61 protein-coding genes, 1 tRNA gene and 1 riboswitch are annotated in these 56,794 nt (G+C 38.3%); of the genes, 29 read left to right on the top strand and 33 right to left on the bottom strand.

Annotated elements, in window-relative coordinates; genetic code table 11:
* The first annotated feature begins 70 nt into the window (after positions 1–70).
* Positions 71–253 carry a hypothetical protein gene (locus H6F47_RS27325; RefSeq protein WP_199291127.1) on the top strand — a complete coding sequence of 61 codons (183 nt, stop codon included), beginning with the start codon at positions 71–73 and terminating at the stop codon, positions 251–253.
* A 69-nt stretch (positions 254–322) separates the two neighbouring features.
* Here the strand turns inward: H6F47_RS27325 and H6F47_RS10575 are convergent, their stop codons facing one another.
* The gene (locus H6F47_RS10575) at positions 323–853 is read right to left on the bottom strand and encodes a hypothetical protein (RefSeq protein ID WP_137666522.1); all 531 of its coding nucleotides are present in this window, start codon (positions 851–853) and stop codon (positions 323–325) included.
* A gap of 106 nt (positions 854–959) precedes the next feature.
* Between H6F47_RS10575 and H6F47_RS10570 the strand changes: the two genes are divergently transcribed.
* The 4 genes from H6F47_RS10570 (at position 960) to H6F47_RS10555 (ending at position 2,376) form a co-directional block, all read left to right on the top strand.
* The gene (locus H6F47_RS10570) at positions 960–1,196 is read left to right on the top strand and encodes a DNA-directed RNA polymerase subunit omega (protein ID WP_096570468.1); all 237 of its coding nucleotides are present in this window, start codon (positions 960–962) and stop codon (positions 1,194–1,196) included.
* A 66-nt stretch (positions 1,197–1,262) separates the two neighbouring features.
* Positions 1,263–1,754 (top strand): hypothetical protein, encoded by a 492-nt coding sequence (locus H6F47_RS10565; RefSeq protein ID WP_190346862.1) that lies wholly within the window; start codon positions 1,263–1,265, stop codon positions 1,752–1,754.
* Positions 1,755–1,795: 41 nt separating this feature from the next.
* Entirely contained in the window at positions 1,796–2,161 is a 366-nt protein-coding gene (locus tag H6F47_RS10560; RefSeq protein ID WP_190346861.1) for a DUF1818 family protein, read from the top strand.
* Between the two features lie 141 nt (positions 2,162–2,302).
* A tRNA-Pro gene (locus H6F47_RS10555) sits at positions 2,303–2,376 on the top strand.
* Between the two features lie 2 nt (positions 2,377–2,378).
* Here H6F47_RS10555 and H6F47_RS10550 read toward each other — a convergent pair.
* The 5 genes from H6F47_RS10550 to H6F47_RS10530 all read right to left on the bottom strand — a co-directional run bounded on the left by H6F47_RS10550 (position 2,379) and on the right by H6F47_RS10530 (position 7,724).
* Positions 2,379–2,951 carry a 5-formyltetrahydrofolate cyclo-ligase gene (locus H6F47_RS10550; RefSeq protein WP_190649071.1) on the bottom strand — a complete coding sequence of 191 codons (573 nt, stop codon included), beginning with the start codon at positions 2,949–2,951 and terminating at the stop codon, positions 2,379–2,381.
* Between the two features lie 169 nt (positions 2,952–3,120).
* Positions 3,121–4,065 (bottom strand): GDP-L-fucose synthase, encoded by a 945-nt coding sequence (locus H6F47_RS10545; protein ID WP_190649068.1) that lies wholly within the window; start codon positions 4,063–4,065, stop codon positions 3,121–3,123.
* Between the two features lie 125 nt (positions 4,066–4,190).
* On the bottom strand, positions 4,191–5,270 hold the full coding sequence (gene gmd, locus H6F47_RS10540) for a GDP-mannose 4,6-dehydratase (protein ID WP_190649065.1): 1,080 nt from the start codon (positions 5,268–5,270) through the stop codon (positions 4,191–4,193).
* Positions 5,271–5,710: 440 nt separating this feature from the next.
* Positions 5,711–6,469: a sugar transferase gene (locus H6F47_RS10535; RefSeq protein WP_137666546.1), complete on the bottom strand. Its 759-nt coding sequence runs from the start codon at positions 6,467–6,469 to the stop codon at positions 5,711–5,713.
* 112 nt (positions 6,470–6,581) lie between these two features.
* Entirely contained in the window at positions 6,582–7,724 is a 1,143-nt protein-coding gene (locus H6F47_RS10530; RefSeq protein ID WP_137666526.1) for a glycosyltransferase, read from the bottom strand.
* A gap of 265 nt (positions 7,725–7,989) precedes the next feature.
* On the opposite strand from H6F47_RS10530, the gene H6F47_RS10525 reads away from it, so the two are divergent.
* Together H6F47_RS10525 and H6F47_RS10520 are read left to right on the top strand one after the other, a co-directional pair.
* Positions 7,990–8,148 (top strand): hypothetical protein, encoded by a 159-nt coding sequence (locus H6F47_RS10525; RefSeq protein ID WP_190346856.1) that lies wholly within the window; start codon positions 7,990–7,992, stop codon positions 8,146–8,148.
* 55 nt (positions 8,149–8,203) lie between these two features.
* Positions 8,204–9,136, top strand: coding sequence for an NAD-dependent epimerase/dehydratase family protein (locus tag H6F47_RS10520; RefSeq protein WP_190346870.1), 933 nt, complete (start codon positions 8,204–8,206; stop codon positions 9,134–9,136).
* 72 nt (positions 9,137–9,208) lie between these two features.
* Here H6F47_RS10520 and H6F47_RS10515 read toward each other — a convergent pair whose 3' ends face one another.
* The 3 genes from H6F47_RS10515 to H6F47_RS10505 form a co-directional block, all read right to left on the bottom strand.
* Positions 9,209–9,943 (bottom strand): Uma2 family endonuclease, encoded by a 735-nt coding sequence (locus H6F47_RS10515; protein WP_137666527.1) that lies wholly within the window; start codon positions 9,941–9,943, stop codon positions 9,209–9,211.
* Between the two features lie 26 nt (positions 9,944–9,969).
* A complete protein-coding gene (gene pgsA / locus H6F47_RS10510) occupies positions 9,970–10,482 on the bottom strand; it encodes a CDP-diacylglycerol--glycerol-3-phosphate 3-phosphatidyltransferase (protein WP_137666528.1) in 513 nt (170 codons plus the stop codon).
* Between the two features lie 277 nt (positions 10,483–10,759).
* On the bottom strand, positions 10,760–11,326 hold the full coding sequence (locus H6F47_RS10505; protein WP_137666529.1) for a Uma2 family endonuclease: 567 nt from the start codon (positions 11,324–11,326) through the stop codon (positions 10,760–10,762).
* A 119-nt stretch (positions 11,327–11,445) separates the two neighbouring features.
* Between H6F47_RS10505 and H6F47_RS10500 the strand changes: the two genes are divergently transcribed.
* Positions 11,446–12,852 (top strand): aspartate ammonia-lyase, encoded by a 1,407-nt coding sequence (locus H6F47_RS10500; RefSeq protein ID WP_137666530.1) that lies wholly within the window; start codon positions 11,446–11,448, stop codon positions 12,850–12,852.
* Between the two features lie 193 nt (positions 12,853–13,045).
* On the opposite strand, the gene H6F47_RS10495 is transcribed toward H6F47_RS10500, so the two are convergent.
* Together H6F47_RS10495 and H6F47_RS10490 are read right to left on the bottom strand one after the other, a co-directional pair.
* Complete coding sequence (locus H6F47_RS10495) at positions 13,046–14,692, bottom strand: alpha/beta hydrolase (protein WP_190649062.1); 1,647 nt, start codon at positions 14,690–14,692, stop codon at positions 13,046–13,048.
* 326 nt (positions 14,693–15,018) lie between these two features.
* The gene (locus H6F47_RS10490; RefSeq protein WP_190649060.1) at positions 15,019–15,174 is read right to left on the bottom strand and encodes a hypothetical protein; all 156 of its coding nucleotides are present in this window, start codon (positions 15,172–15,174) and stop codon (positions 15,019–15,021) included.
* 81 nt (positions 15,175–15,255) lie between these two features.
* On the opposite strand from H6F47_RS10490, the gene H6F47_RS10485 reads away from it, so the two are divergent.
* The 5 genes from H6F47_RS10485 (at position 15,256) to H6F47_RS10465 (ending at position 19,076) form a co-directional block, all read left to right on the top strand.
* Entirely contained in the window at positions 15,256–16,227 is a 972-nt protein-coding gene (locus tag H6F47_RS10485; RefSeq protein ID WP_190346854.1) for a DUF362 domain-containing protein, read from the top strand.
* 456 nt (positions 16,228–16,683) lie between these two features.
* Positions 16,684–16,875, top strand: coding sequence for a hypothetical protein (locus tag H6F47_RS10480; protein ID WP_096570494.1), 192 nt, complete (start codon positions 16,684–16,686; stop codon positions 16,873–16,875).
* Positions 16,876–17,077: 202 nt separating this feature from the next.
* Positions 17,078–17,590 (top strand): inorganic diphosphatase, encoded by a 513-nt coding sequence (locus tag H6F47_RS10475; RefSeq protein ID WP_096570496.1) that lies wholly within the window; start codon positions 17,078–17,080, stop codon positions 17,588–17,590.
* A gap of 170 nt (positions 17,591–17,760) precedes the next feature.
* A complete protein-coding gene (panD, locus tag H6F47_RS10470) occupies positions 17,761–18,144 on the top strand; it encodes an aspartate 1-decarboxylase (RefSeq protein WP_137666533.1) in 384 nt (127 codons plus the stop codon).
* 11 nt (positions 18,145–18,155) lie between these two features.
* A complete protein-coding gene (locus H6F47_RS10465) occupies positions 18,156–19,076 on the top strand; it encodes an MBL fold metallo-hydrolase (RefSeq protein WP_190649058.1) in 921 nt (306 codons plus the stop codon).
* A gap of 49 nt (positions 19,077–19,125) precedes the next feature.
* On the opposite strand, the gene H6F47_RS10460 is transcribed toward H6F47_RS10465, so the two are convergent.
* From H6F47_RS10460 to H6F47_RS10430, 7 genes are all read right to left on the bottom strand, one after another.
* Positions 19,126–20,160, bottom strand: coding sequence for an anthranilate phosphoribosyltransferase family protein (locus H6F47_RS10460; protein WP_187040169.1), 1,035 nt, complete (start codon positions 20,158–20,160; stop codon positions 19,126–19,128).
* A 100-nt stretch (positions 20,161–20,260) separates the two neighbouring features.
* Positions 20,261–21,202, bottom strand: a complete 942-nt coding sequence (locus tag H6F47_RS10455; protein ID WP_096570503.1) for a LysR family transcriptional regulator — start codon at positions 21,200–21,202, stop codon at positions 20,261–20,263.
* Between the two features lie 194 nt (positions 21,203–21,396).
* Positions 21,397–21,840, bottom strand: coding sequence for a Rieske (2Fe-2S) protein (locus tag H6F47_RS10450; protein ID WP_137666536.1), 444 nt, complete (start codon positions 21,838–21,840; stop codon positions 21,397–21,399).
* A 72-nt stretch (positions 21,841–21,912) separates the two neighbouring features.
* A complete protein-coding gene (locus H6F47_RS10445; RefSeq protein WP_137666537.1) occupies positions 21,913–22,119 on the bottom strand; it encodes a type II toxin-antitoxin system HicA family toxin in 207 nt (68 codons plus the stop codon).
* Positions 22,116–22,319, bottom strand: coding sequence for a type II toxin-antitoxin system HicB family antitoxin (locus H6F47_RS10440; protein ID WP_137666538.1), 204 nt, complete (start codon positions 22,317–22,319; stop codon positions 22,116–22,118). Before H6F47_RS10440 ends, H6F47_RS10445 begins: the two co-directional genes overlap by 4 nt.
* Before the next feature lie 63 nt (positions 22,320–22,382).
* Complete coding sequence (locus H6F47_RS10435) at positions 22,383–22,724, bottom strand: DUF29 family protein (RefSeq protein ID WP_190649055.1); 342 nt, start codon at positions 22,722–22,724, stop codon at positions 22,383–22,385.
* 43 nt (positions 22,725–22,767) lie between these two features.
* Complete coding sequence (locus tag H6F47_RS10430) at positions 22,768–23,037, bottom strand: hypothetical protein (RefSeq protein WP_190346852.1); 270 nt, start codon at positions 23,035–23,037, stop codon at positions 22,768–22,770.
* 321 nt (positions 23,038–23,358) lie between these two features.
* Here H6F47_RS10430 and H6F47_RS10425 point away from each other — a divergent pair, with 321 nt between their 5' ends.
* From H6F47_RS10425 to H6F47_RS10385, 10 genes are all read left to right on the top strand, one after another.
* Positions 23,359–24,909, top strand: coding sequence for a ferredoxin--nitrite reductase (locus tag H6F47_RS10425; RefSeq protein ID WP_137666540.1), 1,551 nt, complete (start codon positions 23,359–23,361; stop codon positions 24,907–24,909).
* 113 nt (positions 24,910–25,022) lie between these two features.
* Positions 25,023–26,348, top strand: coding sequence for a CmpA/NrtA family ABC transporter substrate-binding protein (locus H6F47_RS10420; RefSeq protein ID WP_190649052.1), 1,326 nt, complete (start codon positions 25,023–25,025; stop codon positions 26,346–26,348).
* 108 nt (positions 26,349–26,456) lie between these two features.
* On the top strand, positions 26,457–27,299 hold the full coding sequence (ntrB, locus tag H6F47_RS10415) for a nitrate ABC transporter permease (protein WP_190649049.1): 843 nt from the start codon (positions 26,457–26,459) through the stop codon (positions 27,297–27,299).
* A 100-nt stretch (positions 27,300–27,399) separates the two neighbouring features.
* A complete protein-coding gene (locus H6F47_RS10410) occupies positions 27,400–29,346 on the top strand; it encodes a nitrate ABC transporter ATP-binding protein (RefSeq protein WP_190649046.1) in 1,947 nt (648 codons plus the stop codon).
* 195 nt (positions 29,347–29,541) lie between these two features.
* On the top strand, positions 29,542–30,384 hold the full coding sequence (locus tag H6F47_RS10405; RefSeq protein WP_137667142.1) for a nitrate ABC transporter ATP-binding protein: 843 nt from the start codon (positions 29,542–29,544) through the stop codon (positions 30,382–30,384).
* A 121-nt stretch (positions 30,385–30,505) separates the two neighbouring features.
* Positions 30,506–32,686 (top strand): nitrate reductase, encoded by a 2,181-nt coding sequence (locus tag H6F47_RS10400; protein WP_190649043.1) that lies wholly within the window; start codon positions 30,506–30,508, stop codon positions 32,684–32,686.
* A 130-nt stretch (positions 32,687–32,816) separates the two neighbouring features.
* The gene (locus tag H6F47_RS10395; RefSeq protein WP_096570529.1) at positions 32,817–33,275 is read left to right on the top strand and encodes a phosphate-starvation-inducible PsiE family protein; all 459 of its coding nucleotides are present in this window, start codon (positions 32,817–32,819) and stop codon (positions 33,273–33,275) included.
* 193 nt (positions 33,276–33,468) lie between these two features.
* Positions 33,469–33,924 carry a nitrate reductase associated protein gene (locus tag H6F47_RS10390; RefSeq protein WP_137667144.1) on the top strand — a complete coding sequence of 152 codons (456 nt, stop codon included), beginning with the start codon at positions 33,469–33,471 and terminating at the stop codon, positions 33,922–33,924.
* Between the two features lie 48 nt (positions 33,925–33,972).
* Positions 33,973–34,098, top strand: a complete 126-nt coding sequence (locus H6F47_RS28490) for a hypothetical protein (protein ID WP_265586215.1) — start codon at positions 33,973–33,975, stop codon at positions 34,096–34,098.
* 27 nt (positions 34,099–34,125) lie between these two features.
* Positions 34,126–35,496 carry a PrsW family glutamic-type intramembrane protease gene (locus H6F47_RS10385; protein ID WP_096570533.1) on the top strand — a complete coding sequence of 457 codons (1,371 nt, stop codon included), beginning with the start codon at positions 34,126–34,128 and terminating at the stop codon, positions 35,494–35,496.
* Between the two features lie 435 nt (positions 35,497–35,931).
* Here H6F47_RS10385 and H6F47_RS10380 read toward each other — a convergent pair whose 3' ends face one another.
* The 4 genes from H6F47_RS10380 to H6F47_RS10365 form a co-directional block, all read right to left on the bottom strand.
* Complete coding sequence (locus tag H6F47_RS10380) at positions 35,932–36,573, bottom strand: hypothetical protein (protein WP_096570535.1); 642 nt, start codon at positions 36,571–36,573, stop codon at positions 35,932–35,934.
* A 123-nt stretch (positions 36,574–36,696) separates the two neighbouring features.
* The gene (locus H6F47_RS10375; RefSeq protein ID WP_096570537.1) at positions 36,697–38,286 is read right to left on the bottom strand and encodes a CHAT domain-containing protein; all 1,590 of its coding nucleotides are present in this window, start codon (positions 38,284–38,286) and stop codon (positions 36,697–36,699) included.
* 178 nt (positions 38,287–38,464) lie between these two features.
* Positions 38,465–40,402, bottom strand: coding sequence for a protein phosphatase 2C domain-containing protein (locus H6F47_RS10370; RefSeq protein WP_190346848.1), 1,938 nt, complete (start codon positions 40,400–40,402; stop codon positions 38,465–38,467).
* Between the two features lie 308 nt (positions 40,403–40,710).
* The gene (locus tag H6F47_RS10365; protein ID WP_096570541.1) at positions 40,711–41,067 is read right to left on the bottom strand and encodes an NAD(P)H-quinone oxidoreductase subunit M; all 357 of its coding nucleotides are present in this window, start codon (positions 41,065–41,067) and stop codon (positions 40,711–40,713) included.
* A gap of 704 nt (positions 41,068–41,771) precedes the next feature.
* Between H6F47_RS10365 and H6F47_RS10360 the strand changes: the two genes are divergently transcribed.
* A complete protein-coding gene (locus H6F47_RS10360) occupies positions 41,772–42,053 on the top strand; it encodes an Npun_R1517 family heterocyst differentiation transcriptional regulator (RefSeq protein WP_096570543.1) in 282 nt (93 codons plus the stop codon).
* Positions 42,054–42,415: 362 nt separating this feature from the next.
* Here the strand turns inward: H6F47_RS10360 and H6F47_RS10355 are convergent, their stop codons facing one another.
* Together H6F47_RS10355 and ctpB are read right to left on the bottom strand one after the other, a co-directional pair.
* Positions 42,416–43,111 (bottom strand): response regulator transcription factor, encoded by a 696-nt coding sequence (locus H6F47_RS10355; RefSeq protein WP_137667147.1) that lies wholly within the window; start codon positions 43,109–43,111, stop codon positions 42,416–42,418.
* Positions 43,112–43,918: 807 nt separating this feature from the next.
* Complete coding sequence (ctpB, locus tag H6F47_RS10350) at positions 43,919–45,268, bottom strand: carboxyl-terminal processing protease CtpB (protein WP_096570547.1); 1,350 nt, start codon at positions 45,266–45,268, stop codon at positions 43,919–43,921.
* Positions 45,269–46,005: 737 nt separating this feature from the next.
* A riboswitch (cobalamin riboswitch) is annotated at positions 46,006–46,147 on the top strand.
* 21 nt (positions 46,148–46,168) lie between these two features.
* On the opposite strand from ctpB, the gene H6F47_RS10345 reads away from it, so the two are divergent.
* The 4 genes from H6F47_RS10345 to H6F47_RS10330 are packed head-to-tail and all read left to right on the top strand — an operon-like array spanning position 46,169 to position 48,855.
* A complete protein-coding gene (locus H6F47_RS10345; RefSeq protein WP_190649040.1) occupies positions 46,169–46,948 on the top strand; it encodes an energy-coupling factor ABC transporter permease in 780 nt (259 codons plus the stop codon).
* Positions 46,935–47,237 (top strand): energy-coupling factor ABC transporter substrate-binding protein, encoded by a 303-nt coding sequence (locus tag H6F47_RS10340; RefSeq protein ID WP_137667149.1) that lies wholly within the window; start codon positions 46,935–46,937, stop codon positions 47,235–47,237. The genes H6F47_RS10345 and H6F47_RS10340 overlap by 14 nt, the downstream gene beginning before the upstream one ends.
* A gap of 9 nt (positions 47,238–47,246) precedes the next feature.
* Positions 47,247–48,059: a cobalt ECF transporter T component CbiQ gene (gene cbiQ / locus H6F47_RS10335; RefSeq protein ID WP_137667150.1), complete on the top strand. Its 813-nt coding sequence runs from the start codon at positions 47,247–47,249 to the stop codon at positions 48,057–48,059.
* On the top strand, positions 48,034–48,855 hold the full coding sequence (locus H6F47_RS10330; RefSeq protein ID WP_096570555.1) for an ABC transporter ATP-binding protein: 822 nt from the start codon (positions 48,034–48,036) through the stop codon (positions 48,853–48,855). Before cbiQ ends, H6F47_RS10330 begins: the two co-directional genes overlap by 26 nt.
* Here H6F47_RS10330 and H6F47_RS10325 read toward each other — a convergent pair.
* The 8 genes from H6F47_RS10325 to aat all read right to left on the bottom strand — a co-directional run bounded on the left by H6F47_RS10325 (position 48,843) and on the right by aat (position 55,648).
* Positions 48,843–49,556 (bottom strand): Uma2 family endonuclease, encoded by a 714-nt coding sequence (locus H6F47_RS10325; RefSeq protein WP_137667151.1) that lies wholly within the window; start codon positions 49,554–49,556, stop codon positions 48,843–48,845. The genes H6F47_RS10330 and H6F47_RS10325 overlap by 13 nt on opposite strands.
* 49 nt (positions 49,557–49,605) lie before the next feature.
* Positions 49,606–51,924, bottom strand: a complete 2,319-nt coding sequence (recJ, locus tag H6F47_RS10320) for a single-stranded-DNA-specific exonuclease RecJ (protein WP_190649037.1) — start codon at positions 51,922–51,924, stop codon at positions 49,606–49,608.
* A 247-nt stretch (positions 51,925–52,171) separates the two neighbouring features.
* The gene (locus H6F47_RS10315) at positions 52,172–52,813 is read right to left on the bottom strand and encodes a GNAT family N-acetyltransferase (protein ID WP_096570561.1); all 642 of its coding nucleotides are present in this window, start codon (positions 52,811–52,813) and stop codon (positions 52,172–52,174) included.
* A gap of 96 nt (positions 52,814–52,909) precedes the next feature.
* Positions 52,910–53,755 carry a PD-(D/E)XK nuclease family protein gene (locus tag H6F47_RS10310; protein WP_242027378.1) on the bottom strand — a complete coding sequence of 282 codons (846 nt, stop codon included), beginning with the start codon at positions 53,753–53,755 and terminating at the stop codon, positions 52,910–52,912.
* Positions 53,756–54,098: 343 nt separating this feature from the next.
* Entirely contained in the window at positions 54,099–54,302 is a 204-nt protein-coding gene (locus tag H6F47_RS10305) for a hypothetical protein (protein WP_096570563.1), read from the bottom strand.
* 12 nt (positions 54,303–54,314) lie between these two features.
* The gene (def, locus tag H6F47_RS10300) at positions 54,315–54,878 is read right to left on the bottom strand and encodes a peptide deformylase (protein ID WP_096570565.1); all 564 of its coding nucleotides are present in this window, start codon (positions 54,876–54,878) and stop codon (positions 54,315–54,317) included.
* 13 nt (positions 54,879–54,891) lie between these two features.
* Positions 54,892–55,041: a hypothetical protein gene (locus tag H6F47_RS10295; protein ID WP_190649035.1), complete on the bottom strand. Its 150-nt coding sequence runs from the start codon at positions 55,039–55,041 to the stop codon at positions 54,892–54,894.
* Positions 55,042–55,072: 31 nt separating this feature from the next.
* Positions 55,073–55,648, bottom strand: a complete 576-nt coding sequence (gene aat, locus H6F47_RS10290; RefSeq protein ID WP_190649032.1) for a leucyl/phenylalanyl-tRNA--protein transferase — start codon at positions 55,646–55,648, stop codon at positions 55,073–55,075.
* 248 nt (positions 55,649–55,896) lie between these two features.
* Here aat and H6F47_RS10285 point away from each other — a divergent pair, with 248 nt between their 5' ends.
* Positions 55,897–56,226, top strand: a complete 330-nt coding sequence (locus tag H6F47_RS10285) for a hypothetical protein (protein ID WP_096570569.1) — start codon at positions 55,897–55,899, stop codon at positions 56,224–56,226.
* A gap of 122 nt (positions 56,227–56,348) precedes the next feature.
* Here H6F47_RS10285 and rpsN read toward each other — a convergent pair whose 3' ends face one another.
* A complete protein-coding gene (rpsN, locus tag H6F47_RS10280; protein ID WP_096570571.1) occupies positions 56,349–56,651 on the bottom strand; it encodes a 30S ribosomal protein S14 in 303 nt (100 codons plus the stop codon).
* Positions 56,652–56,794: the final 143 nt, after the last annotated feature.

The following is a 56,794-nucleotide window of genomic DNA, read 5'->3' as shown; positions in this document are numbered from 1 at the left end:
TGATCGTGTTAGCCTGTGGACTAGATAGTGCCGACACTGCTAGGGTGAAACAGGAAGAAAAAGCCAACTTTTGTTAGCATTAGTTAGCTTTTTTGTATCGGTTATTCAAAGTTTATTAGAAGCAGGCGATCGCACTACCTATGCTCAAAGACTCAAAGAAGCAGCAGTAAAACTGGGTAAATCAGTGCGAACAGGAAGGCTTAAAAGCTTACACTTTTTGAACGTTAAAATAGCTAAAACCCTTTGCCTGTAAAGTTTTCAGAGTTATATGGCTAACGCCACGCTACGCTATCAGCAACCCCTAATTATCAATTCTTAATTCTCAATTCTCAATTGGTAAACCCAACTTACTTTGATTGGTCATTTGGATATTACATAGGTCTGGATTTAAATCCAGTTTACAGGTGTAAGTTGCTAACATTTCTTTTTGATAATTGAAAACGCGGATGTTATAACCCAAATTACGAGTATAATTACCCAGACTATGCACAAATCGGTAGCGTTCTAGATAATCTAATAAACTCCAAATTTGCTGATTTACGATCAAGTCTACACGGGCTGATTCATTTTCAGACGCTGGATATGCTATCCAGTTATCTAAAAGTTTATTTTCAGAAATTTCCTTAGCCCACCACAAACTAGGGATCGTTAAACTTTTGGAGTTAATAGTGTTAGCTGTGATGACAGAACCTTGGGGAGTAGTCAATAAATTTAGTTCTAGTGGTGCATCGGAAGGACGGGGTATATTTCCCGCTTGTGAGGGTCGGATGGATAAACTAAAAAAAGTAGTTAGACTCGCGCCGAGTATGAATAACAGAGATTTTTGGGAAGTGATAAAATTCTTTTTAGACATAAGTACAGATCAAAAATTTTTGTGTTATTTATAATATATACAATTCCAATTTCTCAGTTTCTTTTGGTACTGCTAAACTGGGTGAGAATCCTAACAAACACAAATTATGCTCAAGCGTTCCAAGTTCGAGACAACCCAATCTCAAATTATGCACCGTGCCGAGGATCTTATTAGCGCCGCTTCAAATCGCTATCGGATTACTGTGCAAGTAGCTAATCGTGCCAAGCGTCGGCGTTACGAAGATTTTGAAAATAATGAAGATAGCATGATGAAACCTGTACTTAGAGCCATTATTGAGATGTCTGATGAACTAACTCAGCCGGAAATTATCGGCGATTTGTAATTGACATGATGCTGGGAATGGGTCATTAGTTCCCTATTCCCAGTTTTTTTATCGTAAAATCAATCAATGAAAAAGAAAAAACTTTTATTTTTGCGGTTTCAATCAGGACTGATAATTACAATAATAACTCTGAGTGTATTGATTTTCGGTTCAGGAAACTTCGATTTTCTGAGCATCTCACCTGCTGTAGCCCAGAGAATCAGCCCTAGTGATATTTGGCAGTTAGTGTATCAGCAATTACCCGACCTGTCAAAAGAAAATCAATATATCAGTAAAGAAACTGGCAAGGTGGCTGAAAATAACACCTTAGCTAGTCGGTTGATTCGTTATCACATTTATGTAAAAGGTAGAGTGCCTATATATCGTTTCGATTGGAAACTAACTTTAGCTGACTATTTGAATGCAAATGAAGTTATATATGAAGCTTCCTATCCGGGTAATGATTCCTTAAAGCAAAATCCATTAGAGGGCGATCGCACTGCTATAGCTAAACTCACCCGCAACCAACGTAATAAGCTAGTACAAGTCCTGGTTGATATTTTTAATACTCCAAGGTAGGGCGTGGGGACTGGTGACTGGTGACTAATAACTAATGACTAATGCAAAAGGTAATTAAAAGCGGAACTGGTTGGCGTATAGGTTGGAATCCAGACGCACCAGAATTTAAAGGTTTAGTTGGTACAGATAATTGGGCGGTTGAATTAACCAAGGTTGAATTAGATGATTTTTGTCGCTTATTAAACCAGCTTGTGGATACTATGAAGCATTTAGCGACAGAATTAATGGATGAAGAAAAAATTGCCTGTGAAGCCGAAAGCGATTTATTATGGATGGAGGTAGAAGGTTATCCCCACTCCTATAGTTTACGCTTGATCCTCAACACTGGGCGATGTGCAGAAGGACAATGGGATGCTGATGCAGTACCGGGTTTGGTGGCAGCAGCAGCGATACTGAAAGTTTTTTGAAAAACCCCCTTGCGTTTTCCTTCGACTTTTGATATATTTAGGAAAGTGACTTAATAAAGGTTAGATTCACAATCTAAATTCACAAATTTGGAAAAATCCCCAATCCAAAATCTAAGATCAAGAATCTAAAAGTTAAGTTAACGGGGCGTAGCGCAGCTTGGTAGCGCGCCACTTTGGGGTAGTGGAGGTCGTGGGTTCGAATCCCGCCGCTCCGATTTTATCGGATGTAAATTTGCGATTCAGTAATAACACCTTGTAAACATTTATCCCAATTATCAAAGGGGAGTTGATGGAAATAGGCAAAATCAAAAACTACGCCTATTGTGGGTATGTTAGCCCAAATGGGAGAACTCAACAAACGGTCATAATATCCACCACCATAACCTAAACGATATCCTTGGCGATCGCAAGCTACACTAGGGACAAGAATTAAATCGACTTCTGTAGGATCTATAGTTGGTGCTTCTGGGTGTGGTTCAGTAATACCATAATTACCAGTTTGCAGTATATCATCTGGTTGCCACAAATGCCAGGATAGAGACTCACCAACACAACGGGGAAAACCCCAACGACACTGCGAGTCGGTAAACAGTGGACTTAAATCAGGTTCTTGACGAAAGCTGAAATAGGCGAGGATGGTGGTTGCTTGGGTAAATAAAGGCGAATTTTGGAGTTGGGAAGAAATGCGATCGCTCTTTTTTTGCCAATCTTGAACAGTCATAGATTGACGTTTTCTTAGCAAACTACGTCTAAGTTCTGTTTTGTTTAGCTGTGAATCAATTTTTAGCAATGTGCGAACAGGTAACAGGTGACAGGTGAATTGATAATTGATAATTGATAATTGACAATTGTTTCATTCAAGGGTAATTGTCAATTGTCCATTGTTAATTGTCAATTGATGGCATTCCCAGTCAGAGACTGGGAACGAGATAAACGAGATAAAACTGCTAGATTTTTACCTATGCAGCATTTTTGCGCCACCACTCAATAGTATTTTTTAGCCCTTCTTCAAAGCTGAATTGAGCAGTGAAACCAAACGCTTCCTTGGCTTTTTCCGTATCTAAACAACGTCTTGGTTGTCCGTTGGGTTTGTCAGTTTCCCAAACAATCTCCCCTTCATATTCCATTAACTCACAAATCAGATTAATCAAATCTCTAATAGAGATTTCATAACCTGTACCCAAGTTAATAGGATCAGATTCATTGTAGAACTGAGTACCCATGACAATACCCCGTGCAGCATCTGTGGAATACAAAAACTCACGGGTAGGAGAACCATCACCCCACACAGGAAGTTGTTTTTCTCCCTTGGTTTGCGCTTCGTGAACTTTGCGGATCAAAGCTGGAATAACATGAGAACTTCTAGGATCAAAGTTATCTTCAGGTCCATATAAGTTCACAGGGAGTAGGTAAATACCATTAAACCCATACTGCTGACGGTAAGATTGCAGTTGCACTAAAAGCGCCTTCTTAGCTACTCCATAGGGAGCGTTAGTCTCTTCTGGATAACCATTCCACAAGTCTTCTTCTTTAAAAGGAACTGGGGTAAATTTAGGATAAGCGCAGATAGTACCCACACAAACGAACTTTTCTAAACCTGCTTGATAGGCCGCATGAATTAGCTGAGTACCCATGATCAAGTTATCATAGAACAACTCTGCGGGTTTTTCACGGTTGAGGCCAATTCCACCGACATGAGCAGCTAAGTGAATGACTATATCCTGTTGTTCAACTGCGCGTTGGCAATTTTCCCAAACTCGCAAATCACAATCACGCGATCGCGGTACTGTAATTTTCTCACGGTCTGCCCCAGCTTGACACAGTTGGTTTATCACTTGACGGCCTAGAAAACCGGAACCACCAGTGACAAGAATACGTTTATTGTTTAGTTCTAAGCCAGTCATTCAATTTTGGATTTTAGATTTTGGAATAAACAGGGGTTTAGGAGTCAGGAGTTCAGAAGTTCAGGATTTCAGGATTTCAGCAAAAATATTCCCCAGTCACCTGTCACCTGTCACCTGTCACCTAATTAAAAATGCAGAGTTCCTAATTCTTGACGGATAGTAGCAATATCTTGGGGTTGTTTTGAACCATTGCCATTAGGAGAAGTATGCCCAAGGGCTTGTAAGTCAGCTTCTACCATTAAAGAAACAAGTTCTTTGAAGCTTACAGAAGGTTGCCAACCTAACTTTTGTCGTGCTTTTGTAGGATCACCAATTAACAAATCTACTTCTGCTGGTCTGAGATAGCGTTGATCAAATTCAACATAATCTTGCCAGTTGAGATTAACATAACCAAATGCTAATTCCAAAAATTCCCGTACTGAGTGAGTTTCCCCTGTAGCAATAACGTAATCATCGGGCTGATCTTGTTGCAACATCAGCCACATTGCTCTTACGTAATCTTTGGCATAACCCCAATCACGTTTAGCATCTAAATTACCCATATATAAGACTTTTTGCTTATCAGCGACAATACGGGCAACAGCTCTAGTTATTTTTCTAGTAACAAATGTTTCACCCCGACGAGGTGATTCATGGTTAAAAAGAATACCGTTACAAGCAAACAAGTTATAAGATTCTCGATAATTTACAGTTTGCCAGTGAGCATAAACTTTTGCACAAGCGTAGGGACTGCGGGGATAAAAAGGTGTTGTTTCACTTTGGGGGACTGCTTGCACCAAGCCATACATTTCCGAAGAACCGGCTTGATAGAACCGTACTTGAATCCCTGTGCGGTGTTGGTAGTCGCGGATGGCTTCTAATAAACGAAGAGTTCCCATCCCTACAGCATCTACTGTATATTCAGGAGAATCAAAACTAACTCTAACGTGAGATTGAGCGCCTAAATTATAAATTTCTGTGGGTTTAACTTCTTCTAAAATGCGGCGCAGGGTAGTACCATCAGTTAAATCGCCGTAGTGTAGAAATAATCTTACACCTTCTTTATGTGGATCTTCGTAAATGTGATCAATGCGATCTGTGTTAAAGGTGGAGGTACGGCGGATAATTCCGTGAACTTCATAACCTTGTTCTAGTAAAAATTCGCTCAAGTAAGAACCATCTTGACCTGTGATACCAGTAATCAACGCTCGTTTTTTTTCTGTCATTCCCAATTATCTCTTGTTGTTGAAGTTGTAAAATTTACAGGCAATACTAGATGAATTAGCAACTCATTGATCAAATTGCCTGATTTTAAACATACAAGTCTTAGTTGCTATTAAAGATCAAATGTTAACTACTATACTTAAGAAAAACCTTTTTAACAAGTTAGGTTTCCATTATCTATAAAAACAAAGCGGTTAAGTTTATCTGCCAAGATCCAAAACTTGATCTCAAGGGGTTTCAGGCTTTTTTCTAATAATTTTTCTGAGATTGGCAAAAACCAAATAAACTATAGATTTATCTGAAGAATTAATCAAGTTAACAATAAAAGTTGTAGCATTTTTTGATTAAGCCAGTGGTTTTATTAGGCTGCTGAACTGCTGAGGTGCGGGGCTTGGCATTAGCCATACTCCTGATAGGGGAGTGTGGCGTTAGCCATAGGGCGTTAATAAGCCCCGTTATTTTTAGGCATGATTACCACATTAATGGTTTTCAAGATGATCCATAAATCTAGCCAAAAATTTCTGAATTTAACATAGTGTAGGTCTATTTGGACTCGCCGGGGGTAAGGTATATCATTACGTCCAGATACTTGCCATAATCCAGTAATGCCTGGACGAATGGTTAAAACTTCATTAATATGAGAGCCATATTTGGACAATTCTTCCGCTACTAGGGGGCGAGGACCTACTACACTCATATCCCCTTTTAAAACGTTCCAAAATTGGGGAAATTCATCTAAGCTGGTAATTCGCAGTAAGTGACCAATTTTGGTAATCCGGGGGTCTTTTTTCAGTTTAAAAGTGCTGGTAAATTCTTGACGTAACTCTGGGGAAGTTTCCATCATTTGGGCGAGTATTTCATCCGCATTTGTTACCATTGTGCGGAATTTGATACATTTAAAGGGACGATAGTTTTTACCAACTCGTTCTTGGATATAAAAAATTGGACCTTGTGAGCTTACAGCAATCAGTAAGGCCAAGATTATGTATATCGGGAAAAACAAGATCAAAACCGACAAAGAAAATGCAATATCGAACAGTCGTTTGGCTAACTCTCCGTTTAAACCCTGATCAGATAAACCTCTGGGTTTGATCTTGGGCGGTTTTGATTTTTGACCACGTTTGACTAAAGTATGCGTCGAGGCATTAGCATCTTTACGTGGGTATCGCTTGCCGGAGAGAAGTGAACTCTGGGCAGTCATCATACTCCTTAATAATCCACACCACACATAGTCCCAATCTTAAAGCTAAAAGGCAGTGATTCTGGGGGGAAATTCCCAAAAGCTTGGAAAATAAATACAAAAATCCTGAATATTATTTCAGGGAAGGTCTTTTTTCTTGACACTGATTCAGGAAATCGAGATAACGATCTGCAAAAACCTGTCTCGAAAACTGACTGGCGTGTAATTTTATATACTCAGATTTTAAAAAATCCTGATCGGCTTCAAACTTTTCTACGGCCTCCACCAAAGCTGCTACTGTTTGTTCTTTAAAGAATATACCTGTTCCGGTGTCCATACAAGTGCGAATATCTCGCACGGTTTCTAAAGCACCACCAGCACCATAAGCAATAACAGGAGTACCACAAGCTTGTGCTTCTACTAAGGCAATGCCAAAATCTTCACAAGCTGCATATACAAAAGCTTTGGCACGAGCCATATAGGTTTTTACCATATCCTCAGGTTGCCATCCGAGTATTTGGATATGAGGACTGGCGATCGCTTGCAGTTGTTTCATTTGCGGTCCTGTACCAATCACCACCAATGGTCGTTTGAGTTGATTAAAAGCCTGAACAATCAAGGATACTTGTTTATAAGTCACCAATCGGGAAACGATCAGATAAAAATCCTCTTTTTCAGCGCAGAAGGGCAAGTTTTCGATGTTTACTGGTGGGTAAATGACTTTTGCTTCTCGGCGATAGCAACGCCAAATCCTGCGGGCTGTATGCTGGGAGTTGGCGATGAAGTAATCAACGCGGTTGGCACTCAATACATCCCATTGACGTAAACTATGCAATAAGTATTTTGTGATCCATCCAATTCCACCTTTTCCTAGTTTGCTTTGGTTGAGATAATCAAAGGTCAAGTCCCAAGCATAACGCATTGGACTATGGCAATAACAAATGTGCAGTTGATCTGGAGTGGTGAGGACTCCTTTAGCTACTGCATGGGATGAAGATAAAATTACCTCATATTGACGCAAATCTAACTGTTCGATTGCTAATGGTAACAATGGTAAATATTTTTGTACCCCTTGACGGGCTAAGGGTAAATGTTGCAGAAAGGTTTTGCCTATCTGACGCTGGTAAAGATAACTTTCTGGGTTGGTAGATTCAAAATCTATTAAGGCATATAAATCAGCATCTACATAATTTAATATTTCCTTGACTACGAGTTCTGAACCTCCTGTGGCTTTGGGTGTTAGCCACTCATGAACTAAGGCATATTTTGAAGACATATTAACTGGGGACTGGGGACTGGGGACTGGTGACTGGGGACTGGGGACTGGGGACTGGTGACTGGGAAAAATATAATTAATTACCTATAGCAATTCGGTTTGATTTATGAATTTACTCGTAGAGGCGGGGAAAAGGAAATAGGGAACAGAAAAGAAGTAATAAAGGTTTACTGAGTTTGTTCAAAAATCAAATAGGAGTCCTATATTAGCTATGACCTATTTACAGCAGATTTCATATAAGTGAAGTACACCAGTAGCGGGCAAGATGCCCGCACCACAAGAGTTTTATGATTCATCGCTTGTTAGACACCGTAAGGGATCTCAGCTAAGTGGACTCGTTGAACTAAGAATCTGCGCTCCTTTAGGAGCGCAGAGTGTCAATACCCAGTCCCCAATTACCAATCACCAGTCACCAATTACCTGATAATCTCAACAATAGGGGTGTTTTGTCACCTGTGTTTATAAGGATTTGGGATTTTATGCGTATTCTGGTTATTGGTGGGACTCGGTTTATCGGTGTCTACTTGACTCAACTGCTGGTAAAAGCTGGCCATGAGGTGGTTTTGTTTAATCGTGGTAATCATCCCGCACCTGATGGTGTAGGACAGATTATAGGCGATCGCACTGACCCAACTCAGTTAAAGGATAAGTTATCACAGGAAAGTTTTGATGTCATTTTTGACAATAATGGTCGGGAACTGGCTGATACTCAACCGTTAGCGGAAATTTTTCATGGTAGGGTGAAGCATTTTGTTTATATGAGTTCGGCTGGGGTATATTTAAAGTCTGATCAAATGCCCCACATTGAAGGTGATGCTGTTGATCCGAAAAGTCGTCACAAAGGTAAGCATGAAACGGAAGCTTACTTACAACAGTTAGGCATTCCTTTTACTTCCATTCGTCCAACTTATATTTACGGACCTCAGAATTATAACCCTTTGGAAAGCTGGTTTTTTGATAGAATTGTCCGCGATCGCCCGATTCCTATTCCTGGAAATGGGATGCACATTACCCAGTTAGGTCATGTTAAGGATCTGGCACAGGCGATGTTACAGGTGATTGGTAATGAAAAAGCCATTGGTGAGATTTATAATGTGTCAGGCGATCGCTTTGTCACTTTTGATGGTTTAGCCCGTGCTTGTGCGATCGCTGCTGGTAAATCTGCCGCTGATCTTAAAATAGTACATTACGATCCCAAAAAGTTTGATTTTGGTAAACGTAAAGCTTTCCCCATGCGGGTACAACACTTTTTTGCATCGGTAAATAAAGCGATGACTGAATTAAATTGGCAACCAGAATATGATTTAATTTCTGGTTTACAAGATTCTTTAAACAATGATTATTTAGCCAGTGGACAAGATAAAACAGAACTTGATTTTTCTGTAGATGATGAGATTTTGAAAGCTGTTTAATTAGGTAATGGGTAATGGGTAATCAATTTCATTTTTACCAATTACCAATTACCAATTACCAATTACCTTTCATTACAAATCATCAGGATTAATTCCCAATTCTCGCAACTTCGCTGCTAATTTATCAGATTTTTGTTTTTCCTGTTTCAGAAGTTCCACAGGGGTAGGAATCCATTTTCCTGAGCTATCATACCAGCGTAACCATAAACGTTCAATACCTTCAAAGCTGCCTTGCCAAAGTCCCAAACCTAACTCTATTCCTGGCATCCAAATTTTACCAGAACTCACATCTATTTCTTCATAGCGATCCGCCACTAATTGAAATGCTTGTAATTTATCAGTGTATCTATCAAAAATAATATAATAAGGTACTCTGACAATTCTTTCATACACTTCCCATTTTGTAGGCGGTTGGTTAACTTCTCTCAAAGTTCTGCCTAAATCTTCTTTCTCTGTTTTTGGTGATAATAATTCTACCATGACAAGAGGAGCAATGATTTCTTGCCACATTACATAACTTAAACGTAATTCTCGTTGATCAAACAAACGAGAAACACCAACCACCGCAAACCAATCAGGTCTTTTATACCATAATGGATTACGAGTATCATAATAAAGATTTAAATCTGACGCTACAAATACCTGATCTGGGGGATAATTAGGAGGTAAAAAGGTATCTGTTAACAGTCTCGGTTGTAAAAGATGAAATTCGTCAGGCAACCCTGAATCCTCCACGTACTCACTAGGAAGATCATACATGGTGGGGAGGGTTTCTTGAGCAGGAATTGGTGGATCTGTTTGATACATATTATTTATCCTTGATTTGTTCTTGTTTAGTGTTCTTGTTTTGCTGGTATTAGATAAATTATTCCCGAAATTACTGTTAATATTATAGATACCCAAAAGGCAATCAAAGCCGGAATTTGCCAAGCTGCTGATAAAGGTGCTATGAGTAAAGCTATGGCGATAATTTGACTGACTGTTTTTAATTTACCCCAAATATTCGCACCGCTGATAGTGGTTTGATTAACACGCCAACCTGCTATGGCTAATTCTCTTGCTAATATTATAAATACTCCCCAAGCTGGGATTTTTCCTAGTTCTACTAATACTAATAATGGTGCAAGTACCAAGAGTTTATCTACTAATGGATCTAAGAATTTCCCTAAGTCTGTAATTTGATTTAATTTTCTAGCTAAATATCCATCTAACCAGTCTGTTAATGCTGCTATTAAAAAGATGGTTAAACAGACCCATTTAGCTTGGGGTGTGGGTATATATAATCCGTATAATAAAAATGGTATTCCTAACAGTCTAGAAAAAGTAATTGTGTTTGGTATGTTCATGATTTTTAAAGTTTGTTATTTTTTATTTTTTGGGAGTATCCCAAATGTGTAAGTTTATTTTTCGTTTGAGTTCAAGACTTGAAATAAACGAACCACGAAGGACACGAAAGACACGAAGGTAAGAGGTAAGAAGAGAGTTTTTGGTGTTGCTGCGGTTATTTTTTCAAAATTGGGATGCTCCCTATTTTTTAGTTTTATTACAGGTCTTTTATTAACGAACCGCAAAGTACGCAAAGAACACAAAAAGGTTTTATAAGAAGTCGGGAATATTTTTTATCTATTTTAATTTTAAGCATTCAAATAATTCTCCTAATGTTAAATGTAAATCTTTCATTATTTCGGGAACTGGTAATATGTCTGTTTCATTTTCTAAATAAATTGGTTGTTGGTTTTGGGGATAAATTATGATATTATATTCTTGGGGAATAATTAACCAACCTAAGCTAGTACCATGATTTAAACAATGTAAAATATTTTTGGTGGGTTTGGCTATACTTTGTTCTGGAGAAAGAATTTCAATTGTCCAGTCTGGATGGGTATTAAAAGCATTTTCAATGTTACCTTTTTCATCTACGGGTATTCTATCCCATGCAAATACCGCTATGTCAGGAACTATGGAAAGTCCCCCAAATGTACATCTTAACTCTGGAAATGCTAAAGCAATTTTAGCATCTTCAACTACATTGTTAATCGCATTAACTGTTTTCCCTTGTAATCTGCTATGTTTACCTTGTGGCATGGTTTTTTGAATTATTTCTCCGTTAATATATTCGCTTGCTGGTTTGGTTTCTGGTAGTTGTAAAAATTCTGCTAAAGTTAATTTACGAGTGGGTGTTGTTACCATAATATTTTTACCTTTTAGTATTTAACCCAAGTTTATCCTAAAAAAGATTGCTAAATTAGGCTTTTAGCATCCTCACGTGGGATGATCTGTATTTTCAGATAACCTACGACACACTCACTATGACTAACAATACAGATTTTCGCATTGAACGGGACTCGATGGGCGATCGCCAAATTGCCAACAACGTCTATTATGGTATTCAAACCCAACGCGCTGTTGAAAATTTTCCCATCAGTGGTTTAAAACCTCTACACACCTACGTCAACGCAGGTTTATATATCAAAAAAGCTACCGCTATCGTCAATGGTGAATTAAATTGTATTCCCGCAGATATTAGCAAAGCTATCATTCAAGCAGTTGATGAAATTTTAGCCGGTAAACTCCGTGATCAGTTCGTAGTTGATGTTTACCAAGCAGGTGCAGGAACATCTCACCACATGAACATTAACGAAGTTCTCGCAAACCGCGCTTTAGAAATTTTGGGAGATGAAAAGGGTAATTATAAACGAGTTAGTCCTAATGATCATGTTAACTATGGTCAGTCTACCAACGATGTCATCCCTACCGCTATCCGTATCGGTGGTTTATTAGCACTTTCCCAAACTCTACACCCTGCTTTGGAAATAGCAATTTCTACCTTAGAAGCAAAAGCGGTGGAATTTCACGATATCGTTAAATCAGGAAGAACTCATTTACAGGATGCAGTACCCGTGCGTTTGGGTGAAAACTTCCGCGCTTGGGCGCACATTCTCAGCGAACATCAAAACCGATTATACACCGCTTCCGGTGATTTGATGGTTTTGGGTTTAGGTGGAAGTGCTGCGGGTACAGGAATGAATACCCATCCTGAATACCGGAAACGGGTAGTAGAGACACTTTCCCAACTATTAGAAATACCTTTAGAACCAGCACCCCATTTAATGGCCGCGATGCAAAGTATGGGTGCGTTTGTGAATGTTTCCGGTGCTGTGCGAAATTTAGCTCAGGATCTAGTTAAAATCTCCCATGACCTGCGTTTGATGGACTCTGGACCCAAAACCGGGTTTAAGGAAATTCAACTACCTCCAGTGCAACCAGGTTCTTCCATTATGCCAGGTAAGTATAATCCCGTAATGGCAGAGATGACATCAATGGTATGTTTTCAGGTGATGGGTTATGATCAGGCGATCGCTCTTGGATCACAAGCAGGACAATTAGAATTAAATGTGATGATGCCTCTTATTGCCTATAATTTAATTCACAGCATTGAAATTTTAGGTAATACAATTGCGGCTTTAACTAACAGTTGTATTCAAGGAATTACTGCCAACAAAGAAAGATGTTTAGGTTATGCTGAGGGTAGTTTGGCTTTAGTTACTGCTTTAAATACTCACATCGGTTATCTTAATGCTGCTGCTGTCGCTAAGGAGTCTTTGGAAACAGGAAAGTCTCTCCGTCAAATAGTTTTAGAAAAGGGTTTAATGACTGAGGAAGAATTAGCTGCTGTTTTAGATTTGGAACAAATGAGTGCGATTATACCTTTATAACCAGGTTGGGTTTACCGTGTGGAAACCCAACAAACCCTTGTAAATGTTGGGTTTCGTTCCTCAACCCAACCTACGTTATTTCGTTGTTTTGGGCTTAACCGAAAAGTATTGGGTAGGGGTTTAGCAGTGCTAAACCCCCATATAAGTTGAAGTTTATCATCATTTGTGGGAATCATTTGATATACTCAGCTACCTACTGACCCGCCATCATTTCCAGAACTTGAGGAGGAAGTTCTCGGACTATGCGAAATGGGAAAAGACGAGTTGAGGCGATTTGAGCATATTCAGACGTGAGGAAAGGCGCGTATTGACTAGCTTCAGGGGTTAATTGTGCAGCCATGGCGAGGGTAATAGCACAGAGAAATTTACGCACATCTTTAGCTTGTTCGCCAGTGATTTCTCGGCTCAAGATGGGAGTATCGGGAATGTAACTTTGATCTACGGTAAAATCAGGGTCTTTGACACTTAAATGACTAGCCCCAATTACACCCACTAACCATTTTGGGGAACGAATTTTAGCAAAACTCAGGACTTGTTCTGTTAAGGCGGGGGTGGTTTTATCTGCGGAACTGGCGAAAACTAATGTGGGGATTTGTATTTTGGCTAAACCACTATCACCAAACATCAGAGATGATATGGGATTAAGAGCGATCGCCTGTTTCACCCTCCCATCTCGCAATTGATAGGTTTTTTCTGGTAATTCTTGGGCTACACATTGCACCACCTCACCTAAACTCCCTTGGACCAAGTTCCGCTGACACTTTTGTTTGAGGTGATCAATTTGTAACTCACCTCCTGCTAATGCCAAAGCAGTGCCACCTCCAAAGGAATGACCCACAACCATGACATTATTAGTGGCCAGCTTACCTTGTAAGGGATTATTAGGTGATTGATTGAGTTTTTCCAATTCATCTAGGATAAAACTAATATCACGGGGGCGGTCTAAAAATTCTTGGGGTTCAACTAGTCGTTTTTTACCTTGGTAAGCTGCATTGCTACTAGCTTCATTACTTCCAGGATGTTCTGGGGCTGCAACTACATATCCATGGGAAGCCAAATGTTTTGCTAAATAACGCAAGTCAGTACCCACTGAACCCAAACCATGAGAAAAAACAATTAGGGGTTTATTGACCGTTGCCGTAGTTGAAAAGTAAATGTCTACGGGAATTTGTCGTTGTCGCTTTTGGTCGTTGTAACTTAAGCTAAGTGTTTGTACTTCTGCTTTTCCTGCTTCCGCAGGGTCTAAGGCAGAATTAAATTTCACTTCTGTGGGGTTAAGCAGGGGAGCGATCGCCAACATAAACTGCTGGGTGCGTAAAAAGGCACTATTCAAATTCCGCAGTACATTAATCGCCTGGGGCAAATTAATTTGTAAGTGCTTACTAGGATACGCCTCAATAAAACTGAGGACAGATAAGCCTTGTGGGGAATTAGCCCCTAAAATTAATCCCGCCTTTATGGCCTTTACCCCGGCTTGATCCTTACGACTAATAGCCGTAGAGATATCACTGAGAATAGTCGTACCAATTTGTGTATTGATTAATCTATCTAAAGTTACAACATTGATGGGGATTGTGTTTTTCAATCCTCCCAGTAAAAACTGGCGTTGCTCCTCGGTCATTCTTTTGGTGTAAAGTTCTAAACTATCTGGTAATTTGCCAGTTTCCACAGCTTTTTTCAACTCTGCTAAGGATACAGAGTCTTTTAGAGGACCATAGCGGATAATTACTGTATCTGCGGCTCTTGCAGAGGTGTTAACTTCACAAAACGGTGTTACAGCAATAACACAAAATGCACCTGCAAATATTTTCAACTTCTGCCAGCTTTTCTTTGTAAACATCTTGGTATAGGACTCCGTTTTAATTATTGTCAAAGATAGTTAACTTATGTCTGTTCCGTTCCATAAGACTTACCCAAAATTACCCAAGTCTAGATTTAACTGGACAATGGTAATTGTTTACTTCCTGCTTCATTGTAGTCTCAAGATGACTCTTGAGAGGTTTACCTACTCCACAGGCCGACACGGTAGAACTTACCGCCATATCTGAACATTTTGGAACATCAATTCCATCAAACCAACCTTCAAGATTTTTTGCTGCTTGTAAATCTCTATCCTCAGTATAACCGCAGTCAGGACAGCTATAAACGCGATTTTTTCACGGCATCTTATGGCGATATTATATACCAAAATTCACTGACCTTATGTAATGTTTCCATACGATCGCCTCCTGCTTCTGCTGCTGCAATATCAGCATCAATTTCTTCTGGGTTTGCAGGGTCGCTATCAATCAAAGCACCAATATCAGTAATTGCAGTTGACATAGTTTTATGTATTACCTCTTGCCTGAATTTTAGCTAAAAATAGTCTATATTGTGATATAATAAGGCAATTATTAATGAAATATGCAGACACCAAAACCAGCCGTTAGTTTAATTCGGGCTAAATCTTACGAACAAGAGGCTTTAAGAGAATCCTTAACCACGCTATTAGAACCTTTGGGGGGAATAGCAGCTTTTGTGAAAAGGGGCGATCGCGTACTTTTAAAACCTAATTTACTCACCGGTTCTCGTCCTACTAAAGAATGTACCACACGCCCAGAATTAGTCCGCGCTGTGGCTGAAATGGTGATGGAAGTGGGAGGTAAACCATTTTTGGGAGATAGTCCCGCTTTTGGTAGTGCTAAAGGTGTCGCTACAGCTAATGGTTTATTACCAATTTTAGAAGAGTTGAATATTCCTATTGTGGAATTTCACGGTAAACGTTATCAAACTGTGAATGATGATTTTAATCATCTGCTATTATCAAAAGAAGCCATGGAAGCAGATGTTATTATTAACTTACCCAAAGTTAAATCTCATATGCAATTAACTGTAACTTTGGGTGTGAAAAATCTCTTTGGTTGTGTGCCTGGAAAAATGAAAGCTTGGTGGCATTTTGAGGCAGGAAAAGATACCACAAGGTTTGGAGAAATGTTGGTAGAAACTGCTAGGGCAATTAACCCCAATTTAACAATTTTAGATGGTATTGTTGGCCATGAAGGTAATGGTCCTAGTGGTGGTGAACCTCGTGATTTAGGTGTTTTAGCAGCATCGGATAATGTGTTTGCTTTAGATCGGGCAATGTTAGAAATTCTCAAGGTTGATCCTTTACAAGTTCCCACTATCGCAGCTTCTCAAAGATTGGGTATTTGTCCAGAATTAAGTGAAATTGATTTTCCTAATTTAACTCCTGAACTTTTGCAAATAGAAGATTGGCGTTTACCTGATAACTTAATGCCAATTGATTTTGCTATGCCTCGTGTAATTAAATCCACTTTTAGGCATCTTTATATCCGGTTTATTAAAGAACCAATGGATGCTTATGCTAAAGGATAAAAGCTCAAACATATCCTAAATTTTCTCGCTTCTCGTTCCCATACTCTGTATGGGAATGAATTTTCAAAGGCTCTGCCTTTGGTAAAATCAGAGGCCGAGCCTCTATATTGCATTCCCAGTCTGAGACTGGGAACGAGAAAATCTAAAATCTAAAATCTAAAATTGCTGTAAATGCACAATAAAATTAATAATTCTGTGACTAAGATCACTAAATCAAGTGATTTTGATGTAGTTAAACGAATTTCCGGAAAATATTAATTACTCCATGAAGAAGCAGATATTTGATATTTCATTTGTAACAAAAATGCCATGTATAAAAAGCTCCTATGCCATTTTTGCAACAGGATAAGTTTCTTTAAAGTTAGCAGCTTGACTTGAGAAAAATAGCTAAAATAGAAATGAAACTCTCTGAAAAAGAGTATAACTACAAGTGATAGGAACAAAAAAATTTTTTGTATGAATTCAAATAGCCAGTCTGCCAAACCTCCCGACACATATTCCCAACGTGTGGCAGACATTGTGGGAACGGCGATCGCACTCGTGACCCTGACCCTACCTGTATTTATCATTTCCCACTATTCTTCACCTATTGTTCCCAATCATCATCCGTCAACCCTGACATACGATTTAGCCAGAAGCAATAAATAACTGTTTCTACATCCAGTTTAGTTGTGCTGTAGCAATTTTAATTTAACCATACATTAGCAGATCCCTGATTTCTCCCAGAAGTCGGGGATCTGTATTTTTTGCCTAAAGCCTTGGGAACAGATGCACAATTGTCCTAAAATCTAACACGGGGAGCCAAACTGCGTGCTACCTGGATTCTCACTATAAGCGAAGGAGTTTTGTTGTGGATTTATCTCTTATTCCTGCCCAACCTAAACCGGGTGTGATTAATGTTTTGATTGAAATAGCAGGTGGGAGTAAAAATAAATACGAATTTGACAAGGATTTAAACGCTTTTGCCCTAGACCGGGTGCTTTATTCTTCGGTAAAATACCCTTATGACTATGGCTTTATACCCAACACCTTAGCTGATGATGGTGATCCTCTGGATGGGATGGTCATAATGGATGAACCAACTTTTCCAGGTTGTATAATTCCTGCAAGACCAATTGGTTTTTTGGAAATGATTGATGGTGGCGATCGCGATGAAAAAATTCTTTGTGTTCCTGCCAAAGATCCACGTTATGCCAATGTAAACTCCCTCAAAGACATCCATCCCCACCGTTTAGAAGAAATTGCTGAATTTTTCCGTTCTTACAAAAATTTGGAGAAAAAGGTAACAGAAATTCTCGGTTGGCAGGATGTAGACAGGGTTGCACCCTTAGTCGAAAAGTGCATCGCTGCTGCTAAAAAATAATAAATGATGGTTAATGGGTAATGGGTAATGGGTAATGGGTAATGGGTAATGGGTAATGGGTAATAAATTCATTCTTCCCAATCACCAATTATCAATCACCCATTACCAACCACAAACCTGTTTAATAGAATAAAACTACTCCCGGTTGTTGCGGAACAACCCAAAACGAAATGCAGCGCACTCTCCTTTTGGCTAAAATTCATAACTGTACCCTCACAGGGGCAAATATTAACTATGTGGGTAGTATCAGTATTGATCAAGTTCTTTTAGATAAAGCTGGTATTTTACCCTATGAACAAGTACAAGTAGTGAATAATGCTAATGGCCAGCGTTTTATTACTTATGCAATTTCGGCTCCAGCTAACTCAGGAATCATTGAGTTAAATGGAGCGGCCGCAAGGCTAGGCATTATAGGCGATCGCTTGATTATAATGGCTTACGGGCAGTTTACACTAGAGGAGTTAAAACATTACTCTCCTACGGTTGTCATTGTGGACGAAAAAAACCGGATGTTAGAAGTAAGAAACTACGATGATCTGCTCAGTAAGCTCTAAGTTCAAGGAAAATGTCAAATCTTGAGCGTTCTGATTCCCAAAACTACGTCAATGATCAATTAACTCCTCCGCTCAATCACCCTGCTGGGGAGTTTTGGGTTAAATTTTGGGGTGTACGAGGTTTAATTCCTACCCCAAACAGTCACACCTGCCGCTATGGTAGTAATACTGCTTGTGTAGAAATATACGTAGCAGGAAAACGCTTGATTTTTGATGGAGGTACTGGTTTACGCATTTTGGGAAAAACTTGGCAACAACAACAACAGGTACTAGAAGCCCATTTATTTTTTACCAACTCCCAATCAAATCGTATCCAAGGATTTCCCTTTTTTGCCCCCGCATTTGTTACAGACAACTGCTTCCATATTTACGGTACAGCTGCTTCCAATGGTGCATCAATTAAACAATGCCTCTGTGATCAGATGCTCCAACCTCACTTTCCCTACCCTTTACAAATGATGCAATCAGAGTTGTTGTTTTATAACTTGACTCCTGGTAATGCTGTGGAGTTAGGTGAGGTAAAAATTACAACCGCACTAATTAATAAAACTCAGAGATCAATTGGTTACAGGGTAAATTGGGCAAACCACAGTATTGCCTACGCTACAGATTTACATAATAGTCTTGATATAGAAGAGCAAAACCAGATTTTGCCCATTATTCAAGGTGTTGATTTATTGGTTACTAATGCTACTTATACTCCGCCTACCAATAAAAATCATGAATATGCTGAATTACTCTGGAAAACTCCAGTAGATTTAGCGCAAAGTGCTAATGTGAAAAAATTGATTATATCTCACCATCACCCAGATGATGATGATTATTTTCTGGATAAAATTCAGGATGAAGTTAAGTCTGCTTTTTCTAATGTTTTATTAGCTTGTGAAGGAATGGTGTTATCTGTAGGTGACAGGTTACAGGTTACAGAATAAATATTACTTGTTCCCCATTCTTCATTCTTCATTCTTCATTCTTCATTCTTCATTCAATTACCTCTTGTAGTTTAGCTGCGACTACACCACTGCTAAATAATTCTTTGGCTTTGTCTATACCTGTTTGCATATCTGGAGAAATGCCACAGTGCCATAGGTAAAAGCCTCCATTCCATAAAGTTGTTTGCATCAGTTCGCTGTCATTTCCAGCTAGAACAGACTGCATATCTTTGATGAGTTCTTCGGTTGTACCCAGGGGGACGTTTTTGGGGGTAAAACCATATTCACGGGGTGCAAGGTGTAACCTTTCTATTTCTTGTGTTGTGGAAGATGACACGCCAATAATGGCTGTGCGATCGCGTGGTAAGTCACAACTACCTTCTAAACCTTTGACAAAGGTATATTTTTTTACGCCTTGTAAATCTAAAGCAGTTTGAAACATGGCTTCAGTGGGTGGATGGACAAAACCGGCGATAATGTGAGCATCACCAGCATAAGGACACCAAATTAATTCCATTGTCGCTAATGGTGGCCGTTTTCCTAATTGTTCTCGATATTCCCAAAGAGCGTTAGTGAGGGGAAAGTGGTTAGGTGTGTAAATAAAACCAAGATGAGTTTTATTAAATATTTCTTGGATTTTTTCTAGAGATAAATTAGTCCAATTTAATCCTAAATTTTGCCAAATTTCTATTAAAGGTAAACCGTATTTTGTGGGATAGCGAATTCCTCCGTGCATAATTACAGGTTGTCCCGCAGATGCTAATAATAAAGCTGTAATAATATTAATTGGTGCAGTGCGAGTTCTACCATCATAGGGAATACCTAGTACAATGGGAATTTTATTATTATTAATTGGTTGTAATTTTGGTCCTAGTTCATAATAAGCATCTAACATTCCTGCTAATTCTTCACCTGTGGGACGTTTCATACGGTGAGCAATTAAAAAAGCTCCAATTTGTGCAGGTTTAGCTTCAGCTAATAACATCATTTTCATGGCGGTATAAGCTTCAGTGCGAGTTAAATTTTCTGAAGTATGACTACCGCTACCGACTTTTTGGATAAATTCTTTAAATGTATTAGTCATTAGTTAGGGAATAGGGAATGGGGAATAGGGATTATATTTTGGATTTTGGATTTTCTTCAGTTATTTCCAATCTAAAATCTAAAATCTAAAATCTAAAATATTAAGATGCTGTGCGCTGTTGTTCTAATTTTGGGGGAATGTTATCACTTACTAATTGCCAAAAATGTTGAATAGGAGGAATTTGTAAACGGTCTTGAGTTGTTACCATGACTACGCGACGAGTCAAACTAGAATTATCACCTAAATTACTATTATTGGCTAGGGGACGGACGGCAAGACTAGGATCAAACTTTGCTTCTATTAATGCTGAATAAGGTAATAAAGCTATTAGTTCTCCTTGACGAACTACTCCGCGAAAAGCATCTAAAGTGTTTACTTCTAAAGCTGCGGGTAATTTGATTCCTAGTTTATCAAATCTATCTTGAATTAAACGCTGCATTCCATAACCATCTTTAAATACTACCTGGGGATATTTAATTAATTCATTCCAGGGTATAGATGCAAATTTCGCCAGGGGATGATTTGCTGCTATTAATACTTCTATGGGTTCATCATATAATGTTTGTACGACCATTTCTTTACCAGTGATCAAAAAGCGATTGTGCATGACTATTGCTAAATCTACAAGTCCATCTTTGAGGACTTTGAGAGAGCGATCACTTCCTAATGATGTTACTCTTAATTGCACTTCTGGATAATCATGACAAAACTGTTGTAAAATTGGCGGTAGGTAAGAAGCACAAAGAGAATGAATTGCAGCAATACATAATTCTGGCTGTTTTCCTGCCATTAAATCAGTTAATTCTGAAATTGCTGTATCCCATTCTTGGCAAATTTTCCGCACACGGGGAAGTAAACGTTCACCTCCCAATGTGAGTTTAGCGTGGGTGGTTCTGTGAAACAGTTCTACACCTAAATCTGCTTCTAAACCTTGAATTTGTCTGCTAATTGTAGATTGGGTGACACCACATTTTTTAGCAGCTTGTTGAAAACTGCCAGTTTGGGCGATCGCCAAAAAAGCTTGTAACTGCTCTAAACGCATAGGTAGCAGGAATTAGATTCTCAATTTTAATAAACTTAACAAAGTTAACAAGTTGATTACATTATTTTAGTAGATTATGATACAAAATTTTGTAAAAATTTCTGATATTGCAGTCAAAATTCAGTAGGAGTTTAGCATTGCTAAACCCGTACAGAATAAAATCATCTTGATGCTTGATTGAGTAATAAAAATCTTTAGTAAGCTGGTTTAACAAACACAGAATCGTTTTCAATTTTAGCCAGGTAGGTTCTTAGTGGTTTTTCGGCTGGTGCTGCTTGCACTTTACCATCACGGGCAAATTTTGCATCATGACAGGGACAGACAAACTGATTTTTATCTGTTTTCCATGCAACAGTACAACCTTGATGAGTGCAGGTAGGGTTAACAGCAATTAAATTTTTTGCAGCTTTAGATGTACCAACTACCAACACTGCACCTACTGGTGACTCTGGTACTAATAATTGCCCTGTTTTGTCTAAGTCTGCTACAGTACCGATTTTTTGCCAGTCTTTAGCAGCACCCTGAGAAGGGGAAGATGCAGTTGTGGTTGTATCTGTGGTACAAGCTGCGATCGCTACAGGTAAAGAACTTGCTAATAAACCTAAACCTACCCAGTTGAAAAATTCACGACGTTTCATAGATGCTGTAATTTATGGTTTGATTTTTGACTATTGTTTATTATTACTCATAAATTAATTTTTGTCGTGAATTTAATCAAGATAATCAAATAATTCCGCTTGTTTTAATAAATGTCTTAGTAATCCTATTTTAATATCTTTATTGCCATGAATAGGCACAGATATTTTTACATTCATACCCAGTTTACCATAAATATGATGACCTCCTTGGATTCTAATTAATACCCAATCATGTTTTTCCAAGATTTTAGCTAATTCCTTACCCGTCATTGATTTCATATAGCTATTTCTAAAACCTTAGCATTATCTTGTAGTTGAATATCATTGATATCTACTGATAAATAGCCTTCAATAGCTTCATATAAATTTTGTAAAAGTTCCTCAAAAGAATCTCCTTGAGTAGCACAACCTGGAAGAGAAGGAACTTCCGCCCAATATCCGCCTTCTTCTGCTTGATGTACAATGATTTTTAGTTTCATGATTTTACCGTTAATTGATTTGATTATGATTATAGCACAATGTAGTTAAGTTAATTGTAACAGTTAATTTTGATGATAATTTCTCACATATTGCTTAAACATAGGCAACATTGAAAACAATATTTTCTCACCTAATGTTCTAATTTCACCTTTCCAATGTCCTTGATTTTGTTCTCTTTCCTGTTCCCAGTATTTGAGTCTTAGTAAATGTACAAGAAGCTTAATTAATAAACTTTTAATTGTTCGCTTCTGACTTCTACCCATAGTTTCTAATTCTTCTAGCAAGTTTTCTAAATCAACAGCAGAAAATTGTCCTGTGCGAAGTTGGTTGATAGTTGTTTTTATCCACAGGTAATAATCTTGATCGTATAGGGTTTGAGTTTTGGGTTGTGTTGATGTAACCATATATTGGTGAGGATTTTGCTATTTATTTTATTGTAGCCTTAATTTAACGACTCAGTTCGGGGGTTAATTCATTTAATGTCCCTGCTACTGCTTCTGTCACCATAATTCCACTACAACGGGACTTCAATTGCTGATAATACATACTATTAAACTCCTCAATTGGTAAGTTTTGCTGAAATAAATTACATAACTCTTTCACCATTTCCTCTGCATTCAATTCTTCCTTAAATAACGAACGTTCTTCCATCAAAATCTTCACAACTTTCTCAATTCTTTCGTTCATAGATTCTTGTTGATTTTGAGTTAATAACATAATCTTTCCTCCATTGAAATCATCATTTATTCCTATTCTATCAAATTTTTAAAGATTACTCTTTATCCTCACTTACACCTATAGAAACCAAGAAGTTATGCAAAAAACGCAACCCCAATATCCGGTTTCTGCATAATTTTAGAAATTTCGTAACACACTATACGAATTGTGATGAAAATTCACCTTAACTTATCAATATCGAATTGCTACAACCACCAACCAGGAAACTACTATCAGTTGTTTTCTTAAAAGTGGAAAGTACAGCACCGATAAGAACACGGATAAACAATTAACTCAGTCCTGTTCCCAAAAAACAACATAATGACAGAAACAGCAACTACCACCGAAAAACTGAATAAATTCGAGAAATTCAAAGCTGAAAAAGACGGACTTGCAGTTAAAGACGAAATCAGCGAATTTGTGAAAATTGGTTGGGAAGCAATGGACGAAAACGACCTCAACCATCGCCTAAAATGGTTAGGTGTATTTTTTCGCCCAGTGACACCCGGAAAATTCATGATGCGGATGCGGATACCTAACGGTATTCTCACCAGCAGTCAAATGTATGTTTTAGCAGAAGTGATACAGCGTTACGGTGACGACGGCAGCGCAGATATCACGACCAGACAAAATATACAACTTCGTGGGATCAATTTTTCAGATATTCCTGACATCTTTAATAAATTTAACACCGTTGGCTTGACCGCCATCCAATCCGGTATGGATAATATCCGTAATATTACAGGTGATCCTGTAGCTGGTTTAGATGCTAACGAGTTGTATGATACCAGAGAATTAGTACAGCAAATTCAAGATATGCTGACTAATAAAGGTGAAGGAAACCCAGAATTTACCAATCTTCCTCGTAAATTTAACATTGCTGTAACTGGAGGAAAAGATAATTCAGTTCACGCAGAAATCAATGATTTAGCATTTGTACCAGCATTTAAAGAAGGATTTGGTTTTAATGTTTTAGTCGGTGGTTTTTTCTCCGGTAAACGTTGTGAAGCAGCTATTCCTTTAAATGCTTGGGTGAAACCCGAAGAAGTAGTTAGTTTATGTAAAGCCATTGTTGAAATATTCCGGGATCATGGTTTACGTCTTAACCGTCAAAAAGCCCGGTTAATGTGGTTAATTGATGAATGGGGTTTAGAAAAATTCCGTTCAGAAGTAGAAAAACGCTGGGGAAAAACATTCACACCCGCAGCACCAAAAGACGAAATTGATTGGGAAAAACGGGATCATATTGGGATTTATCCCCAAAAACAACCAGGATTAAATTATGCAGGTTTAAACATTCCTGTCGGTAGATTATCTGCTGATGATATGTTTCAACTTGCCCGGTTAGCTGAAGTTTATGGCAGTGGCGAAATTAGATTTACAGTTGAACAAAATGCGATTATTCCTAATATTCCCGATTCAGCTTTAAACACATTTTTAACTGAACCATTGTTAAATAAATTTGGTGTTAATCCTGGTTTATTAATGCGAGCAGTGGTATCTTGTACAGGCGCACAATTTTGTAACTTCGCATTAATAGAAACAAAAAATCGTGCCGTTGCCATGAGTAAAGCATTAGAACGGGAATTAATATTATCAAAACCCGTCCGTATTCATTGGACAGGATGCCCAAATTCTTGCGGACAACCCCAAGTAGCAGATATTGGCTTAATGGGTACAAAAGTCCGTAAAAATGGGCAAACAGTAGAAGGTGTTGACATTTATATGGGTGGAAAAGTTGGTAAAGATGCTAAACTAGGAACTTGTGTACAAAAAAGCGTTCCTTGTGAAGATGTACAACCCATATTAAAAGAAATACTCATTCAAAACTTCGGTGCAAAAGTTCGGGAAGAAGCCTTAATTTCCCATTAAATAAACCGAAAAATATAGACATCATTGAAAACCCCAATCAAACCTGGGCAATGATTTTCTATTAGCATAAATCTAAAATCCAAAATCTAAAATCGAACAACTGAGAGTTGAAAATGAGCAATATTTCCCGCAGAAAATTTATTATTACTTCCAGTTTAGCGGCAGCGACTTCCATCATAGCGCACGGTTGTTCATCTAATAACTCTCAGTCAGCAACAACAGATAGTGCAGCTTCTTCCACTGCCCAACTTGCTAACAATTCCACAGTTAGTAATGCTCCAAAAGTAGAAACAACCAAAGCTAAATTAGGATTTATTGCTTTAACAGATTCTGCACCTTTAATTATTGCCAAAGAAAAAGGTTTCTTTGCCAAATATGGCATGACTGATGTAGAAGTCAGCAAACAAAAATCCTGGCCAGTCACAAGAGATAATCTAAAAATTGCCTCATCTGGTGGTGGTATTGATGGCGCACATATTCTCAGCCCAATGCCTTATTTAATGACCATTAATGATAAAGTTCCAATGTATCTATTGGCGCGGCTAAATGTTAATGGTCAAGCGATTTCAGTTGCAGAAAAATTCAAAGATTTAAAAGTTGGTTTACAAAGTAAATCACTCAAAGACGCAGTAAATAAAGCCAAAGCCGATAAAAAATCCATCAAAGTTGCCATAACTTTTCCCGGTGGTACTCATGATTTATGGATTCGTTATTGGTTAGCTGCTGGTGGTATTAATCCTGATCAAGATGTGGTTTTAGAAGCAGTTCCACCACCACAAATGGTAGCTAATATGAAAGTTGGTACTGTTGATGCTTTCTGTGTAGGTGAACCTTGGAACGCGCAATTAGTTAGCCAAAAATTAGGTTATACTGCTTTAACTACTGGTGAATTATGGAATGATCATCCCGAAAAAGCTTTTGCTATGCGAAAAGATTGGGTTGACAAAAATCCTAACGCAGCACAAGCATTATTAATGGCAATTATGGAAGCACAACAATGGTGTGAAAAGCCAGAAAATAAAGAGGAAATGTGTAAAATTTGTGCTGACAGAAAATACTTTAATGTGGCTGTGGCTGACATTTTAGAACGGTCTAAAGGTAATATTGATTATGGTGATGGACGTAAGGAACAAAACTTCCAATATCGGATGAAGTATTGGGCTGATAATGCTTCTTATCCTTATAAAAGTCATGATACTTGGTTTTTAACTGAAGAAATTCGTTGGGGTTATTTACCTAAAGATACGAAAATCAAAGAAATGGTTGATCAGGTAAATAGAGAAGATTTATGGAAACAAGCAGCTAAAGCTTTGGGTGTATCTGCTGCGGAAATTCCTACGAGTTCTTCTCGTGGTGTGGAAACATTTTTTGATGGGGTAAAATTTGATCCAGAAAAACCGGAGGAATATTTAAAGAGTTTACAACTTAAGAAAGTTTAAGTAGTAGGGGTAATTCATGAATTACCCCTACCCGTTACCTTTGGTATATTTATTCAATTTTTCAGGTTCACCCAGAGGCGCAGAGAAAAGAGAATTAAGGAGTAAGAAATGGCTGCTAGTGTTGGAAGTCGTAGAGTTAGTAGTAAACAGCAGAAGGTAATTAATAAGTTTTTAGTAAATAAAGTAATACCACCAATCTTTGGTTTATTGATTTTTCTGGTTTTGTGGGAATTACTTTGTTTAATTCCTGGTTTTCAGTTACCTGGTCCGATTGAAACATTTTCTGAAACTTGGGACCCTTTTATTATTCAGCCTTTTTTTGATAATGGTGGCAGTGATAAGGGTTTAGGTTGGCAAATATTGACCAGTTTAGGACGGGTAGCTTTAGGTTTTTCTTTAGCAGCAGTTGTAGGGGTGGTTTTAGGAATATTTATTGGGGTGAATAAGTTTTTATATAATGCTGTAGATCCAATTTTTCAAGTATTAAGAACTATTCCTCCTTTGGCTTGGTTGCCTATTTCTCTCGCTGCTTTTCAACAAGCCAACCCTTCGGCAATTTTCGTAATTTTTATTACTTCAATTTGGCCGATTTTAATTAATACAACTGTGGGTGTACAAAATATTCCCCAAGATTATGTAAATGTGGCTCGCGTTTTACGTTTACGTAAGGACAAATATTTCTTGAGAATTGTGTTTCCGGCAACTGTTCCTTATATTTTCACAGGTTTGAGAATTGGTATTGGTTTATCTTGGTTGGCAATTGTCGCAGCAGAAATGTTAGTTGGTGGTGTGGGTATTGGTTCGTTTATTTGGGATGCCTACAACACGAGTACAGAAACTAATTTGAGTGAGATTATTATTGCGTTAGTTTATGTTGGTTTGGTGGGTTTATTGTTAGATAGAATGGTGGCTTTTATTGCTGATAAAGTTGTGCAAACAGAACACAAATAATTCTCATATCCCCGACTTCTAACATCTATTTATAATTTAATTACACCATGAAAAAGAAGTCGGGGATCTAAATAAACACCAATTACCCATTACTAAACCTATGAAGACTTTTTTAGAAATTGACCACGTAGACAGAATATTTAACCTCCCTAATGGTGGTAAATATATCGCTTTAAAAAATATAGAGTTGAAAATTCGCCAGGGTGAATTTATTTCTTTAATTGGTCATTCTGGTTGTGGTAAGTCCACTTTACTTAATATTATTGCTGGCTTAGATAGAGCTAGTATTGGTGGGGTGACTTTGGAGGGTAGAGAAGTTAGAGAACCTGGTCCAGATCGGATGGTAGTTTTTCAAAATTATTCCTTACTTCCTTGGTTAACTGTAAGAGAAAATATTGCTTTAGCTGTTGATGAAGTACATCAAAATTTACCTTTAAGAGAACGTCGAGAAATAATAGAAGAACATATTGATCTGGTGGGTTTACGACGTGCAGCTAACAAACATCCTAGTGAGTTATCTGGGGGGATGAAACAACGAGTTGCGATCGCCCGTGCTTTAGCTACTCGTCCGAAATTGTTGTTATTAGATGAACCTTTTGGTGCTTTGGATGCGTTAACCAGAGGTAATTTACAAGAACAATTAATGCAAATCTGTAATGAACACAAAATTACCTGTGTAATGGTGACACATGATGTTGATGAAGCTTTATTATTGAGCGATCGCATTATTATGTTAACCAATGGACCAGAAGCACATATTGGGCAAATTTTAGAAGTTCCTATCCCCCGTCCCCGTCAACGTCTGGAAGTAGTTAACCATCCCAGTTATTACAACTTGCGGAACGAAATGATCTACTTCCTCAACCAACAAAAACAAGCAAAAAAACGCCAAAAACAACCCACAGCCCCAGCAATTATTTCTAACAAAAATTTAGAAAAAGTACATTTAGAAATTGGCTATATTCCCCTCACCCAAGCCGCACCTTTAATAATTGCCAAAGAAAAAGGTTTCTTTGCACAATACGGTTTAGAAGTCAACCTTCAATCCGAAAATAGCTGGAAAGAAATTGCTAAAGGTGTAGCTACAGGTAAACTTGATGCAGCCCAAATGGTAGCAGGAATGCCCCTAGCAATGACATTAGGTGCAGGTGGTAAAACGCCCATTTCAATGGTTACAGCCATGACCCTTTCTCGCAATGGTAGCGCCATTACCTTCAGCAAAGAATTATTTAATAATGGGGTTACAAATTTAGCTGAATTTCACAAAATTATCAACGCTGATCTAGACAAAACCAATACCTTGGGAATTGTTCATCCTGCATCAATGCAGAACTTATTATTACGCTATTGGTTAGCGGCAGGAGGAATTGAACCAGATATAGATGTCAGTTTAATGACAATTTCACCAGAAGAAATGGTGAATGCTTTAAAAGATAAAAAAATTGATGGTTACTGTGTTGGAGAACCTTGGAACACACACGCAATTGCAAAAAATATAGGTTCTATTATTGCCATCACATCAGAACTTTGGAATGGACATCCTGATAAAATTTTAGGAGTGCGAGAAGACTGGGCGCAAGAAAATCCACAAACACATTTAGCATTAATAAAAGCCCTATTAGCAGCCTGTGAATATTGTGACGACACTCGCAACCGGGAAGAAGTTCTCACATTAACTAATTTAGATTTAGATTCTGGTTTAATAGATAATTACCCACAAAATAATCACCATCAAAAACAAACTTCCCATCAATTTTATTTCCATAAAGCCAACTATCCCGACCGTAATGAAATGCTATGGATATTAACCCAATTAGCCCGATGGGGCTTAGTAGCTTTCCCCAAAAACTGGGTAGAAGTCATTGATAGAGTTTGTCGTCCAGATATATTTGGTGCAGCCGCAAGAGAAATGGGCATTTTAGATATTGGACGAGAAGAAACAATTCAACTATTTGATGGCAAAATCTTTAACCCTTCCGAACCAATTGAATATCTCAAAAGTTCGGAAATTAAACGCCAGCTTCGCGTTGAAGAGGTGTTTATGTAAAGAGTACGGGCGAAGCATTCGGAAAATAGGGACACAAATTGATAATTAGTCGCCTAAATGCTGATGCTTCCAGCACGCTTCGCGAACGCCCGTACAGGAGTCAGAATAATTTTATATTTTAGATTGGAGTTGACAAAAATAATCCAAAATCCAAAATCCAAAATTGAATTACCCATTACCTATTAGTAAAAAACCATGACAATATTAAACTTCAATAACAAAACCAACAAACAATCACGACCCCAGAAACAAGAAGACTTTTTAGTAATTGAAGGAGTCAACAAAATTTACCCCACTGCCGAAGGTCCATATACCGTCCTAGATGACATTAACCTGAAAGTACGTGAAGGCGAATTTATTTGTTTAATAGGACATTCCGGTTGTGGAAAATCCACACTTCTCAATATGGTTTCTGGATTTAATAAACCTACAAACGGTGTAATAAGGTTACAAGGTCAACCCATCACTGAACCAGGACCCGACCGGATGATGGTATTTCAAAACTATTGTTTACTACCTTGGTTGAATGTTTTTGATAACGTTTATCTCGCTGTTGATTCCGTATTTCCTAATAAAACCCAAGTCGAAAAACGGGCAATAGTTAGAGAACATTTAGCAATGGTAGGACTAACAGAAGCAGCCCAAAAGAAACCCAATCAAATATCAGGAGGAATGAAACAAAGAGTAGCCATAGCCCGCGCTTTAGCTATTCGTCCCCAAGTCCTGATTTTAGATGAACCATTCGGTGCTTTAGATGCCATCACCAAAGAAGAATTACAAGAAGAACTACTGCAAATTTGGTCAGATCATCAAGTCACAGTTTTAATGATTACCCATGACATTGATGAGGCACTTTTTCTAGCAGATAAATTAGTCATGATGACCAACGGACCAGCAGCAAATATTGGCGAAGTTTTAGAAATTCCCTTCTCTCGTCCTCGTAACCGTCGCCTCATCATGGAAAACCCAGAATATTATCATTTGAGAAATTACGCTTTAGACTTTCTCTATCGTCGTTGCGCCCACATTGAAGAGTAAATTCTTAAATAACTCACGCAAAGACGCAATCTCAGTCAGGAGATCCCGCAGGGTAGAACGCAAAGAAAATGCAAAAACCTCTCTCTGCGTCTCTGCGTGCAATAAAAAAATCCCAAATATTATGAATGAAATTACAAAAACACTTTGCCCTTATTGCGGAGTTGGTTGTGGGTTAGAAGTCACCCCGCCAGCACAACATGGAAAACCTACAAATAGAGACAGCGAAGGAACACCAACTTGGCGAGTTAGAGGAGACAAAAATCATCCGTCAAGTCAAGGAATGGTATGTGTAAAAGGTGCAACAATTACCGAAGCAATTCACAAAAATAGATTACATTATCCCATGTTTAGAAAATCATTAAATCAAGATTTTCAACGCATTACCTGGGACGAAGCCTTGAATATTATCACCCAAAATATTCAAAAAACATTAGTTAATCACGGTGCAGAATCAATCTGTATGTATGGTTCTGGACAATTTCAAACAGAAGATTATTATATTGCCCAAAAATTACTCAAAGGTTGTTTAGGAACTAATAACTTCGATGCTAATTCCCGTCTCTGTATGTCTAGTGCGGTATCTGGGTATATACAAAGTTTTGGCTCTGATGGACCTCCTTGTTGTTATGATGATTTAGAATTAACAGACTGTGCTTTTTTAATAGGAACAAATACCGCAGAATGTCACCCTATTGTATTTAATAGATTAGCTAAATATCATAAAAAAAATCGTCATGTAAAAATGGTAGTTGTAGATCCCCGTCGCACTCCTACCGCCCAAGCAGCAGATTTACATTTAGCTATTCGTCCCGGTACTGATATTGATTTGTTAAATGGAATTGCCCATTTATTAATGAAATGGAATTATTTAGACACAGCTTTTATTGATGATTGTACTAGCAATTTTCCAGATTATGCAGAAGTAATTCGTCATTATTCTCCTGATATTGTTGCCCGTCAATGTGGTATTTCTATTGAAGATTTAGAAACGGCTGCAAAATATTGGGGTAAATCAAAATCTGTACTTTCTTTATGGTCAATGGGTGTTAATCAATCTTCTGAAGGTACTGCAAAAGTTAGAACTATTATTAATTTACATTTAATGACTGGACAAGTCGGTAAACCCGGTGCTGGTCCTTTTTCTTTAACAGGTCAACCTAATGCAATGGGAGGTAGAGAAGCAGGAGGTTTATCGCATTTATTACCAGGATATCGGTTAGTAAAAAATGCAGAACATCGCCAAGAAGTTGAGGACTTTTGGTGTTTAGAAAGGGGTAAAATTTCACCTATTCCTGGTTTAACTGCTTGGGATATGATTACAGGTTTAGAATCTGGAAATGTCCAATTATTATGGATAGCTGCAACTAACCCTGCTGTGAGTATGCCAGATTTAGAACGGACTAAAAAAGCGTTATTAAAATCTCCTTTTACTATTTATCAAGATGCTTATTATCCTACGGAAACTGCTAGTTATGCCCATCTTTTATTACCAGCAGCGCAGTGGGGTGAAAAAACTGGAATTATGACTAATTCTGAAAGAAGAGTAACGTTATGTTCAGCTTTTCAAACACCACCAAAAGAAGCAAAACCAGACTGGGAAATTTTCGCAGAAGTGGGCAGAAGATTAGGTTTTCAAGATAAGTTTAACTTTCAAAATTCCGCCGAAGTTTATCACGAATTTGTTCAATTAACTTGTGATCGTCCTTGTGATATGTCTGGTTTAAGTCATGAGTTGTTATCAATAAATGGTCCAACTCATTGGCCTTTTTCTCAGGGTAACAATTCAGAAACTCAACGTTTATATACAAATTTACGTTTTCATACTTCAGATGGTCGCGCTAAGTTTGGTGCATATTATTCTAAAGGTTTAGCTGAACCACCTGATCCTAATTATCCTTTTATCTTAACTACTGGCAGATTATACGGGCATTGGCACACCCAAACCCGCACCGGAAGAATTGATAAAATTAAACAAATGCACCTCGAACCGTTTCTAGAAATTCATCCCCGTGATGCAGAAAAATTAGGTATTGTTGATGGTCAGGTGGTGGAAGTGCGATCGCGTCGTGGTTCAGCTAAGTTTCCTGCTAAAATCACTCAAGCTATATCCCCCGGTACTGTTTTTGTCCCCATGCACTGGGGTAAGCTATGGGCAGATGATGCTGAAGCTAACGCTTTAACTCATTCTGAATCATGTCCTGATTCTTTGCAACCAGAATTAAAAGCTTGTGCTGTGCAGTTAGTTCCAATTTCTGTAGAAATTACCACCAAAAATTATCAGCTTCAGTCTTCACAATGGTAAGCTTCACAATGGTAAACTTCTAAGTAAATTCCTCAAGAACGGCTAATATAGTCCATAATCTATAGTAACGATTATTCTTGATGATTCTTGAAGATTTATTTTGGAGTATCAATTGGAGTGTGAGAAACTAATGAAGAGATTATTTAAGCAAATTAAAGCTTGGACTAGCGACGATAACTTCATGCACGTCATTGAAAACATCGAAGTAATAGTTTCTAAGATTCTCTCCATTTTGATGGTAATAGTTATTTTTGTGGCAATTTCAGATTTAAGTATTTTTCTGTTCAACGAATTATTTAATGCGCCCTATGGTGAATTTAAGAAAGTTGTATTTAAGGTATTTGGTTTATTTTTAAATATTCTCATTGCTTTAGAAATTTTAGAAAATATCACAGCTTATCTCAAAAAGCACGTTTTTCAAGTTGAATTAGTAATTGTTACTTCTTTAATTGCTGTTGCCCGAAAAATTATTATTCTAGATTTAGAAAAAGTCACAGGAATTGATATTATTGGTTTAGGAATTGCTGTACTTGCTCTTTCAATTAGTTATTTAATAATTCGTTCTAGTAGGTCTAATGATCAAAATTAGCTTTCAGCATTTGGCTGTAAGCTAATGCCTAACGGCACGCTACGATAACAGCAGTCAGCAAGATACTAAAAAACACAAATTTCATCTGCAAAATTTTCCTAATCCACACTTATAGGTAAAAGCTGATTACTGATAGCTGATTACTTACATAAAATCCAAAATCCAAAATCTAAAATCCAAAATCTAAAATCCCATGACAGCCGAATTTTTTGAATTTGAAGCAGATTTTGTTGACTCTCTCCGTTGTATACCGATGCAAGTCCGTTACAAATTGGATACCTGTGGTATTAAATTGAAATTGTCTGATTGGCATCAGATGACTACATTAGAACGTGCTAATTTAGTAGAATTACCTTGTGCCAAAGAAACAGAAATTCAATTTTACCAAGATTACCTACAAAAATTAATTTTAGAACATACAGGCAACCAAGCTACTAAATTACCCATTGAACCTCATCCCCCTTGGATGGACATTGCAACTATACCACCCAGTGTTCAGGAAAAAGCACAAGCAATAGGTGTGACTATTACCTTACAAAAGTGGGAAAAGTTAACTCAATTACAAAGGTTCGCTCTCATTAAACTCAGCCGTTCTGGACATGAAAACAACAACTTTCCCAAAGCAATAGCAGAATGTCAGATAACTTAGCCTCCTGACTTCTGACTCCTGACTGCTGTTAATTCAACATTTTGTATTTTGAACTGGAGCAAAGCATCGGTTAGTGAAGCTATAGTTGTATTTATCGGAGGTGCTGCCGTTTCTCAGGCTAAGATTAAGTCTACTACCCAAACATTTGATCGCGTAGCATGGCATAAGCCATGAATTTGTTTAGACACACTCACTAACTCGATGACAGGCAAAAACGCAAGACAGAATGCATTTCTGCGGCTAGTGTCTAGTAATGAAGTAGCTTCCCAGTCAGAATCTCGCTACTCACTGCTTCCGAATCAAGAAATGGTCATTGGACGTGATCCTAGCTGCCAAGTTGTCTTGGATGCCATGATGTACAGGATGGTGTCTCGTCGTCATGCAGTGGTTCGTCCCCTCTCCCTATCACCAGATGGCAGATTTAGCTGGGTGATTTGCGATTTAAACAGTGCCAATGGTACTTTTTTAAATGGTCAACTTTTGGTAGGTTCTCAGGAATTACACCACGGCGATCGCATTTCTTTGGGTGCTGATGGTCCACAATTCATATTTGAGCATGAATTTGTTTCCCAACCAACCGTAATCACAACTAACCAAGGTACAGCAAGAGCCTCTACCAAAAATGGAAAACTGCACTCACAGCATGACTCTGTTAGTTTCACACAGCTATTTCCCATCATTTCCACCGGTAAAGATTTAACTCGCAAAGCTTACCTCATACCAGGAATATTAACAGTAATCTTTGTAGTGTTAATGTTCGGTACTGTAGGTCATCCCCAAGCAAATCAAGTAATTGTTGGCTCTTATATCGCCTCAGCTGCTTATTACTTTGTTTACCAACTTTGCGGTAAACAAAAGCCTTGGTGGGTACTCATAGCTATGGCAGTGAGTACAATGCTAATTTTAGTTAGTCCTTTATTAGATTTTTTTATCTTTGTATTTCGCGTGATTTTGCCTGGTAGTTTACCCTCATCTCAAGATTCTATTACCTTCACCGAATTACTGATCAGAATGTTCTTTGGTGCAGGTTTAATGGAGGAATTACTCAAGGCATTACCAATATTAGCTGCATATTTCATCGGTGATTCAGTACCATCACCTTGGAAAGAACGGATCGGAGTTTGGGAACCACTAGATGGCATTCTTCTGGGAACTGCTTCTGCTGTGGGTTTTACTTTGCTGGAAACTCTTGGCCAATATGTACCAATGATTACACAAAATGTCACTCAACAATCAGGAGTAGGCGCAGGTCAACTGGTGGGTTTACAACTATTAATTCCCCGCATTTTAGGTTCTGTCGCTGGACACATGGCTTATAGCGGCTATTTAGGCTATTTTATCGGGTTAGCTGTCCTCAAACCTTTGATGGGTTGGCAAATTCTCACTGTTGGTTATTTAAGCGCCTCCGCTCTCCATGCTTTATGGAATGCTACTGGTTCTATTAATGCTTTGCTGTTGGTGGTTGTCGGTGTTTTATCTTATGCATTTTTGATGGCCGCAATTCTCAAAGCACGAGCATTATCACCCACGCGATCGCAAAATTTCGCTACTCGCTTCCTCGAACACAAGTAGGGTTTGCGGTTCGCGTAGCGTGCTGTCAGGCATCAAAGTCTTGTCGTGGACGCAGGGAACAGGGAACACTTCGACACTTCGACAAGTTCTGTTACCGCAAGCCCTAGCTAGGGTTTGCTGAAAAAGTTATCTGTGAAGAACCAGTGACAGGTGACAGGTGCTACGCCACGGTGACAGTTTCAAGAGTTGGATAGGAACGATTTTTTCTTTAAGTAGGGTTTGCTGAATAAATGTAAAACCCAGACATAACAAAGGTTACAGGCTGATAAAGAGGAAAAAAGTGCAAGGCTTTTCAAGGGTATACCTGAAAAAGTGTGCATTTTCTTGGATTTCTAGAGATAGTAAAGAAATTTTCAAACCTCCTCCTGACTCCTGACTCCTAACGGAAAGACTTTTTCAGCAAACCCTAGTTAGCTTTTTTGTATCGGCAGAAATTTACGATTCATCTTGTAAATTAGAAAGTTCTTTGAAGGCATAATCAGCAATTGCTAAACTAACTTTCGCCTGTTCTATTTCTGATAAACCTGTCCAATCTCGATTTTCAATATTGCTGATTATAACTGCCAATTTTTGTTGGTCATTACTTCGCATAGCAGGTTCAAAACGACGGGCTAAAACAAATAAGTCTTCTGTGAGCAAATTTGGCAGTAAAGTTTGCACACATTCTACTAATTTCTCACTTGTAGATTGTTCTACATTATTGATAATTTCCGATGCTTTTTGAGCGATAGTATTTAGCCAACTTAAAGGAACAGAAGGAGCAAAAACACTGTGTAAAGCTGATTTTATACATTTAGATGGTTGTTCATCACGGTCAGTTTTAGAATGGTAAACTTGATCCCAAATTTTGTCTAAATTCTGATAAAAATCCTGCGATCGCCTAGTCAGGTCTTCTCCTAGTAAATCATCATATTCAAATTGCTGTTCTAGTTGATGAAAATAAGGTTCTGATTCTTGATCAGCCAGATCCCACGGATAAGTCTCATCTTCAGGTTGTAGTAGTGCTGCTAATAATTCTAAATCTACTGTCGATGGTAAAAATTGACAAGTATCTAACTCATGGATTTTATTAATCATGTTTCACCTCACAATTAATTAGCATTAATTTATTCTTGTTGTCAGCTACAACTGGAATATTCAAATTTCCGCAAAAAATAATTCATTAGTCATGAGTCATTAGTTACTCTTCCCAATCACCAATCACCAATCACTGTTCATATCTTCAATCACAAATTCCCATGTTTCGCCTTTAGCACTGCCAAACTTTAATTTCATACCTGATGTCAGAAGTATTTCTTCACGGAGAATTTGTTGCCAACCATTTGGACTTAAACACCAAGTTGTACCGTAAGTAGAAAAATCTTGCAGGTAATAAGTGGGAACTGATTGAGAACCAGCGATAATATTCCGGCAGAGAATTTCGGCATGGCGTTTAGAAACATAGAGTTCAGGGATAACAATATCATTATCTTTAGTGCGACCAATACGAGTGACACCAGAACGTAGTAACCAAGTTTTACCTTCTGGTGAAAGCGATCGCAAAGAAGCCGTAGGTATTGGGGAATTTATACCAGAAACAGCAGTATCTGGTAATTCCGTAATTCCTTCATCCACACTTTTGATCAAATCACCATGAAAATCTGGATGCAGGTAGAGAACTGGTAAAGTCCAAGCTGGTTGATTAAACTTATATACTGTTAACAGTTCTTGTCTAGCTGCTGCCACTGCTTCATCAATTGGTTTACGAGATCGCAAAGCTTCGGCAAAAGCTTGAATAAAACTGTGACTTTCTTGGTCTGCAATTTCATCCCGCATCGCTAGTACTGCAGGGACACCATGACGAATCAGGACTTCCGCTAAACTACTTGCAGGTATAGCTTGTTGATTAATTGCTGCTGGTTGCGCTCCCCAACAGGCATTAAACACCCCTAATTTTACACCTGTGCGGGTTAATACTTGGGCTAATTCGATGCCATTGAGGGTCAGATCAGGCCCCAAAAATAATAAACCACCATCAGGGTCTGGCATACCATGACCAGCGTAAAAAAAGACGTTGTAGCTTTGGGTTTCTAACTCTTGAATTAACTGTTGTGAAGTGGGTTGCAAGAGTGTCTTCACCAGACAAGCTGATACAGAATTTTTCTGAGATGGACTACATTCTGACAAAATTTTTTCCAGAATAGCAGCTTCTTTTTCCAATTCTAATTTATCATCATGCCCCAAAACCAACAGGACTTTTAAAGCTGGATCTGTTCGTAAATTTGGCAGAGGTTCAACTTCACTAATAGTCCGACTAAATAAAATATCTTGGGAAAGAGATATTGCTGATTGGCCGGGTTCGCGCTGCATAATTTCCCAAGGTAGCGCAATTAGATCAGGGTCACGAATTTCCAATCGCAAGCGCAACCGTTTATTTTGACCCATAGCCATACCGCGACTACGTTCTAGACTACCAAGAATTTGTCCATCGAATACCCAACGCCATAAACTGATGCCTAAATATTGCATCAACCGACTACTGTAGGGACTGGTAGTTTGACCGACCTGGGGTAAATTCAAATCAATTGTCATGTACTTAGCCCCTGGAGATGTCGAAGCCAAAGCAATATCCAGGGGACTATGACCAGCAAACATTTGCTGCCATTCTTGCCAAATTTGACTCAGTTCAGGAGAAAAAACACAGTCACGCAAAACATAACCACTGGGATAGGGAGCTTTAACGACCCAAATGGCGAAATTATCATTTCCAGTATTTACTAGACGAGCGATCGCCAGATTTAGGCAGGACATGGATTTGTGGAAACTAAACTCTAAGAACTAATAATTGACAACAAGTTTTGTCTGGAAAGTGAATTTTAATTTTAGTGATCACCAGCATTATGATATCCCATGATGGTGATGAGAATCACTAAGGCGCGGGAGTTTGGTCATCATTTGATGGCGATAAATCTTGTGGGTTTTCTGAGTTTTATGGTGTTGGTGTTTTCGTTGTTGTTGGTTGTGGGGTTGCAGACGGAGTTGATGGGGTAATTGTCGATTGTGGTTCTCGTTGGATTTTGAGCCAATATCCCAGTCCACCGGCTCCTAAAAGCACACCTAAAATAATTAACAACTGTAGCGGTAGTTTGGCAGTACGCCCAGGCTTGGTTTCTGAAATTATTTGAGTTTGCTGGTACTCATTGCCTAAAGCAGTTACATTTGTGGTTCTTGGTGTCAAATCTACTGTTTTGCTGGCTGAACTTGTACTGAGCGAAGTCGAAGTAATAGTCGGAATGTCCGCTTGGAGAATGATATCTGGTTCACAGTATTTGACTTGGTAATGTACTAAAGCGATGGTGACATTATCATGTCCATTTTTAGTGTTGGCAATTTCTATGAGTCGGGCTGCAACATCTTCTATATTTGTATTGCCGCCAAGAATTGGTAAAATTTCCGTTTCCCACAACTCTTCTACTCGATCAAAATCACTCAATCCATCGGAGGTGAGCAAGAAAACAGCATCTTCATCAATGATAAATCGTTGGGACGTAGGATGCAATGAGGCACTCTTGCTCATGCCTAAAGCTTGGATCAAGGAGCCAGAACCACTATGTTGTAATGCTTCGCGATAAATAGCATAGCCCAATCGTACTTCACGAGAAGCTACATCATCATCTAAGGTAACTTGATAGCAACCGTGGCGCGTAATCCAATAAGCACGACTATCACCAATATGAGTAATGTACATTTCATGGCCAATCGGTAAGGCTAGAACTAGAGTAGTTCCCATCCTTTGCCGTCCTTGGCGATGTTCCGTATCATTACGCTGACTAATTTTATCGTTTGCAAGTGCTACTGCTTGTTCTAAATTATTGATGATTCTGAAGGGATCTATGTTTTCATCAGCAACAGAAGTGAGTTGCATCACCTCTTGCTCAATAGTTTCAATGGCTAAATTTGATGCTATGTTGCCTCCCTCATGTCCACCGATACCATCACAAACAATAGCTAAGGCGGTTTGCTGGGGAGGTTTACTCACGAGAACGCCACTAGGTGGGTAACAAGCATCTTCGTTGCGTTGACGAGAAGGTCCTTTATCTGTTTGGGTAATAATTTTAATGTTAGTGCTTGGGATTGGCGAGTTTCGTCCACAGGAGGCGATCCCCAATCCTGTCAGTCCTTGATCTAAAACCGTAATTAATTGTTCAGATGAGTGGATTTCACCATCAATTAAAGCATCAATAATTTGCTTGAGGAATTCAGCTATGGCTGGCTTGGCATTTTTGAGGAGTTGTTGCCAAAATACTCCTAATTGTGACAATGTTGGTGCTGTTTGCTGATCAAAACGCAATTCTAATAACCGCACTAAACCCCCTTCCACTCTGATTAAATAGGGGTCTAATAAGCTAGAACCGACTCCTTCAGTCAAAAGCGGTTGCCACAAATGCGCTATCTGCCACAGCCAATTCATTTGCCGCATTGATGAGGCATCATCCCACGCTGCTGTTAGCTGGCTGCACAGATGTACTTGAGTATATGTACTATCAACTGACAGGGGCGGTTTTTCTAGAACTAAGATTTCTGGTTGAGATTTTCCTTCATGGAGAGAGATGATCCCATACACTTGTGGTATATGCAAGCGGTAAGGTATGAGTCTTAGATAAGCTTTAATGTGGTATAAATTATCTAATTCAGGTATTTGGGGTAGTAAACCAGGTTTGAGATCAAGAATGATTGATTGACCAATGACCAAATAGCGATCGGCTAAAATTTCTCCAGGACTACCCAGGCTCACACTATCTGCCACTGCCCACAGGTAACGCTTGGGTAAGGGTGTGGAGCATCGCTGGCAATACTTGTGGGTCAAGGGATTGGCAGCTTGACAATATTCATTTGGGCAGTAAAGCGTTGCCGCGTCATTTTCCATATTTGTCGAACCGATCAGCGATTGGCAATTTATTCAACAGCATGAGTAGCGGTAATTTAGTCCGCTGATGTTTTTGTACTCAATGATAATAGGAGATTGGGACTGGGGATTGGGGATTGGGAATTATTAACTGGGAACTTTGAACTTTTTCCCTACACCCTGCACCCTGCACCCTTGCCTTTTCTCCTCTTTCTCCAGGATAGCTACCTCTTTGGGGGTAGTTTTGCCATACACCTAATTTGTTGGTGAGTTATAGAGTTATAAATGTAGTTATAAATCTTGTAACTCATCAACAACCACTCTCCATCTTATTTATTGGCGTTAGATGCAACCTGGGGTAGTCCCATGCTGTAGTTAGTAACGCGACTAGAGAGATTGTAGCTAATTTCACCTTTTTGTAGGAGCGATCGCAAAAAATGCTCTAGGTCTGACCCAATCCGACGTAAGTTATAATCTGTTAGGTCTACACCACTGGAAGCTTCTACTAGTTCATCGAACTTACGATAAACTTTTTGTAGTGTGTCTTCATTCCAGTTAAATTCGTTGTCTGGGTCAACATCTAACGTCAAGACGTGATTGCTAGGAACTAGTTCATCTTTTTCCATTTCCGCCGCAAAAATGCGAATATGACGGGTTGTGGACTTGAGCAGCATCGGGTTATCCATAAAAAGGTGTAAGATTTCGGCTAATTACACTGCAACTATTTTAACTGCTCTCCCTCAGCTTAATTGTTTTAACTTACAAGCTTTGAGTTGAAAATATCTTTTTCGACATAGCCAGTAATATTTAGAACCAGTAAGAATTGGAAAAAATTCTGGGCTAAAATAATTTAGTTCAGTGTATATGTGATGATCTACAACCGAATTTCTACAGTTGACAAACTTACTATCTTACCCATTAAATTTTTAGAGATCAAAAAGAACACATTGTTGATTTAACCTAAATTGCCTAAAATGTTAACTGGCGGATAACAAAGGGAAAATAATCACCAATTTCCATAAGTAACCTCACTATGATTAGCGTAAAAAGTTGCACAGTTATTGACGTTTCCATAAAGTTGATGTAAAAACTTTGAAAAAGGTTGGACAAGTTCTTACAGAAACTTTATTGTATAGAATCTTAAAAACTGAATAATAGTGTATGAATTAGATATGCCAAAACTACCACGGGAATATCAAAACCTAGACAGTAAAAAACCACTTGGAATAAAAATAGGGGGGAGTGAGAAATTGAACGCAAATTTGATGGATGAGAAAAGCCTCTTACATTCAATCAGTTCTTTGTATTTAAAGGAAATATAAAGAATTTTTTTTCTGGATATTTTAGTTTCTCACCTGTATAAACACCCAGTAAAGGAATCCTCAAAACTATGAACTCCAAAGCATTACCGCGTCAAATCAATAATCTCGAAGTAGGTGTTTATGAGTGCGAAATACATCTCAAGTTCCGTTTGATTGAGGAAAAGAGTCTGTTAGGCGATCGCGAACAGCTTTTGCAGGTGCTACTAGACGCACTCACTGAGGGATCTGATGACTTTTTGGAAACACTACAAGCGTCTGTAAAGGCGCAGGAGGTTTCTGAGTTCAAAGCCTCACCTCAAATGAGACGACAACTGATGCGCTTAAGAAACTTTGTTGATAACAGCCAATAGACAATAGAGAGAAATAAAGTCACTCTACAACACAACCAAGAAGATTATCTATAAGTTCAATTCAGCATCTACATTAACCCCTTGCCAGTTGCACTACCTCAAAACCTGGATGTCTGTTGATTCGCTCATCCCTTGCTCAAATTTTTGGTTAGGGTGGTTGAAAATTTATACTCAGGGAAATTTCACAAAAACTTAGGGTTTCATTTCTATCACAAGAACCCATTTACATTTAGTAGAGTTTGATAGCAAACTCAACCAGGTGCATTTTACCAATCTTACCAATCGTTTTCATTCAATTTGAATCAGAAAGCTGTCTCTGTAAATCCTCTTGATCATGGTGATATTCTTTTTTAGTTTGGCTACTACTGAGCTAGTCCATGTTCTAAAGCAAATCTTACCAATTCTGTACGGCTATTAGTACCTGTTTTACTAAATAACCGGCTGACATATTTTTCGACGTTGCGGACGCTGGTTTCTAAGCGGCGAGCAATTTCTTTGTTCATCAACCCTTGTGCTACTAGGTTTAATACACTTTGCTCTCTAGGGGTTAAATCAATTTTAAATGGAGGTGGAGTCTGGGCAATGGCAGTTCTGGGACTTAACAAATCTTTGATTTTGGAAATTTCATGGGCTAATTTGGCAATGTCCATGTTTTCACTATCTTCTCCTATCGCTGGGGCTTGAGCAGTGCGACGGGTGAGTAAATTTTCTACAATGGCTATTAATTCATCAGGATCAAATGGTTTAGGTAGATAAGCGTCAACACCCGCTTGATATCCTTGAATGCGATCGCCTGTCATGCCTTTAGCAGTTAAAAATACTACTGGTAATGCATGAAACCGTGGATCCTCTCGCAGTTGTTTGAGAAACTGATAGCCATCCACCTGGGGCATCATAATATCAGAAATCACCAAATCAGGTGTATTTTGTTGCATCAATTCCCAACCTTCACGGGCGTTACTGGCAACTTGAACACTAAAGCCGCTTTCTTGTAAATAGTCTTTCACGGCTTCCCGTAACCCTGGTTCATCATCTACCAGTAACAGTTGTGCTGACATTGAAAATTCCCTTAGATTTGCTGTTGATTTACCTTTCTCTAATTTAGCGAAAGTTGGTTAAGATTGGGTACTGGGGATGAGGAAGATTTGAGGCAAGTTATGTTCTAATTGTCTGGTAAATCTGCTTCTCCATTTTGGCACTCTGCGTCCTAAAGGAGCAGATATTCTTGATTCAACGAGTCCACTTAGACTAGATCCCTTGCAGTTTCTCATCCAGAGGTGGTTCTCTCCCCAAGCGTTACTTAGGGAATGCCCTTCCCTAGTTGGATGATGCCAAATTTTGTTTGAGTTTAAATTCTGTGTCGTGTTTCGACTACTTCGACTTACTTCGACTGCGCCCTTCGACACCGCCCTTCGACACCGCTCAGGACAGGCTCAGGACAGGCTCAGGACAGGCTCAGGACAGGCTCAGGACAGGCTCAGTACAAGTGCGCTCAACACAAGTCTAGCTCCCATGTAGACGCGAAGCGCCTTCCCGAAGGGTAGATTTTACCTATTCCTCGCAAGAAACTAGAACTATGGAATAGAACCCACCAATCTTCAGTTGTCAAAGTACAGATTGCCGTTAGGCAGTTAGGTTTTTATACAGGTTGATTACCATTCCTGTTAAAAACAATCTACCATGACTGCCCCTGAAGGGGCAATCCGTTTTATTCAGCAACCCCTATTTATAGTATAAATAATAGCAGATCCCCGACATCTTCAAGAAATCGGGGATCTTATTTTTCAAGTCTTTACTCTTGACTTCTGTAAGTGCAACCACGGGGGGTTTGCCCCTACTGACTCCTGACTTCTGACTCCTTAAAATTAAAATTTCAAATCTTCAGCGCGAATACTCAAAGGTTGAGTATTTTGAGAAGTTTGAGAAGGTGTTGTAGGTTGGGCAAATTTTGTATTAGAGAGAGCTAGAATAGCACGAGCGTATTGTGGGTCATTTAGAGTTCCAATTAAATTGGGATTAGCAGCTAACTGACGCTCCTGTGCTTCCGTTAAATCTAGCTGAATATCTGGTATAATTCCTGTCTTGTTAATATCCGTACCTTTGGGGGTATAGTAGTGGGCAATGGTGACAGCTAACCCAGAACCGTCATTCAGTTCATGGACTGATTGTACCAAGGCTTTACCAAAGGTTTGACTACCTACAACTACCGCCCGGTTATTATCCTTGAGTGCGCCGGTGAGAATTTCACTAGCACTAGCGGAATTACCGTCTACAAGTACAGCTAAGGGTCGATTTGTCAAAGCTGTGCGATTGGCTTTGGTTTCTTCACTATCTCCCACACGGTCTACTGTCTTGACAATGCCACCATTATCTAGCCACATCCGCGCTATTTCAATACTTGCTTGTAATAAACCGCCTGGGTTGCCACGCAAGTCTAAGACAAAGGAATCAGCGTTTTGACGATTCAAGTCACGAATCGCTTTTCGCATCTGATCCGCAGCGTGGCTGCTAAACTCCCTTAACCGAATATAGCCAATGCGACGGCCACCGTCTTGTTTGAGGGTATAATTTACTATGGGAACTTCGATAGTTGCCCTCGTCAGCTTGACATCAAACTGATTTTTTCCCGGTCTTGACAGTCGTAAGGTGATGGCAGTACCCGCTTGACCACGAATCAAATTAGATGCTTCTTCCACTTTCATATTGAGAGTGGGTTTACCGTTAATCGCTACAATTTCATCCCCTGTTTTAATACCTGCTTTCTGGGCTGGAGAATTTTCTAGAGGTTCAACCACTGTCAATCGCTGGTTTTTTTCGTTGATTTCCATGCGAATGCCAATTCCCGTAACCTCTCCAGATGTTTGACGGGTGAGGGCTTCAAATTGCTTGGGATCCATAAACCGCGTGTAAGGATCACCCAATCTTTGCAAGGCTTGGCGGATAGCTACATAAGCTTGTTCATTGGAGGTATATTCTTTGCTTAACAGGCTTTGCCTAATTGCTTGCCAATCTTGTTGATTAAATTTGCCATCAACATATTCCCTATTTACAAGTTGCCATACTTGGTCAACTAACGCTTTTGGACTATCTTGTAAAGCGGCTTGAACACACTTTGTCCAAGCTTGACCAAATAAAGATATAGTAGCAGTTGTAGCGATCGCTCCACCAATCAAGGCTGCTTGGAGCGGTGAGTGACGTTTCGCAGATTGATTCATGTATACAGATGGAATAAATAATTGTATTGTTGACAGTTTAGCAATCAGGCTTTCCTGAAATTTTTAAGTTTTTATACTCTACTTATGAGCTATGCTTAATCTAAGATTAATCCATCATTTTTTCCTTTGTAAATGATGTGGAAATTACGGTCTTTTTATTAATAAATATCGCTGGGATGGAAGTGGTTTTACTGTTAAAGCAGCCACAGCATTTGTGTGAATTTCATCACTCTTTTCTTTTTTCAACTAAGATCCTTTTCCTAAGATAGCGCTTTGTTGACTTGATGGCTGGATTTTTCAATATTAAACAATAAAGCTTTAATTTTCTATGTTATGAAGCACAAACCTACCATCAAATCATTAGTTTCTTGGCTGATGAGATTTAGAAAACTGTGGCGATTGTTACGAAATATTGCTTTTGGGTTGTGTTTGATCCTGCTAAGTTGGCTGACTTTCACTACTATAACCTTAGTTTTTGCTTCTTCACAGCCTGTCGATGCCTTTTTTGTGCTTGGTGGTAGTGTTGTCCGGGAAATTTATAAGAAAATCGAGTGAGCCACAACCACCGAAATGAAATTAAAGTATCTCCGCCACGCTCCGATACTTTATTTTACTATGGCTTCGCCTTTAATTTTCGGAGATGTCTAATTGATAATTAGTCGCCCGAATGCTTCGCTCCTACGACTCCTGACTTTTGCTATATTTGCAAAACTTTACTAGCAACTGGCGTTAGTCATGATATTGTTACTCCCATCGGTTCTGATGAGGAGCAGTCATTGGACGCAAGGGGGAAAGTTCGGTGCAAGTCCGGCGCTGTCCCGCAACTGTGAACCATTATTAGGTTAAGTCAGGATGCCCGCCGATGACAATACTTTTACATCAATCTGCGAGGTACAGATTATGTCTCTAAAAAAACGGGGTTGGATGAGTCTAACCCTGATGGGATTTATTAGTTTTTACTTAGTAGTTGGTTTACCTAAACCTGCCTATGCTATGCATATTATGGAAGGTTTTTTACCAGTGCAATGGGCGGTTTTTTGGTGGGTTGTAGCATTACCATTTTTTATTTTCGGTTTGCGAAGTTTGACTCGCATTACTCAAGCTAACCCAGAATTGAAGTTATTGTTGGGGTTAGCTGGTGCTTTTACTTTTGTCTTGTCAGCGTTAAAAATTCCTTCTGTGACAGGTAGTTGTTCTCACCCCACAGGTACAGGGTTAGGTGCGGTGCTGTTTGGACCTTTGACGATGACAGTTTTAGGAACTTTGGTACTATTGTTCCAAGCTTTGTTACTGGCACATGGTGGTTTGACAACTCTGGGAGCAAATGCTTTTTCAATGGCGATCGCTGGACCGTTTGCCGCTTACTGGATCTATCATCTCATTATTCGGTGTAGTGGTAAACAAAGAATTGCTATATTTTTATCAGCAGCGATCGCTAATTTACTCACCTACATTATTACTTCTATCCAACTGGCTTTAGCTTTTCCTGCACCTGTTGGTGGGTTTATCGCTTCATTTACCAAGTTCGCTGGTATCTTTGCTATTACTCAAGTTCCTTTAGCTATTAGTGAAGGACTGCTAACGGTGTTGGTATGGAATTGGTTACAATCCTATAATCCTCAAGAATTAGAATTGCTAAAGTTAATCAAACGGGAAACTGAAAGTAATGAATCAGTCTAAACAAGATTTTAATAACTGGCTATTAGTCTTAGCTGTATTCGCGTTAGCATTTGCTCCCCTCATATTAGTCAGAAATGCTGATTTTGGTGGTGCCGATGACAAAGCCAAAACCGCCATTAGTCAAATTCAACCCGCATATCAACCTTGGTTTCAATCAATATTTGAACCTCCTAGTGGGGAAGTAGCTAGTTTATTATTTTCTGCTCAAGCTGCCATAGGTGCGGGAGTAATTGGTTATGCTATTGGTTTGTATAAAGGACGTTCTCAACAACAAAAACATGAAGAATAAGTCTACACAATGAGCCTAAAATTAGATACTTTAGCTTATACTAATCAACTGCGACAAATTCCCCCAACACATAAAATCATCTTTGCCTTTACTACGCTGTTACTTGCACTTTTCACCCATCCATTTGTACAAATTTTACTATCATTATGGATGGGTATTTGGACAGTAGTGTATGCTAAAATTCCTCTGAAAATCTATTTGCGGTTGTTAATTTTTGCTAGTTTTTTCTGGTTGACAAGTTTACCAGCATTAACAATTAATATGGTCAACCTCGCTAACTTTTCACAAATTCAAAGAGATTTAATATATGGGTTAAAGTTTGGTACTGTTTATATTTACATTAGTCACAGTGGAAGTATACAAGCTTTAGTAATTTTTTGTCGTGCCTTTGCAGCCATTTCTTGTTTATATTTTCTCATGTTAACTGTGCCATTTACAGAATTATTACAAACGCTACGATACTTAAAATTTCCAGCAATTTTAACCGATTTATTATTATTAATGTATCGGTTTATTTTCATAATTCTAAACACAGCCAATGAATTATGGATAGCACAAAATTCTCGTTGTGGCTACCGCAACTGGAAAATAGGAATGAGAAGTTTAGCAATATTAATAGGACAATTGTTACAGCGTACTTTACAACAATATCATCGTTTTTCTTTGGGATTAGCAGCAAGGGGAATGACAGAAGAATTTAGAGTCTGGCATCCCCAACGTTATCAATTATCTAAACGATATATTATTGAAGCAATTAGTGGCTGTGTAGTCTTAATAGCAATAGAATTAGGATGGAATGCAGGAATATTTACTAGAATTTGAACAAGTATATTACACCTATCCAGGTACACAACAATCAGTTTTAAATGGGTTAAATATAAAAATTCCCTCTGGAAAAAAGTGTGCCTTAATTGGTCAAAATGGTTGTGGTAAAACCACGCTATTTTTATTAGCTAATGGTTTATATAAACCTGAACGGGGAATTATCAAATGGTTGCATGAACCGTTAAGCTATCATAGAAACTATCTGACAAAATTACGGCAAAAAATTGGTTTAGTATTTCAAGATCCAGAACAGCAATTAGTCGCATCTACTGTTGAGGAAGATATATCCTATGGGTTGTGTAATTTGGGTTTATCCCCATCGGAAATTCAAATCAGAGTCGAGAAAATATTAGGTGAATTTGGGCTAAACAGTTTAGCAGAAAAACCCGTACATCATCTTAGCTTAGGGCAGAAAAAACGAGTTTCTATAGCTGATGTCATGGTATTAGAACCTCAACTTTTAATATTAGATGAACCTACAGCATATTTAGATATAAAACACACTCGTAACCTGATGAATACGCTCAAAAAAATTCATGGTAATGGCACAACTTTATTAATGGCTACCCATGATTTAGATTTAGTTTATCGTTGGGCAGATTGGGTTTTTGTTATGGATAAAGGAAGATTGATCTTAGAAGGAACACCAGAAGATGTATTTAGTCAGTATCATCTTTTAGAGGAGTTAGAATTAGGTGTACCATTAATATATGAAATGTTATTTGCAGGGCTATCTGTTGAGGAGAAAGCCGTTTTAGAACGGGTGAAACAACGGATATTTCAGGATATATAACTATTTCCAGCTAATTTTTCTACAAAATCTTGATGTTCTCCTGAACTTAAACCTGTCTGTAAAGTAGCCATTACTTGTGACATATTTCTTGTTACTAATGCGGAAACATTCAGCCATAAACCTGGAAATACTTGACTTTTAATTATTCCTTGTTCATTTGCTACCAGTTCTATATATTCACCATTCTTTAAACTGAACCAACTTACAGTACCTTCAAAAACCTGCCAAACTATATATTCTTCAATTCCATTGCGACGGTAGGCTCTTTTTTTATCATATAAATCTTTGGTAGCACTGCTGGCTGCTACTTCTGCGATTAATTCTGGTGCGCCTTCTATATAACCATCTGCGCCTATATAAGACTTGCCACCACAGGCTGTATCTATTAATAGTACAGCATCGGGTTGAGGTTCGTTGTCTAAATCTAGTCTTACTGTTGCATTGTCACCCAGTCTGACACCAGGTGTAACTATTTTATAAGACCACAACCAACCCATTAAATTAGCATGAGGTTCGGCGTGAGGTTCAAAACGCAGAGGGGAAGCCACGTAAACTACTCCTTCAATTAATTCAGCTTTTTTGAGATTTGGCATAGCACTATAACGGCGCTCAAATTCTGGACGAGTCAGGCGATCGCCACTTTCTAAAGGCGGAATATAATCAGGATAATTATGGACAGTTTTTACAGAAGTGTTAACCATAACTGCAAATAATATTATGGGTAGGTAAATTGATTATATCTTACTGTTATCAAAGTAAACCATTAAAAGCGATCGCCTGAATAGTAGATATAGGAACTGTGGCAAAATATTTTTTTTGAAATTGTTCTTCTTGTAATGCGGCTAAAAATTTATTAACTGCATTTTCAGCCTTAGTTGTATCATTGATAAATTCATTCCACGTAATTTGTAGATAACGATCTTGACGTTCAATAGTAAAACCTAAATATTTCAAAGCCTGAAATCCTAAATATAAACTAGGATCACTAATACCCAGTTTTTCTAATATTTGTACACGGGTAACTAGCTGATTTTTGCGACTGATAAATTTAGCAACTCCTACCAACGTTAACCAAATTTCCTGGGGAGTTTGGTTTTCTGGTTTTGCCCAAGCTAAAGCTAGTTTTTGTTGTTTATAAACCGATTTTCTCAACCAAGCTCTTACATCCTCCCAAGTTGTGGGACAATCTTTAATAATTAATATTGAATCATCTACAGTAAATTCCGAAACATCCTGATTTCGCCAATCTAAAATCATTGCTGATTTCTCAGTTTGCACTTCTAAATCAGCACTAGGACGCACAGCAATTAATCTGATTTCATAACGTTTTTTAAAGCTATTAAAATCTATTTCCGCAATACAATCACATTTACCTGTAGGCAATTCTTCTTTATAATGTCCCCACCAAATACCAGGAAAAGGATTTTTACTAGAATCATCTCTAATGTCAAACTCGGTTTTAATATATTGTATTTTCTTACCTTTTAAATCTTGTTGATTTCTATGCCAAGCATTTTCAAACCAACAATTTTTAATGAGTAATTTTGGTACAGGGTTTCCCATTCCACAAGGTTCTAAAAGTTTCAGTTCTAAAAATAATTCTTTCCCTAAATCTGCAACTGTCACCACCACATCAGCTTGGACAGTGGGTGTGAGATTTATTCCCCCTAAAGATTGCCGTAATTTTTGATTAATTGCATCTGTAAATAAGGGGATATTTTCTACAGGTAAACTTAAACCAGCCGCAAATGGATGTCCACCAAAACGATGTAATAAATGGGATTGTTCGTTAACTAATTGATATAAATCCACACCATTAATTGATCTGGCAGAACCCCGCGCCAATTGTGGTTTATTTGGTTCATATTCTCCGCTTTCTGTACTTAATAAAATTGTCGGTTTTCCTGTTTCTTGGGCAATTTGACCTGCTACTAAACCTAACACACCGTTAGCCCATTGTGGATCTTCTAAAACTATGACATTGGTAGTTGATAAATCTAATTGGGAGATTTTTTTTAATACTTGATTTTGTACATCTTTCTGTAAAGATTTGCGTCGGGTATTCGCTAATTCTGTTTCTTCTGCTAGTTCTTGACAACGTTGTATATCACGACTGGTTAATAGTTCTACACAGAAACTAGCATCACCTTTAATCCTACTAACTGCGTTAATTCTAGGACCTAAACCAAAGGAAATATCTGTAGGGCGATCGCCACTTTTCTGGCATAATTCTAATAATCTACCTACCCCTGGTCGTCTTCTTTCAACAACAGGTTTTTTATAATCTGCTTGTAATCTTTCAATTCCTACTTGTGCTAAATAACGGCAATCTCCACTTAATTGCACCAAATCAGCAATTAATCCTACCGCTACTAAATCTAATAAATCTTCTAGGGGACGTTGGGGTACATCGGGCAAAGTTTCATATAATGCTTCCACTAATTTATAAGCAACTGCAACTCCAGAAAGATGAAATAATGGATGTTCTTTTGGTAAGTAACGAGGATTAATAATTGCAGTTACCGGAGGACGTTCAGCAGGTAAAGTATGATGATCTGTGACAATAATATCAATTCCTAATTTTTGGGCATAAATAATTTCATCAATATTTGTACTTCCCGTGTCACAAGTAACGATTAATGTACAACCTTGTTGGGCTAAATTATCAATTCCTGCTAAATTTAAACCATGAGATTCTGTTAACCGATTAGGGATATAATAAGTTAATTGTTCATGTTGAATAAAAAATTGTCCTAAACCATCCCATAAAACCGCAGTTGAGGTAATACCATCTGCGTCAAAGTCTCCCCAAATCGCTATTTTTTCACCAGATATAGCCGCTTTTTTTAAACGGTTAACCGCCAAGTGCATCTCTTGTCCAAATTCAAAAGGACTTGCAGCTTGATAACTTTGGAAATTCACAAAACTGGCTAATTCTAATTCTGTTTTTATTCCTCTTTGCCATAATAATTGTGCAGCAAAAATACCACTTGATAAAGGTGTGTACTGTTTAACTGCTTGGATGAAGCACTCAGGAATTTGTTCTGTTTCTAATAAAATCCACTGCATTGAATTAATTTAAAATAGAGATTGGTGATTGGTGATTATATTTTGGATTTTGGATTTTGGATTTTGGATTGTATTTCATGAATCCAATCTAAAATCTAAAATTCTCCTGACTCCTGACTCCTGTACGGGCGTTCGCGAAGCGTGCTGGAAGCGTCAGCATTCGGGCGAACAATTATCAATTTGATGAAAAGGTTATTTTCCGAATGCTTCGCCCCTACTTCGCCCCTACGACTCCTGACTCCTCTCTTTATTCCTCATTAATCATTAAATCTGTTGATGATTCATTCACTAAGGGATTCATCGCTATTTCCCCAGGAATACCTTCGGATTTTCGAGAACGAATTGTAGTTCGTGTGCGCCTATAACCTGCCCTTTCTGCTTTTTGATGTTCATAATCTATTAGTCTGCCATAATATGGATGTTTACTCAAATTCATTGATAAGAAAATATGTTGGCGAATGTTACCAAAACCTTTTCTATTAAAAAATTTCACTGCTGGAGTATTTGTAGGATCAGTATCTACTAACATAAACCGCGCCCCATCTTCAATCATTCGCGCTACAACTTTATCAACTAATTTATCTGCAACTCCCTGACGTTGAAATTTAGGATTTACTCCTAACCACAAAATGTAACCATAGGTCCAAGATGCTTTACTAATTATTGTCCCTAAAATAAATCCTGCAAGTTCACTTTCTGTTTCCGCAACTAAGCAATATTCTGGATCTGTATTATAAAGTCCTATTACTTCCCATTCATCCCAGGTACGGTATAAATAAGGATATAAATCGCTGGTAAATAGTTCTTCACCTAAGTGGTAAACAGGTGCTATATCATCAATTCCTAATTCCCGAACATAAATTGTATCGTTTTCATCAAAGGTTTTCATAATTTTTGTTAATTTTTTGATTTATTTGATTTAGATTTATTGGATTTATTTGGTTAATTTTTGCTATATTTCCTGTTCTCTGTTAAGAGTTCCCTGCTATAGTGCTACTTCTTCAATAATATCAAGATTAGGTAGATTATTAATTGCGGGTGCTACTAAAGTTTTTGAGTCATACCTCCGATCAGCAAAGTGATCGCACTGTTTAGCAAACTGACAAAAATTACAAGTTTTAGATTCTTCTACCTGCGGAAATGGTTTACCCTTTTCATAATCATCTAACCAATTTGTTAATTTATTTAATAATTGATGAAGTTGTTTTTCTGTCTGTTTGTGTTTTTTGGTTTCATAGTGAAAAGGAATATTGTTAGATCGGGATTTAGCCTGAACAAACCAGTAAGTCATAGATATATTTTCCAGCAAATAGTTGCTAGTTTCTGCTAAAACATACAGATAAAGTTTGGTTTGCCAATTCTTAGCTAAATCATTTCTTTTTTGTGGTTTTTGATATGTTTTCCAATCAAAGATATGTGCTTTTTCTTGATCTGCAATTAATAAATCATAAACTACTGTCACTAGGTAATTTTGTGTTTGCAAAGTTCGATAATGTTCACTTTCTCGGAAGGTTTGATTATTAATATCAGGTGTTAATATTTCTGGTGCAGTTTCTTTAAAATCTTTCATCCAAGTTTTCAATTTATCATCTGCTTCGAGAAAACTATTAATTGGTAAACCTATTTCTCTCTGCTGCATTAATAGGTGAAAACGACTACCTGCAATCTGATGTTCTTCTTGTTTGGGATCTGTCGGTGTCGTCAGTTTTTCTAAATAATTATACTGGAATTTACGCGGACAGGTTTCTAGTAAGTTGAGGTGTCCTTGCGAAAGTCTTAATAATTTACTATCAGTTGATGTTAATACCATTTTTGCATTTTCTGTTTTCATCAAATTACTTATTATCAATCTATCAATTTTTATTTTTTATTTTTTATTAGAGTCGCGCAACTTTTTATCTTTGGGTCGTTGACTTTTTCTCTGGGGCGCGGTACTATTCTAGTATAATGGAGTGTTGCTAAAATTTTTTAAAAACTTTACATACCATTGTATTGAAGATACTATATAGCCTACCACCCCCCTAGAAAAAAATCAATCCTCTCTCCTACGGATTTTTCTATATTTTTTTTGTTAAATTAAATTCTTTTAAACCACCAATCACCAATCACCAATCACCAAAAAAACAAAAGGTAAAAGAATAGTATAAACTCTTACCTTTTTGTATACCTGATGCTTATTTAATATTAGCCCGTGCATCCTTGACTGCCGCAATAAAAAATAAAACAGTCAGGGGAATGCTTAGAGCTAGAATAATGGTAGTAGTTTGGACACCAAAATCAGGTTGTCCAGAACTGAGTTCAAAAACAGAACCAACAGCAGCGATCGCTGTAAAACAAGACCCACCTAAAAATAAACCGCTTTTTGGAGTTAAATACACAACAAGACCACCCTATGCTACTGGTTTTACAGCTTGATACGAGAAGCCATTTTTAGATAGCTCCTGTGCTAAAGTCAAGGAATTATCTACACGATCCACAAAAACCACACCATTGAGGTGATCCATCTCGTGTAAAATACATCTTCCCAGTAAATCACCAGCTTTTAAGGTTTTGGGACGACCATATTCATCTTTATAAGCAATTTCTACAACTTTCGGGCGTTTGACATCCAAAAAAACTTTAGGAATACTTAAACAGCCCTCTTGAGCAATACAAAGCTCACTGCTAACCTGTTTAATCACAGGGTTAATTAATACCAATGGGGGTACTTCTGGTTTATCGGGTTCACAGTCGATGACAATTAGTTGTTTATTAATTCCAACTTGGGGTGCAGCTAAACCAATACCATCTTCGCTGTACATAGTTTGCAGCATATCCCGCACCAGTTGACGAAGTTCATCATCTATTTTTGTTACCCGCTTTGCAGGTTGACGGAGGGCGCGATCGCCTAAATAATGAAGCTTCAAAGGTGGATTTTTTAACTTTTTCTTCTCTACAGCAATATCAGAGGGCATGATTGTCTTGGCTTTATGATGAATGTCTGATTAATTTCATTCTATCGTTATTTGGTTGGTGATTGGTGACTGGTGACTGGTGACTGGTGACTGGGGACTGGGGACTGGTGACTGGTGACTGGTGACTGGTGACTGGGTAATCAATTTGATGTTTCCTAATCAACTATCAACTATCAACTATCAACTATCAACTATCATTCTAATGAACAAGATGTTTGCAAAGCTTGTCTCAGCAACGTCTCATATTCTTTAGTACCGACGTTATAAGCACCAAATCGGGCTAAATGGGGATTCATCATTTGTGCGTCAAACAATAAAAATTTCCTTTCTCGCAACCTTTCTACTAGCTTCACCATCGCTACTTTAGAACCTTCAGGAATTTTATAAAACATAGATTCACCAATAAAAGCACCTCCAATCACAATCCCTAAAATTCCCCCTGCAAGTTGATCATCGTGCCAGGTTTCAAAACTATAAGCATAACCAGTTTGGTAAAGTAACCAGTAGATTTTTTTTAATTCTTGAGAAATCCAAGTTGTTTCTCGGTTAGCGCATCCATTAACCACACCCATAAAGTCACGGTTAACTGCTACTGTAAACTTTTCTTGGTTGAGAACTCGTTGTAATGACTTGGGATAGTGGAATCTTTCATCTAAGGGAATCAAAGTATGTTCTCTACTTCCATACCATCCCAAGTGATCATGCTCATCAGCCATGAGAAAATATCCTTGAGCATAACCTCGAATAATAGCAGCAACATCATATTCCATAGTTTATGAACATCATAACAAAACCCCCAAAGGAACGCATTGAGCTGTGATTGGACTGCTGCTGCGTTTTTCTCTCTCATCCCAGCTTGAACCATGATTTTGAGATATGGAAAGATTAAAAGCTTGTGTTAAAAGCTTGTTTAACAAGACTTTTACAATCCAAAATCTAAAATCCAAAATCCAAAATCTAAAATCCAAAATGGTATGAGATTACCTTGGTACACAAAATCTATTTAAGATATACAAACATGACTCAGCCAATTCCACCTATTACCCTACCACCTACGGAAAATCCTCAACAAGAAGGCGAATGGTTGCAAAAGCGACTGTTGTTATGGCTAGATACAGAATTTCTTCCCGAACTGGTTAATCAAAAAATTGCCCAACGTGCAGCGCAGATTTTTGTCAGGCAACGCATGGAAGGAGAAGATGATTTGGGATCTCTGGTAATTGCTATTGTTACAGAAATGCAGTCTTTTGATTTTTCTAAAAGCTTTTATGGAGAGTTTGCGATCGCCAACGCCGTTAGCGATCTACTCTTAGACAGTCTGGGAATTGATCGTTGTTGTGGACAATGACAGGTGATTGGGGACTGGGGACTGGGGACTGGGGACTGGGGACTGGGGACTGGGTTATAATTTTTCCTGCTTCCCCTGCTTACTGTCACCTATTCCCTATTCCCTATTCCCTGGGTTAATGACTACCAGCTAGACTTGACAACCCCAGGTAATAAACCTTGGTGCGCCCATTCCCGCAGAACGTTCCGAGATAGTCCAAAATCACGGTAAACTCCTCTGGGGCGACCTGTTAACCAGCAACGGTTTTGACGGCGGCTAGGTGCGCTGTTACGGGGTAGTTGTTGAATTTGGCGGTGAATTTCTAACTTATCTAGGGGAGATTCTGCTGATCTGAACTCTTCTAGCAGGGCTTCCCGTTTTGCAGCGTATTTTTCCACCATTTTAGCGCGTTTCTTCTCGCGCTCAATCATGCTCTTTTTAGCCATAAAATATCTAATCTATTAAAAGGCAGCGTTTTCTATTCTACACTGCTATATAAAACCTAGACAAAACTAGACTTTACTTTCTACTTCAACGGGAGCATGGGAGCAGTTATCCCTCAGTAGACTTTCACGCCTTAGCCAGACGC

Origin of the sequence: Sphaerospermopsis sp. FACHB-1094, assembly GCF_014696195.1 — a bacterium.
In the GTDB taxonomy this organism is placed as follows: Bacteria; Cyanobacteriota; Cyanobacteriia; order Cyanobacteriales; family Nostocaceae; genus Sphaerospermopsis; species Sphaerospermopsis kisseleviana.
Note: the sequence above shows the minus strand (reverse complement) of the source record. Positions and strands in the feature narration are given on the sequence as shown.

Bases quoted from the DNA above. Each gene is read 5' to 3' on its own strand.
- H6F47_RS10575 (WP_137666522.1), bottom strand. From the start codon at position 853: ATGTCTAAAAAGAATTTTATCACTTCCCAAAAATCTCTGTTATTCATA.
- H6F47_RS10570 (WP_096570468.1), top strand. From the start codon at position 960: ATGCTCAAGCGTTCCAAGTTCGAGACAACCCAATCTCAAATTATGCAC.
- H6F47_RS10565 (WP_190346862.1), top strand. From the start codon at position 1,263: ATGAAAAAGAAAAAACTTTTATTTTTGCGGTTTCAATCAGGACTGATA.
- H6F47_RS10560 (WP_190346861.1), top strand. From the start codon at position 1,796: ATGCAAAAGGTAATTAAAAGCGGAACTGGTTGGCGTATAGGTTGGAAT.
- H6F47_RS10545 (WP_190649068.1), bottom strand. From the start codon at position 4,065: ATGACTGGCTTAGAACTAAACAATAAACGTATTCTTGTCACTGGTGGT.
- gmd (WP_190649065.1), bottom strand. From the start codon at position 5,270: ATGACAGAAAAAAAACGAGCGTTGATTACTGGTATCACAGGTCAAGAT.
- H6F47_RS10535 (WP_137666546.1), bottom strand. From the start codon at position 6,469: ATGACTGCCCAGAGTTCACTTCTCTCCGGCAAGCGATACCCACGTAAA.
- H6F47_RS10530 (WP_137666526.1), bottom strand. From the start codon at position 7,724: ATGTCTTCAAAATATGCCTTAGTTCATGAGTGGCTAACACCCAAAGCC.
- H6F47_RS10525 (WP_190346856.1), top strand. From the start codon at position 7,990: ATGCCCGCACCACAAGAGTTTTATGATTCATCGCTTGTTAGACACCGT.
- H6F47_RS10520 (WP_190346870.1), top strand. From the start codon at position 8,204: ATGCGTATTCTGGTTATTGGTGGGACTCGGTTTATCGGTGTCTACTTG.
- H6F47_RS10515 (WP_137666527.1), bottom strand. From the start codon at position 9,943: ATGTATCAAACAGATCCACCAATTCCTGCTCAAGAAACCCTCCCCACC.
- pgsA (WP_137666528.1), bottom strand. From the start codon at position 10,482: ATGAACATACCAAACACAATTACTTTTTCTAGACTGTTAGGAATACCA.
- H6F47_RS10505 (WP_137666529.1), bottom strand. From the start codon at position 11,326: ATGGTAACAACACCCACTCGTAAATTAACTTTAGCAGAATTTTTACAA.
- H6F47_RS10500 (WP_137666530.1), top strand. From the start codon at position 11,446: ATGACTAACAATACAGATTTTCGCATTGAACGGGACTCGATGGGCGAT.
- H6F47_RS10495 (WP_190649062.1), bottom strand. From the start codon at position 14,692: ATGTTTACAAAGAAAAGCTGGCAGAAGTTGAAAATATTTGCAGGTGCA.
- H6F47_RS10490 (WP_190649060.1), bottom strand. From the start codon at position 15,174: ATGTCAACTGCAATTACTGATATTGGTGCTTTGATTGATAGCGACCCT.
- H6F47_RS10485 (WP_190346854.1), top strand. From the start codon at position 15,256: ATGCAGACACCAAAACCAGCCGTTAGTTTAATTCGGGCTAAATCTTAC.
- H6F47_RS10480 (WP_096570494.1), top strand. From the start codon at position 16,684: ATGAATTCAAATAGCCAGTCTGCCAAACCTCCCGACACATATTCCCAA.
- panD (WP_137666533.1), top strand. From the start codon at position 17,761: ATGCAGCGCACTCTCCTTTTGGCTAAAATTCATAACTGTACCCTCACA.
- H6F47_RS10465 (WP_190649058.1), top strand. From the start codon at position 18,156: ATGTCAAATCTTGAGCGTTCTGATTCCCAAAACTACGTCAATGATCAA.
- H6F47_RS10460 (WP_187040169.1), bottom strand. From the start codon at position 20,160: ATGACTAATACATTTAAAGAATTTATCCAAAAAGTCGGTAGCGGTAGT.
- H6F47_RS10455 (WP_096570503.1), bottom strand. From the start codon at position 21,202: ATGCGTTTAGAGCAGTTACAAGCTTTTTTGGCGATCGCCCAAACTGGC.
- H6F47_RS10450 (WP_137666536.1), bottom strand. From the start codon at position 21,840: ATGAAACGTCGTGAATTTTTCAACTGGGTAGGTTTAGGTTTATTAGCA.
- H6F47_RS10445 (WP_137666537.1), bottom strand. From the start codon at position 22,119: ATGAAATCAATGACGGGTAAGGAATTAGCTAAAATCTTGGAAAAACAT.
- H6F47_RS10440 (WP_137666538.1), bottom strand. From the start codon at position 22,319: ATGAAACTAAAAATCATTGTACATCAAGCAGAAGAAGGCGGATATTGG.
- H6F47_RS10435 (WP_190649055.1), bottom strand. From the start codon at position 22,724: ATGGTTACATCAACACAACCCAAAACTCAAACCCTATACGATCAAGAT.
- H6F47_RS10430 (WP_190346852.1), bottom strand. From the start codon at position 23,037: ATGTTATTAACTCAAAATCAACAAGAATCTATGAACGAAAGAATTGAG.
- H6F47_RS10425 (WP_137666540.1), top strand. From the start codon at position 23,359: ATGACAGAAACAGCAACTACCACCGAAAAACTGAATAAATTCGAGAAA.
- H6F47_RS10420 (WP_190649052.1), top strand. From the start codon at position 25,023: ATGAGCAATATTTCCCGCAGAAAATTTATTATTACTTCCAGTTTAGCG.
- ntrB (WP_190649049.1), top strand. From the start codon at position 26,457: ATGGCTGCTAGTGTTGGAAGTCGTAGAGTTAGTAGTAAACAGCAGAAG.
- H6F47_RS10410 (WP_190649046.1), top strand. From the start codon at position 27,400: ATGAAGACTTTTTTAGAAATTGACCACGTAGACAGAATATTTAACCTC.
- H6F47_RS10405 (WP_137667142.1), top strand. From the start codon at position 29,542: ATGACAATATTAAACTTCAATAACAAAACCAACAAACAATCACGACCC.
- H6F47_RS10400 (WP_190649043.1), top strand. From the start codon at position 30,506: ATGAATGAAATTACAAAAACACTTTGCCCTTATTGCGGAGTTGGTTGT.
- H6F47_RS10395 (WP_096570529.1), top strand. From the start codon at position 32,817: ATGAAGAGATTATTTAAGCAAATTAAAGCTTGGACTAGCGACGATAAC.
- H6F47_RS10390 (WP_137667144.1), top strand. From the start codon at position 33,469: ATGACAGCCGAATTTTTTGAATTTGAAGCAGATTTTGTTGACTCTCTC.
- H6F47_RS10385 (WP_096570533.1), top strand. From the start codon at position 34,126: ATGACAGGCAAAAACGCAAGACAGAATGCATTTCTGCGGCTAGTGTCT.
- H6F47_RS10380 (WP_096570535.1), bottom strand. From the start codon at position 36,573: ATGATTAATAAAATCCATGAGTTAGATACTTGTCAATTTTTACCATCG.
- H6F47_RS10375 (WP_096570537.1), bottom strand. From the start codon at position 38,286: ATGTCCTGCCTAAATCTGGCGATCGCTCGTCTAGTAAATACTGGAAAT.
- H6F47_RS10370 (WP_190346848.1), bottom strand. From the start codon at position 40,402: ATGGAAAATGACGCGGCAACGCTTTACTGCCCAAATGAATATTGTCAA.
- H6F47_RS10365 (WP_096570541.1), bottom strand. From the start codon at position 41,067: ATGGATAACCCGATGCTGCTCAAGTCCACAACCCGTCATATTCGCATT.
- H6F47_RS10360 (WP_096570543.1), top strand. From the start codon at position 41,772: ATGAACTCCAAAGCATTACCGCGTCAAATCAATAATCTCGAAGTAGGT.
- H6F47_RS10355 (WP_137667147.1), bottom strand. From the start codon at position 43,111: ATGTCAGCACAACTGTTACTGGTAGATGATGAACCAGGGTTACGGGAA.
- ctpB (WP_096570547.1), bottom strand. From the start codon at position 45,268: ATGAATCAATCTGCGAAACGTCACTCACCGCTCCAAGCAGCCTTGATT.
- H6F47_RS10345 (WP_190649040.1), top strand. From the start codon at position 46,169: ATGTCTCTAAAAAAACGGGGTTGGATGAGTCTAACCCTGATGGGATTT.
- H6F47_RS10340 (WP_137667149.1), top strand. From the start codon at position 46,935: ATGAATCAGTCTAAACAAGATTTTAATAACTGGCTATTAGTCTTAGCT.
- cbiQ (WP_137667150.1), top strand. From the start codon at position 47,247: ATGAGCCTAAAATTAGATACTTTAGCTTATACTAATCAACTGCGACAA.
- H6F47_RS10330 (WP_096570555.1), top strand. From the start codon at position 48,034: ATGCAGGAATATTTACTAGAATTTGAACAAGTATATTACACCTATCCA.
- H6F47_RS10325 (WP_137667151.1), bottom strand. From the start codon at position 49,556: ATGGTTAACACTTCTGTAAAAACTGTCCATAATTATCCTGATTATATT.
- recJ (WP_190649037.1), bottom strand. From the start codon at position 51,924: ATGCAGTGGATTTTATTAGAAACAGAACAAATTCCTGAGTGCTTCATC.
- H6F47_RS10315 (WP_096570561.1), bottom strand. From the start codon at position 52,813: ATGAAAACCTTTGATGAAAACGATACAATTTATGTTCGGGAATTAGGA.
- H6F47_RS10310 (WP_242027378.1), bottom strand. From the start codon at position 53,755: ATGAAAACAGAAAATGCAAAAATGGTATTAACATCAACTGATAGTAAA.
- def (WP_096570565.1), bottom strand. From the start codon at position 54,878: ATGCCCTCTGATATTGCTGTAGAGAAGAAAAAGTTAAAAAATCCACCT.
- aat (WP_190649032.1), bottom strand. From the start codon at position 55,648: ATGGAATATGATGTTGCTGCTATTATTCGAGGTTATGCTCAAGGATAT.
- H6F47_RS10285 (WP_096570569.1), top strand. From the start codon at position 55,897: ATGACTCAGCCAATTCCACCTATTACCCTACCACCTACGGAAAATCCT.
- rpsN (WP_096570571.1), bottom strand. From the start codon at position 56,651: ATGGCTAAAAAGAGCATGATTGAGCGCGAGAAGAAACGCGCTAAAATG.